Annotated in this window: 51 protein-coding genes and 1 pseudogene; 30 read left to right on the top strand and 22 right to left on the bottom strand. The window is 65.0% G+C overall.

The window, feature by feature from the left end:
* Positions 1–4: 4 nt before the first annotated feature.
* A complete protein-coding gene (locus DFR48_RS04130; RefSeq protein WP_114361899.1) occupies positions 5–271 on the bottom strand; it encodes an SEL1-like repeat protein in 267 nt (88 codons plus the stop codon).
* Positions 272–818: 547 nt separating this feature from the next.
* Between DFR48_RS04130 and DFR48_RS04125 the strand changes: the two genes are divergently transcribed.
* Positions 819–1154, top strand: coding sequence for a DUF2147 domain-containing protein (locus DFR48_RS04125; RefSeq protein ID WP_114361898.1), 336 nt, complete (start codon positions 819–821; stop codon positions 1152–1154).
* An 85-nt stretch (positions 1155–1239) separates the two neighbouring features.
* On the opposite strand, the gene DFR48_RS04120 is transcribed toward DFR48_RS04125, so the two are convergent.
* On the bottom strand, positions 1240–1932 hold the full coding sequence (locus DFR48_RS04120; RefSeq protein ID WP_114362305.1) for a glutathione S-transferase family protein: 693 nt from the start codon (positions 1930–1932) through the stop codon (positions 1240–1242).
* A gap of 269 nt (positions 1933–2201) precedes the next feature.
* Between DFR48_RS04120 and DFR48_RS21895 the strand changes: the two genes are divergently transcribed.
* Entirely contained in the window at positions 2202–2378 is a 177-nt protein-coding gene (locus tag DFR48_RS21895; protein WP_170141798.1) for a hypothetical protein, read from the top strand.
* An 83-nt stretch (positions 2379–2461) separates the two neighbouring features.
* Complete coding sequence (locus DFR48_RS04110; protein ID WP_114361896.1) at positions 2462–3964, top strand: AMP nucleosidase; 1503 nt, start codon at positions 2462–2464, stop codon at positions 3962–3964.
* Positions 3965–3999: 35 nt separating this feature from the next.
* On the opposite strand, the gene DFR48_RS04105 is transcribed toward DFR48_RS04110, so the two are convergent.
* The gene (locus DFR48_RS04105; RefSeq protein WP_114361895.1) at positions 4000–4974 is read right to left on the bottom strand and encodes a lysylphosphatidylglycerol synthase domain-containing protein; all 975 of its coding nucleotides are present in this window, start codon (positions 4972–4974) and stop codon (positions 4000–4002) included.
* A gap of 146 nt (positions 4975–5120) precedes the next feature.
* Between DFR48_RS04105 and DFR48_RS04100 the strand changes: the two genes are divergently transcribed.
* The 3 genes from DFR48_RS04100 (at position 5121) to DFR48_RS04090 (ending at position 9254) form a co-directional block, all read left to right on the top strand.
* Entirely contained in the window at positions 5121–6614 is a 1494-nt protein-coding gene (locus DFR48_RS04100; protein ID WP_170141797.1) for an ArnT family glycosyltransferase, read from the top strand.
* A 103-nt stretch (positions 6615–6717) separates the two neighbouring features.
* Positions 6718–7758, top strand: a complete 1041-nt coding sequence (locus DFR48_RS04095) for a glycosyltransferase family 2 protein (RefSeq protein ID WP_114362304.1) — start codon at positions 6718–6720, stop codon at positions 7756–7758.
* A complete protein-coding gene (locus DFR48_RS04090; RefSeq protein WP_114361893.1) occupies positions 7755–9254 on the top strand; it encodes a glycosyltransferase family 39 protein in 1500 nt (499 codons plus the stop codon). The genes DFR48_RS04095 and DFR48_RS04090 overlap by 4 nt, the downstream gene beginning before the upstream one ends.
* Here DFR48_RS04090 and DFR48_RS04085 read toward each other — a convergent pair whose 3' ends face one another.
* Positions 9255–9725 (bottom strand): OsmC family protein, encoded by a 471-nt coding sequence (locus DFR48_RS04085; RefSeq protein ID WP_114362303.1) that lies wholly within the window; start codon positions 9723–9725, stop codon positions 9255–9257.
* Between the two features lie 203 nt (positions 9726–9928).
* On the opposite strand from DFR48_RS04085, the gene DFR48_RS04080 reads away from it, so the two are divergent.
* On the top strand, positions 9929–10504 hold the full coding sequence (locus tag DFR48_RS04080) for a PadR family transcriptional regulator (protein WP_245415524.1): 576 nt from the start codon (positions 9929–9931) through the stop codon (positions 10502–10504).
* A 2-nt stretch (positions 10505–10506) separates the two neighbouring features.
* Positions 10507–10794 (top strand): DUF2218 domain-containing protein, encoded by a 288-nt coding sequence (locus DFR48_RS04075; protein WP_114361891.1) that lies wholly within the window; start codon positions 10507–10509, stop codon positions 10792–10794.
* 103 nt (positions 10795–10897) lie between these two features.
* On the opposite strand, the gene DFR48_RS04070 is transcribed toward DFR48_RS04075, so the two are convergent.
* Positions 10898–12265 carry an aspartate aminotransferase family protein gene (locus DFR48_RS04070; RefSeq protein WP_114361890.1) on the bottom strand — a complete coding sequence of 456 codons (1368 nt, stop codon included), beginning with the start codon at positions 12263–12265 and terminating at the stop codon, positions 10898–10900.
* Between the two features lie 207 nt (positions 12266–12472).
* On the opposite strand from DFR48_RS04070, the gene DFR48_RS04065 reads away from it, so the two are divergent.
* Positions 12473–13831 (top strand): glutamine synthetase family protein, encoded by a 1359-nt coding sequence (locus DFR48_RS04065; RefSeq protein ID WP_114361889.1) that lies wholly within the window; start codon positions 12473–12475, stop codon positions 13829–13831.
* A gap of 164 nt (positions 13832–13995) precedes the next feature.
* Complete coding sequence (locus DFR48_RS04060) at positions 13996–14658, top strand: outer membrane protein (RefSeq protein ID WP_114361888.1); 663 nt, start codon at positions 13996–13998, stop codon at positions 14656–14658.
* 76 nt (positions 14659–14734) lie between these two features.
* Here the strand turns inward: DFR48_RS04060 and DFR48_RS04055 are convergent, their stop codons facing one another.
* Positions 14735–15646 carry a diacylglycerol/lipid kinase family protein gene (locus tag DFR48_RS04055; RefSeq protein ID WP_114361887.1) on the bottom strand — a complete coding sequence of 304 codons (912 nt, stop codon included), beginning with the start codon at positions 15644–15646 and terminating at the stop codon, positions 14735–14737.
* A gap of 36 nt (positions 15647–15682) precedes the next feature.
* The gene (locus tag DFR48_RS04050) at positions 15683–16102 is read right to left on the bottom strand and encodes a hypothetical protein (RefSeq protein WP_245415523.1); all 420 of its coding nucleotides are present in this window, start codon (positions 16100–16102) and stop codon (positions 15683–15685) included.
* Positions 16103–16285: 183 nt separating this feature from the next.
* On the opposite strand from DFR48_RS04050, the gene DFR48_RS04045 reads away from it, so the two are divergent.
* Positions 16286–16678 carry a GFA family protein gene (locus tag DFR48_RS04045; protein ID WP_114361885.1) on the top strand — a complete coding sequence of 131 codons (393 nt, stop codon included), beginning with the start codon at positions 16286–16288 and terminating at the stop codon, positions 16676–16678.
* 13 nt (positions 16679–16691) lie between these two features.
* Here the strand turns inward: DFR48_RS04045 and DFR48_RS04040 are convergent, their stop codons facing one another.
* Together DFR48_RS04040 and DFR48_RS04035 are read right to left on the bottom strand one after the other, a co-directional pair.
* Positions 16692–17300 carry a L,D-transpeptidase gene (locus DFR48_RS04040; RefSeq protein ID WP_114361884.1) on the bottom strand — a complete coding sequence of 203 codons (609 nt, stop codon included), beginning with the start codon at positions 17298–17300 and terminating at the stop codon, positions 16692–16694.
* A gap of 94 nt (positions 17301–17394) precedes the next feature.
* On the bottom strand, positions 17395–17871 hold the full coding sequence (locus DFR48_RS04035) for an Lrp/AsnC family transcriptional regulator (protein WP_114361883.1): 477 nt from the start codon (positions 17869–17871) through the stop codon (positions 17395–17397).
* A 133-nt stretch (positions 17872–18004) separates the two neighbouring features.
* On the opposite strand from DFR48_RS04035, the gene DFR48_RS04030 reads away from it, so the two are divergent.
* Positions 18005–18910 carry a DMT family transporter gene (locus DFR48_RS04030; RefSeq protein WP_114361882.1) on the top strand — a complete coding sequence of 302 codons (906 nt, stop codon included), beginning with the start codon at positions 18005–18007 and terminating at the stop codon, positions 18908–18910.
* Between the two features lie 82 nt (positions 18911–18992).
* On the opposite strand, the gene DFR48_RS04025 is transcribed toward DFR48_RS04030, so the two are convergent.
* On the bottom strand, positions 18993–19478 hold the full coding sequence (locus tag DFR48_RS04025; RefSeq protein WP_170141796.1) for an EF-hand domain-containing protein: 486 nt from the start codon (positions 19476–19478) through the stop codon (positions 18993–18995).
* A 225-nt stretch (positions 19479–19703) separates the two neighbouring features.
* Between DFR48_RS04025 and DFR48_RS04020 the strand changes: the two genes are divergently transcribed.
* A complete protein-coding gene (locus DFR48_RS04020) occupies positions 19704–20054 on the top strand; it encodes a DUF2200 domain-containing protein (RefSeq protein WP_114361880.1) in 351 nt (116 codons plus the stop codon).
* Positions 20055–20127: 73 nt separating this feature from the next.
* Here the strand turns inward: DFR48_RS04020 and DFR48_RS04015 are convergent, their stop codons facing one another.
* From DFR48_RS04015 to DFR48_RS04000, 4 genes are all read right to left on the bottom strand, one after another.
* Positions 20128–21228 (bottom strand): branched-chain amino acid aminotransferase, encoded by a 1101-nt coding sequence (locus DFR48_RS04015; protein ID WP_114362302.1) that lies wholly within the window; start codon positions 21226–21228, stop codon positions 20128–20130.
* Positions 21229–21327: 99 nt separating this feature from the next.
* A complete protein-coding gene (locus tag DFR48_RS04010) occupies positions 21328–22356 on the bottom strand; it encodes a serine hydrolase domain-containing protein (protein ID WP_114361879.1) in 1029 nt (342 codons plus the stop codon).
* Between the two features lie 218 nt (positions 22357–22574).
* Positions 22575–24233: an electron transfer flavoprotein-ubiquinone oxidoreductase gene (locus DFR48_RS04005; RefSeq protein WP_114361878.1), complete on the bottom strand. Its 1659-nt coding sequence runs from the start codon at positions 24231–24233 to the stop codon at positions 22575–22577.
* A 211-nt stretch (positions 24234–24444) separates the two neighbouring features.
* Positions 24445–25455 (bottom strand): magnesium transporter CorA family protein, encoded by a 1011-nt coding sequence (locus DFR48_RS04000; RefSeq protein ID WP_114361877.1) that lies wholly within the window; start codon positions 25453–25455, stop codon positions 24445–24447.
* A gap of 298 nt (positions 25456–25753) precedes the next feature.
* On the opposite strand from DFR48_RS04000, the gene DFR48_RS03995 reads away from it, so the two are divergent.
* From DFR48_RS03995 to DFR48_RS03975, 5 genes are all read left to right on the top strand, one after another.
* On the top strand, positions 25754–27154 hold the full coding sequence (locus tag DFR48_RS03995) for an FAD-binding oxidoreductase (RefSeq protein ID WP_114361876.1): 1401 nt from the start codon (positions 25754–25756) through the stop codon (positions 27152–27154).
* Between the two features lie 317 nt (positions 27155–27471).
* Positions 27472–28257, top strand: a complete 786-nt coding sequence (locus DFR48_RS03990) for an SDR family oxidoreductase (protein WP_114361875.1) — start codon at positions 27472–27474, stop codon at positions 28255–28257.
* A gap of 131 nt (positions 28258–28388) precedes the next feature.
* Entirely contained in the window at positions 28389–28592 is a 204-nt protein-coding gene (locus tag DFR48_RS03985; protein WP_114361874.1) for a hypothetical protein, read from the top strand.
* A gap of 130 nt (positions 28593–28722) precedes the next feature.
* Positions 28723–28917, top strand: a complete 195-nt coding sequence (locus tag DFR48_RS03980) for a hypothetical protein (protein WP_114362301.1) — start codon at positions 28723–28725, stop codon at positions 28915–28917.
* 150 nt (positions 28918–29067) lie between these two features.
* A complete protein-coding gene (locus DFR48_RS03975; protein ID WP_114361873.1) occupies positions 29068–30360 on the top strand; it encodes an Hsp70 family protein in 1293 nt (430 codons plus the stop codon).
* A gap of 255 nt (positions 30361–30615) precedes the next feature.
* Here the strand turns inward: DFR48_RS03975 and DFR48_RS03970 are convergent, their stop codons facing one another.
* Complete coding sequence (locus tag DFR48_RS03970; protein WP_114361872.1) at positions 30616–31419, bottom strand: arylamine N-acetyltransferase family protein; 804 nt, start codon at positions 31417–31419, stop codon at positions 30616–30618.
* A gap of 91 nt (positions 31420–31510) precedes the next feature.
* On the opposite strand from DFR48_RS03970, the gene DFR48_RS03965 reads away from it, so the two are divergent.
* The 4 genes from DFR48_RS03965 (at position 31511) to DFR48_RS21890 (ending at position 33951) form a co-directional block, all read left to right on the top strand.
* A complete protein-coding gene (locus tag DFR48_RS03965; protein ID WP_170141795.1) occupies positions 31511–32386 on the top strand; it encodes a LysR family transcriptional regulator in 876 nt (291 codons plus the stop codon).
* 97 nt (positions 32387–32483) lie between these two features.
* Positions 32484–33332: a uracil-DNA glycosylase gene (locus DFR48_RS03960; RefSeq protein ID WP_114361870.1), complete on the top strand. Its 849-nt coding sequence runs from the start codon at positions 32484–32486 to the stop codon at positions 33330–33332.
* Between the two features lie 155 nt (positions 33333–33487).
* Positions 33488–33679, top strand: coding sequence for a hypothetical protein (locus tag DFR48_RS03955; protein ID WP_114361869.1), 192 nt, complete (start codon positions 33488–33490; stop codon positions 33677–33679).
* A 107-nt stretch (positions 33680–33786) separates the two neighbouring features.
* A complete protein-coding gene (locus DFR48_RS21890; protein ID WP_170141794.1) occupies positions 33787–33951 on the top strand; it encodes a hypothetical protein in 165 nt (54 codons plus the stop codon).
* A gap of 23 nt (positions 33952–33974) precedes the next feature.
* Here the strand turns inward: DFR48_RS21890 and DFR48_RS03950 are convergent, their stop codons facing one another.
* Positions 33975–34895 carry a hypothetical protein gene (locus tag DFR48_RS03950; RefSeq protein ID WP_245415522.1) on the bottom strand — a complete coding sequence of 307 codons (921 nt, stop codon included), beginning with the start codon at positions 34893–34895 and terminating at the stop codon, positions 33975–33977.
* Positions 34896–35215: 320 nt separating this feature from the next.
* Here DFR48_RS03950 and DFR48_RS03945 point away from each other — a divergent pair, with 320 nt between their 5' ends.
* Positions 35216–36481: an MFS transporter gene (locus DFR48_RS03945; RefSeq protein ID WP_114361867.1), complete on the top strand. Its 1266-nt coding sequence runs from the start codon at positions 35216–35218 to the stop codon at positions 36479–36481.
* Positions 36482–36505: 24 nt separating this feature from the next.
* Here the strand turns inward: DFR48_RS03945 and DFR48_RS03940 are convergent, their stop codons facing one another.
* The gene (locus DFR48_RS03940; protein ID WP_114361866.1) at positions 36506–37438 is read right to left on the bottom strand and encodes a DMT family transporter; all 933 of its coding nucleotides are present in this window, start codon (positions 37436–37438) and stop codon (positions 36506–36508) included.
* A 368-nt stretch (positions 37439–37806) separates the two neighbouring features.
* Between DFR48_RS03940 and pepN the strand changes: the two genes are divergently transcribed.
* Complete coding sequence (gene pepN, locus DFR48_RS03935; RefSeq protein ID WP_114361865.1) at positions 37807–40452, top strand: aminopeptidase N; 2646 nt, start codon at positions 37807–37809, stop codon at positions 40450–40452.
* Positions 40453–40510: 58 nt separating this feature from the next.
* Here the strand turns inward: pepN and DFR48_RS03930 are convergent, their stop codons facing one another.
* Positions 40511–41374, bottom strand: coding sequence for a DUF4344 domain-containing metallopeptidase (locus tag DFR48_RS03930; protein WP_114361864.1), 864 nt, complete (start codon positions 41372–41374; stop codon positions 40511–40513).
* Between the two features lie 241 nt (positions 41375–41615).
* Between DFR48_RS03930 and DFR48_RS03925 the strand changes: the two genes are divergently transcribed.
* The 5 genes from DFR48_RS03925 to nadE all read left to right on the top strand — a co-directional run bounded on the left by DFR48_RS03925 (position 41616) and on the right by nadE (position 50657).
* A complete protein-coding gene (locus DFR48_RS03925) occupies positions 41616–43952 on the top strand; it encodes a PAS domain-containing sensor histidine kinase (protein WP_114361863.1) in 2337 nt (778 codons plus the stop codon).
* Positions 43953–44318: 366 nt separating this feature from the next.
* Complete coding sequence (locus tag DFR48_RS03920; protein WP_114361862.1) at positions 44319–46025, top strand: AAA family ATPase; 1707 nt, start codon at positions 44319–44321, stop codon at positions 46023–46025.
* Between the two features lie 354 nt (positions 46026–46379).
* Entirely contained in the window at positions 46380–46970 is a 591-nt protein-coding gene (locus tag DFR48_RS22165; protein WP_245415521.1) for a DUF922 domain-containing Zn-dependent protease, read from the top strand.
* A 144-nt stretch (positions 46971–47114) separates the two neighbouring features.
* The gene (locus DFR48_RS03910; RefSeq protein WP_114361860.1) at positions 47115–49553 is read left to right on the top strand and encodes a Lon protease family protein; all 2439 of its coding nucleotides are present in this window, start codon (positions 47115–47117) and stop codon (positions 49551–49553) included.
* A 144-nt stretch (positions 49554–49697) separates the two neighbouring features.
* On the top strand, positions 49698–50657 hold the full coding sequence (gene nadE, locus DFR48_RS03905) for an NAD(+) synthase (protein ID WP_114361859.1): 960 nt from the start codon (positions 49698–49700) through the stop codon (positions 50655–50657).
* 37 nt (positions 50658–50694) lie between these two features.
* Here nadE and DFR48_RS03900 read toward each other — a convergent pair whose 3' ends face one another.
* From DFR48_RS03900 to DFR48_RS03885, 4 genes are all read right to left on the bottom strand, one after another.
* On the bottom strand, positions 50695–51027 hold the full coding sequence (locus tag DFR48_RS03900; protein ID WP_114361858.1) for a DUF167 domain-containing protein: 333 nt from the start codon (positions 51025–51027) through the stop codon (positions 50695–50697).
* Between the two features lie 103 nt (positions 51028–51130).
* Positions 51131–52102 carry a helix-turn-helix transcriptional regulator gene (locus DFR48_RS03895; protein WP_170141793.1) on the bottom strand — a complete coding sequence of 324 codons (972 nt, stop codon included), beginning with the start codon at positions 52100–52102 and terminating at the stop codon, positions 51131–51133.
* Between the two features lie 420 nt (positions 52103–52522).
* Entirely contained in the window at positions 52523–53494 is a 972-nt protein-coding gene (locus DFR48_RS03890; protein WP_114361856.1) for a helix-turn-helix transcriptional regulator, read from the bottom strand.
* Between the two features lie 178 nt (positions 53495–53672).
* Positions 53673–54485, bottom strand: coding sequence for a Yip1 family protein (locus tag DFR48_RS03885; RefSeq protein ID WP_170141792.1), 813 nt, complete (start codon positions 54483–54485; stop codon positions 53673–53675).
* A 236-nt stretch (positions 54486–54721) separates the two neighbouring features.
* Between DFR48_RS03885 and DFR48_RS03880 the strand changes: the two are divergent.
* Positions 54722–56044: pseudogene (locus DFR48_RS03880) on the top strand (hypothetical protein); the annotation flags it as partial.

Raw genomic sequence — 56044 nt, 5'->3', positions numbered from 1 at the left:
CCGCTCAGTGCATCGTCATCCATTCGCGGGCTTCGCGAAGGGCCGTGGCGAGATCGGCCTTGCTCATCGACCGGGCAAGATCGGCCCTAAGCTCGGCGGCGCGGTCGCAGCCGCGGATCGCCGCGATGTTCAGCCACTTGTGGGCCGAGACGAGGTCAGGATCGCAACCGCGGCCCGTCGCATACATGAGCCCCATGTCGCAGAGCGCTTCGGGGCGCAGGTCGCCTGCCGCGAAGGTCGTTTCGGAAGTCTGCATGTCTGAGCGTGCCATCGGTTTTGTCCCTGTCTTGCCTGTCGTTTCTTTTCTTTCCCTGTTTTCCCCTTGCGGGGTTTCCGTCCGCCTCCCGGCCGTCTTTCTGCGGCGTTTTTCGGAGGCTTCCGGAGCGGCAGTTTCCCTGCTCGTTTGATGGCTCCACTATGCCACAGGGCCTTCAACGGGCGCTTAAAAGCCATGCTTAATTTGCTGAAAACAAAGTACAAATGCTTCGTAAAATTGGGTTTTCGTTAAGCATCGGAAGCTCTGGAAATTAAGGAATTCCGCGCGCCTTTAACCTTCCGTTCAGATTTTGCCGTCAACCGAACGCTAACCACGAAATCCATTGTCCTCAGCATCCTTGCCCGGCGAGACGCGGCAAGGACACCGCGCCGCCCCCCGAGATTTTGGGCGGAAAGGCCTATTTACCTTTACGTTTGCGTAAGATAATTTTTCACGTCGAGACGGCCCCGGTGTGGGCGAGGAAGGGTCGAGCGTCCTCTGTCCTCGCGAAAGCCGGGCCGTCCGCACTGCCTTGGGGCATCATTTCGGGAGGAAGATTCACATGCGGAAGATCATACTGGCGATGGCGATGGCGTTCGGAGCCGTTTCGGCTCAGGCCGCCGAGCCGATCGAAGGAAACTGGAAGACGGCAAGCGGCTCCACGGCGCAGATCGCGCCCTGCGGCGGCGCTTTCTGCGTCACGCTGAAGAGCGGCAAGTTCGCCGGCAAGCAGATCGGCAAGATGAGCGGCAACGGCGAGAGCTACAAGGGCGAGATCACCGATCCGGAAACGGACAAGACCTATTCGGGCTACGGCACCGTCTCCGGCAACGCGCTGAAGATGAAGGGCTGCGTGCTCTCGATCCTCTGCAAGAGCCAGACCTGGTCACGTCTCTGATCGTACCTGTCTGAGAACGAAAACGGCCCGGAGATCCTGCGATCCCCGGGCCTTTTCATGGGCGGCTCTGGCGAAAATGCGCCGCTCAGCGGGCCGTCTGGTTGAACAGCACCTTCTTCGCCTCTTCGTCGGTCGCGACGTTGCGGCGCTTCTCCTGGCCGACGGCAATGCCGCGTTCGACGGCGGGACGCGCCATCATCGTCTCGAACCAGCGCTTCAGGTTCGGGAAATCGTCGAGGTCCTGGCCCTGGTTCTTGTGGGGCACGACCCAGCCGATCGAGGCCATGTCGGCGATCGAGTAGTCACCGGCCAGAAACTCCCGGTCGGCGAGCCGCTTGTTCATCACACCGTAGAGGCGGTTCACCTCGTTGGTATAGCGGTTGATGCCGTATTCGATCTTCTCCGGTGCATACTGGCGGAAGTGGTGCGCCTGGCCGGCCATCGGACCCAGACCGCCGACCTGCCAGAACAGCCACTCTTCCACCTCGACGCGGGCGCGTTCCTCCGCCGGGTAGAACTTGCCGTATTTGCGGCCGAGATACTGCAGGATGGCACCCGACTCGAAGACCGAGATCGGCGCACCGCCCGGGCCATCGGGATCGATGATCGCCGGCATGCGGTTGTTCGGGGAAATCTTCAGGAAGTCGGGCGCGAACTGCTCGCCCTTGCCGATATCGACATAGCGGACCTCGTAAGGCACGCCGAGTTCCTCGAGCATGATGGAGATCTTCCAGCCGTTCGGTGTCGGCCAGTAATAGAGTTCGATCGGTGCGGCCATGAATGTTTCCTTTAAGAAGGTTTGCCGGATCGGCGCAAAGGGATTTCGGATCGTCTTGCCGGCCCTTGGCCGGTCGTGCATCGGGAATGCCTCCACAATTTGGGAAGGACATCGCCGCGGTCAAGGCCGGTACCTCCTCTTCCGCCTCACGTCCGCGTGACCGCCCCGCGGATGAACGGCCGATGAACCGCCGTCTCAGCAAGCGTTCAGACGCCGCGTGTCAAAACGGCATCATCGAAAACAAAAGCGCCTTCCCGAGGGAACCGATCATGTCCGCAACGCTCCTCCAGTCCGCTGCCTCCGGTCTCAGGATCGCGCTCTTCGCCGCCCTCCTCCTCGGCCCGCTGACGGCCTTCGGGTTCGCCAAGGCCGAGGGTCCGGTGATCGGCAAGGCCGGCGCCGGCTTCGTCCTCTTCGTCAGCCTGCAGCGGCAGTCGATGAGCTGAGGCCCGGCGGACGCAGGCCGCTCTTTCCACCGCCGGCGGCCTCACGTCGTTTGCTTGTCAGAAAGTCCACTCTATAATGGCGCATGAACAAGCGAATCTCGACACAGACACCCATCAACTTCATCAGTCCCGAGCCCTATGAGCCGCGGGTTTTCACCGAAGCGAAGCCGGCGGCCGACGCGCTGACGGCTCTCTACGAGCGCAACACCGCCTTCCTGATCGACGCCTTCGGCGGGATCGCCAAGGGCGCGCCGATCACCGGACGCTACCGCGCCTTCTATCCGCAGGTGGCGATCGAGACGACGAGTTTCGGCCATGCCGATTCCCGCCTCTCCTACGGCCATGTCACGTCGCCGGGCCTCTACACCACAACGGTGACCCAGCCGCACCTCTTCCGCCACTACCTCGAAGAGCAGATCTCGCTTCTCATCCGCAACCACCAGGTGCCGGTCCTCGTCTCGGAATCGTCGACACCGATCCCGCTGCACTTCGCCTTCGGCGAGGGCGCCCATGTCGAGGCGGCGGCGAGCGGCCTTGCCGACCTGTCGCTGCGCGACATCTTCGACACGCCGGACCTCACCACCACCGACGACGAGATCGCCAACGGCGAATACGAGCCGCAGCCGGGCGAACCGCACCCGCTGGCGCCCTTCACCGCGCAGCGCATCGACTATTCGCTCGCCCGGCTCTCGCACTACACGGCGACGCGTGCGGCGCATTTCCAGAACTTCGTGCTCTTCACCAACTACCAGTTCTACGTCGATGAGTTCTGCGCCTTCGCCCGCAACCTGATGGCCGAAGGCGGCGGCGGCTATACCTGCTTCGTCGAGCCCGGCAATATCGAGACGCCGGCCGGCCACAGTGAGCCCGAAACCGGGCTTGCACCGCCGCGCCTGCCGCAGATGCCGGCCTACCACCTGAAGAAGCCCGGTCACGCCGGCATCACCATGGTGAACATCGGCGTCGGCCCGTCGAACGCCAAGACGATCACCGACCACATCGCCGTGCTGCGCCCGCATGCCTGGCTGATGCTCGGCCACTGCGCGGGCCTCAGGAACAGCCAGCGGCTCGGCGACTACGTCCTCGCCCACGCCTATGTCCGCGAAGACCACGTGCTCGACGACGACCTGCCGGTCTGGGTGCCGATCCCGGCGCTCGCCGAAGTGCAGGTGGCCCTCGAGCAGGCGGTCGAGGAAATCACCGGTTACCAGGGTTTCGAGCTGAAGCGCATCATGCGCACCGGCACCGTCGCGACGATCGACAACCGCAACTGGGAACTGCGCGACCAGCGCGGGCCGGTCAAGCGCCTGTCGCAGTCGCGCGCGATCGCCCTCGACATGGAATCGGCGACGATCGCCGCCAACGGCTTCCGCTTCCGCGTGCCCTACGGGACGCTGCTCTGCGTCTCCGACAAGCCGCTGCACGGTGAGCTGAAGCTGCCGGGCATGGCGACGGCCTTCTACCGGACGCAGGTGAGCCAGCATCTCCAGATCGGCATCCGGGCATTGCAGAAGCTCGGCGCCATGCCGCCGGAAAGGCTGCATTCGCGCAAGCTCAGAAGCTTCTTCGAGACGGCCTTCCAGTAAGGGAACCGTCCCGGCCGGGCAGTCCTTGCCCGGCCTCAGCCGCCGCGGCGCAGACGGTCGAGCGTGGAGAGCGCCACGGAAAGCAGCGTCCCAAGAAGCGCCGAGATGATCAGGATGAGGTGCAGGTTGACGCTCGCGCGTCCGAGAATGTCCATCGCCGGCCTGGCGGTGGAGGCGCCGAGCGAGACGGCACCGGCGACGATGCCGGCGGGATAGGTGCCGACGCCGGCCGGCGCGTGGACGGGCAGCACCGAGGAGAGCTCACCACCGAGCGCGCCGCCGAAGGCCGCGGCGATCGGCCCGACGCCCATAAGCCCGAGCACCCAGGCCAGCACCAGAACCTTGACGCCCCAGTTGAGCACCGTCATGCCCCAGGCGCGCACGAGCCCCAGGGTCGAGGACGGCAGGCCGTCTTCCAGCCCTTCCGTGATGCGGAGCAGCTTGCCGGTCAGCCGGCGCTTCGCAAGTGCCAGGACCGGCGCCTTGAGCTGGTAGGCGAGAAGCGGCGACAGCAGGAAGGCGAGCCAGACGGCGCCCGCCAGCGCCCGGTTGCCGGAAGCTGCAACGAGGCCGAGCCCGCCGGCTGCCAGCAGCGCGTGAAGGTCGAGAAGCCGCATGACGAGCAGCGCCGAAGTCCCGTGCAGCAACGGCACGCCGAATTCCGAGCGCATCAGCAGCGGAAAGCTGGTCTCGCCGCTGCGGAAAGGCAGCATGATATTCAGGAGATTATGGACCTGCGCCACGTGGAAGAGCTCGACGAAGCGTCCCTTGGTCTCGGCAGGGAAATAGTCGTAGAGCCGGTAGGTCCGGGCGAAATAGGTGGAGACGAGGAGTGCGGAGGCAAGCACCGCCGGGCCGTAGCCGATCTCGTTCCACTGGCCGAGGATCTGCCGCCAGCCCCAGAGATACTGCACGAAGCCCAGATAGAAGAGCACGGCGGCAACCGCGACGATCGTCACGCGGTGGCGCGCAAGGGCCGACGGCGCTGCGGCTTTCTCGTCTGTCTGCATCGGCCAGGCACTTCCGGATTGCACTTGGAGACCCGTTCCTATAACAACCGCGCCAACAAACGCCAGAGTTTTCCGGAGCCCTGCACCCGCGCCCGGGCCGCCTCGCGCTACCGCCGCCCGGAAGACGCAATGACAAGGACATCCCGGTGCTCGCAACCCTGAGGCAGCGTCCCAATCTCGTCTTCGCGCTGCTTGCCGTCTATTTCGCGATCAATCTGGCTTTGCGGCTCCTGCTGCCGCGCTCGCTCGACCTCGACGAGGGCGAACAGCTCTTCCTCGCGCAATGGCTCGCCGCCGGCTACAATTCGCAGCCGCCGCTCTACAACTGGCTGCAATACGGGGTGGTCGCCCTCCTCGGCCCGACGCTCTTTTCGCTCGCCCTCCTCAAGAACCTGATGCTGTTCGCCTCCTACGTCTTCTTCGGGCTGGCAGCGAAGACAGTGCTTCGCAGCCGGGAGCTTGCGATCGTCGCCGTCCTCGAGCTCCTCACCATCCCGCAGGTGAGCTTCGAGGCGCAGCGGGATCTCAGCCACACCGTCGCCGTCATCTTTTCGACCAGCCTCTTTCTCTACGCGTTCCTGCGTACACTCACGACCGGCACCACCCTCTCCTACCTGCTGACCGGCTTCGCCGTCGGCCTCGGCGTGATCTCGAAATACAATTTCGTGCTGCTGCCGGCCGCCGCCGCCCTTGCCGTGCTGCCGGACCCCGCCTTCCGCCGCCGCCTCTTCGACTGGCGCATCCTTCTCGCGGGCCTCGTCGCGGTCGTCGTCTTCCTGCCGCACGGCCTCTGGTTCCTCGACCATGTCGGGGATGCGACCGGCCGCACACTCGGCAAGCTCACCTCGGAGGAAACGTCGGGTCGGGCCGAACAGATCCTGACCGGGCTCGTGTCGTTGCTTCTCGCCTTCATCGGCTTCTCGGCGCTGACCCTCCTTCCCTTCGCGCTCACCTTGCGCGAAGACCTGAAGGCGATCCTGCGCGCCCGCAGCGCGTGGACGCGGCTTTTCGCCCGCATCTTCCTGATCGCCGCCGCGGCACTGGTGCTGATGGTGCTTTTCGGCGCCACCAGCATCAAGGACCGCTGGCTGACGCCGCTCTACCTCGCGCTGCCGCTCTATCTCGCGCTGAAGGCCGAGGCCGCCGGAACCGACGTCTCCGCCGTCCTCCGCCGGTTCCTGCCGATCGCACTCGTTGTCATGGTGCTAGTGCCGGCGGTGCTGTTCCTGCGTATCCCCGTGCTCGGACTGATCGGCCGCTACGAGAAGATCAACGTGCCCTACGGCCCGGCGATCGAGCATATTCTTGCGGAAGCGCCGGCCGGTCCCGCTCTCGTCCTGACGTCGGACCTTCAGATGGCCGGCAATATTCGCCTGCACCGGCCGGACCTGCCCGTCTCCGTGCCGGGCCAGAATCCCGTCGATCCCGTGGTCGATCCCTCCCGCCCGGTGCTCGTCGTCTGGCGTACGCGCGACGGCCAGCCCGATCCGCGTCAGCCGGAGGTGCTCGCCTCGTGGATCGCCGGCAACGTGGCTTTCACGGTCGGCGAGACGGGCGAGGTCGCGGTGCCCTATCATTACGGTCGGACGGGCGACCTCTATCACGTTGCGTTTTCCTACCTGGTCCCGAAAGGACGTTAAGCGGCGAAAGCGCCGGATTTCATGAGCTTTTCACCATGTTGTTGCTTTTCCTCCCTATCGGGATAAGGCATTAAGGACTATCAGGCGCCGGGAAATGACCGCGATGAGCAGCCGAGGAGCAGAAGAATTGGACGGCCATACCGTATCCACCGACGCCCGTGAGGGCGCAGAGAACGCGCTCGAACTTTCGATCGTCGTACCCCTCTTCAACGAGGAGGAAAGCGTCGGTCCGCTGATCGAGCGCATCTGCACCGCGATGGCCGGCTTCGGCAAACCCTGGGACCTCGTGCTCGTCGACGACGGCAGTGCCGACGCCACCGTCCTGCGGGCGCGCCAGTCTCTCGACCGCGAGGGCCTCGACCTCAAGATCGTCGAACTGCAGCGCAATTTCGGCCAAACCGCCGCCATGCAGGCCGGCATCGACACCGCCACCGGACGCCTGATCGCCACCATGGACGGCGACCTGCAGAACGATCCGAAGGACATTCCCGGCATGGTCGCCGCGCTCGAAGAGCGCAAGCTCGACCTCCTCGTCGGCTGGCGCAAGAACCGCCAGGACGACCTGCTGATGCGCAAGATCCCGTCCTGGATCGCCAATTACCTGATCGGCCGCTTCACCGGCGTGAAGCTGCACGATTACGGATGCAGCCTGAAGATCTATCGCGGCGCCATCATCAAGCAGGTGCAGCTGATGGGCGAAATGCACCGCTTCATCCCGGCCTGGGTTGCCGGCGTCGTGCCCGGCTCGCGCATAGGCGAAATGCCGGTCACCCACCACGCCCGCCAGTACGGCGTCTCCAAGTACGGCATCTCCCGCACCTTCCGGGTGATCCTCGACCTGCTTTCGGTGATGTTCTTCATGCGCTACAAGGCGCGGCCGGGCCATTTCTTCGGTTCGCTCGGCCTCGGCATCGGTGCGGTTTCGAGCCTCATCCTCGCCTACCTCTTCATCGACAAGTTCATCTTCGGCAATGACATCGGCACCCGCCCGCTGCTGCTAATCGCCGTCATGCTCGTCCTGTCGTCGGTGCAGCTCATCACCACCGGCATCCTCGCTGAGATGCTGGCGCGCGCCTATTATCGCGGCGACGACACGCCGAACTACATCGTCCGGGAGGTCATCACGCGGGAGAGCGCGCAATGAGGGAAGCCGGCAGCGGCAGCCGCGCGCTCGGCGTCATACTCGTCGCGGTCGCCGGCTATTACCTGCTGGCGATCCTTCACCGCAGCACCTTGCCGCCATCGCTCGAAGTCGACGAATCCGAGCTCGTCTACATTTCGCAGTTCCTCGCGCTCGGCTACGGCCGCCAGCCGCCGCTCTACGACTGGCTGCAGCACGGCATGATCTCGGCCTTCGGGCTTTCGATCGCAGTGCTGAGCGTGCTGAAGAACCTGCTGCTCTTCCTCACCGCCTTCTTCTACGGGCTCGCGGCCCGCGAGGTGCTGCGCTCGGGCACGCTGCAGGCCGTCGCGGTCGTCGGAATCCTGACCTTTCCGTCGATCTTCCTGATGTCGCAGCGGGATCTCTCCCATACCGTCGCGGCGATCCTCGCCGCAGCACTCTTCCTGCACGCCTTCTTCCTGACGCTGAAGAGGCCGAGCCTCGGCACCTATCTCTATGCGGGCGTCGCAGTCGCGATGGGGCTGCTCTCCAAGTACAACTTCACGCTTCTGCCGCTCGCGGCGATCCTCGCCGTGCTGCCGGAGGCGGAGTACCGCAAGCGCATCCTCGACTGGCGCATGGCGGTCGCAATCGCTATCGCGGCCCTGCTCGTGCTGCCGCATGCCCTCTGGTTCCTGCAGAACCTCGATCTGGCGACCGGCGGTACCATGCGGGAGATGCGGGAGATCGAAGCCGGATCGAGGTTCCTGCGCGCGCTCATCGGGCTCGCTGCCCTCGCCTTCGCGCTGCTGCGGGGCATCGCCCCGCTCCTGCTGCTCTTCGGCCTCGTCTTCCGCCATGACCTCGGCGCGATCCTCCGCGCATCGAGCCCGTGGACGCGGATCGTCGGCCGGATGCTGCTGATCCTCTTCGCCATCCTGGCGGTGATCGTCGTGACGCTCGACGCCACGAGCATCCGCGAGAAGTGGCTGGTCCTCTATCTCCTGCCGCTGCCGCTCTATCTCGCGCTCAAGGCCGAGGCGGCAGGCGTCTCGCTCGACGGCCGGCTGAAGACCTTTGCCGTTCCCGTCTTCGCGGTTTCGGTCGCCACGCTCGCCTATCTCTTCCTCGGCCCGATGATCGGCCCGCGGATCGGCGCATACACGCGCTTCAACGCCCCGATCGGTCCCTTCTACGACGCAGTGGTCGACGAGCGGGGTGCGGCGCCTGCCCTCGTGATCGGCGGCGACAAGCAGATCGCCGGCAGCCTGCGCCTCAATGCGCCGGAAGCAGTGGTGGCAATGCCCCATGCACCGGTCGAGCTGCCGCCCAGTGCCTTTGAAAAGCGGCCGGCCCTCGTCGTCTGGCGGAGTCCCAAGGGCGACATGACGCCCGTGCCGCCGGTGCTCGTCGATCTGCTGACGAAGAGCGGACTTGTCGCCGGCGGCGAGGATCTGCGCCCGTCCTATCGCGCAGTGCCCTATCACTATGCCGCCGACGGCGACACGTTCGAGTTCGGCTACGCCTGGCTCGACTGATCACGCTTCCACGATCACCGGTTCGCAACGGACCGGGAAATTGACCGAATTGGCGATGAAGCACTTCTCGTGGGCGTCGTGGTGCAGGGATGCTGCGCGCTCGCGATCGCCGGCCGAGATCGTCACCCGCGGATGCAGCACGACCTGGGTGAAGCGGCCGCTGCCGTCCTCCTCCGTCACCATGAGCCCCTCCGCACGGTCCTCGTAGGCGGTGACGACGACGCCGTTCACCGCGCAGAGATGCAGGTACCACAGCTTGTGGCAGGCCGAGACCGAGGCGACCAGCAGGTCTTCCGGGTTCCAGCGCTCGGCGTCGCCGCGGAAGGCCGGATCGGCCGAGCCCGGTATGTCCGGCTTGGAGCGGGCAGAGATCACGTGGTCACGGCTATAGTCCCGGTAGCCGGAGGTGCCGGTGCCGCGATTGCCGATCCAGGTCACCGTCGCGCTGTACTCGTGATGTCTTCCGCTCATCTTTGCGATCCTCTCCAGCGTTGCCATCGCCCCGTCTCCGGTCGCGACTCTCTTCTTCGGCGCCGACAATAGGGCAAGCGCGACACACCTCAAAGGCAAGAACACGGTCTCGCGCCGTCCGACGAATTTTCGCTCCGCCTCTTGAAACGATCGATTTAAGATATATCTTAGATACAGTTCAATACATAGAAGGAACCCGAAACGTGAGACATTTCCACTGCGGCCGTGAGGAACACGGCCATCCCTTCTTCCAGGCCATGCGCCATGGCGGCTTCTTCGGCGGCCGCCCCGAGGGCGGCCCGCGCGGCCGCGGCGAACGCCGGCGGATGTTCGACGCCGGCGAACTGCGGCTCGTGCTTCTGAAGCTTATCGAGGAACAGCCGCGCCACGGCTACGACCTGATCCGCGAGATCGAGACGCTGTCTGGTGGCGCCTATGCGCCGAGCCCCGGCGTCGTCTATCCGACGCTCACCCTGCTGCTCGACATGGGTCTTTCCGAGGAACAGGCGAGCGAAGGCCCGCGCAAGCTGATGGGCATCACCGAGGCCGGCCGCCAGCACCTTACCGAACGGGCAGACGAGGTCGAAGTCGCCATGGCGCGGCTGACGGCGATCGCCCGCCTCTCCGAACGTACCGACGCCGCTCCGGTGCGCCGGGCCATGCACAACCTGCGCACAGCCCTGCAGGATCGGCTCTCTCAGGAGGGCGCGACGCGCGAGACGCAACTCGAGGTCGCCCGCATCCTCGACGAGGCCGCAGGCAAGATCGAAAGGCTCTGACCATGGCAAGATCCGTCGCTACGGTGCCGACCGAGAACGGCTGGAAATACCTGCAGCAGCTCTGCAAGCACTGGAGCCACAAGCTCGATGTCGAACTCGGCGAGAAGAGCGGAACGGTGCGCTTTGCGGAAGCAACCGCGACGATGAGCGCAGACGAGGTCGGGCTGACCGTCGTGATCGAGGCCGTCTCCGACGAAGTGCTGGAACGGATGAAGGGCGTGGTCGCGAGCCATCTCGACCGCTTCGCCTTCCGCGAGGCGCCGCTCCCGTTCGAGTGGCGAGCGGTCTGAGACGGCCCCTCATCCGGCTGCCGCCCGGTGAAGGCCAAACAGGCGAAGACACGAAAGGCCGGTTTGCACCGGCCTTTCGCATGCAAGAGGCTATGCCCGAACCTTATTCCGGACGGTTGTCCTTCAGCCAGTCCAGCGCGTTGCGCAGCGTCTCGACCGTCTGGTCGACTTCGGAACGAGAGATAACGAGCGGCGGCGAAGCGAGCATCCGGTCGCCGGTCGCCCGCAGGATCACGCCGTTCGCCACGCACTGGTTGCGCACCAGGGTACCGATGTCGTCCGGCTTCTCGAAGCGGCGGCGCGTCGCCTTGTCGGCGGCAATCTGCACCGCACCCATTAGCCCGACATTCACCGCCTCTCCCACCATCTCGTGGTCGGCAAGGCTCCGCCAGGCCTCGGTGAAATAGGGGCCGATGTCGTCGCGCACCCGCTCGACCAGCCCCTCCTCCTCGATGATGCGGATGTTTTCGAGCGCCGCGGCGGCGCAGACCGGATGACCGGAATAGGTGTAGCCGTGGTAGAAATCACCGAGTTCGCCGATCATCACGTCGGCCACGCGATCACTGACGATCACCCCGCCGATCGGCAGGTAGCCGGAGGAGAGCCCCTTGGCGACCGGCGCCAGATCCGGCTCGTAGCCGTAGTGCTGGTGGCCGAACCAGGAGCCGAGCCGCCCGAAGCCGCAGATCACCTCGTCGGAGACGAGCAGGATGTTGCGCGCCTTGCAGATGCGGGAAATCTCCGGCCAGTAAGTCTCCGGCGGGACGATGACGCCGCCCGCCCCCTGGATCGGCTCGGCGACGAAGGCGGCGACATTCTCCTCGCCGAGTTCGTCGATCTTCGCTTCCAGTTCACGCGCGACCTTCAGGCCGAACTCCTCGGGCGATAGATCGCCGCCCTCGGCATACCAGTAGGGCTGGCCGATGTGATGGATGCCGGGGATCGGCAGGTTGCCCTGCTCGTGCATCCACTGCATGCCGCCGAGCGAGGCGCCGGCGACGGTGGAGCCGTGATAGGCGTTCTTCCGCGCGATCACCTGCGTCTTGGTTTCATGGCCGAGCACCTTCCAGTAGACGCGCGCCATGCGGAACCAGGTATCGGAGGCTTCCGACCCGGAATTGGTGAAGAAGACGCGGTTGAGCGTCGGCCCGGCATGGCTCGCGATCTTCTGGGCGAGCAGCGTGGTCGGCGGCGTCGTCGTCCCGAAGAACGTATTGTAATAGGGAAGCTCCTGCATCTGGCGATAGGCGGCTTCGGCGATCTCGTTGCGGCCGTAGCCGACATTGACGCACCAGAGGCCGGCGAAGGCGTCCAGATACTTCTTGCCGTTCTGGTCCCAGATGTTGACGCCCTCCGCCCGGTGGATGATGCGCGTGCCGTCCGCATTGAGCTTCTTCATGTCGGAGAAGGGATGCAGATGGTGGGCGGCGTCGATGGCGCCGAGATTGGAATGGGCGATGGGCTTGTTCATGGCGACAATCCTGTTTGCAGGCCGCAAGACCGAATACGGGCAGACCCTGCGGCCTGCCCGGCATACGTCTCGCTGCCTTGCCTGATTGAAAGGCGGAACGTTATCGGCTACGAAGATGACCTTCCGGAATGCGTTTGGCAAGGGCGTCGATTTGCCAGCCTCCCCGCCCCCGATCATCCCTTCAGCCGAACCGGCGAGAGCTTTTTCATGACGAATGTTTCCCAGGCCGCCCTCCACCCCGCAGCCGATCCCTCCGCCCGCATCGAAGTCCTGCTCGTCGGCATGAACGGCGACCTGCGCGGCAAGATGATCCCGCTCGGCGCCGAGGAGAAGGTCTGGAAGAACACCGTCCGCCTGCCCGCCTCCACCCAGTCGCTCGACATCTGGGGTGACGACAACGACGACATCACCAGGATCTCGCTGACGCTCGGCGACCCGGACGGCATCCTCTTCGCCGACCGGAAATCGCTGACCACGCTGCCTTGGGGACCTACCGGCTCCAAGCAGGTCCTCGCCACAATGCACACGCTGGATGGCGACCCGCATTTCATCTGCCCGCGCGCCATCCTCGCCAATGTCCTGAAACGTTTCGAGGAACGCGGCCTGACGCCGGTCATGGCGACCGAACTGGAATTCTACGTCGTCGAGCCTGACTTCCGCGAAACCGGCAAGCCCATGCCACCAAAGGCTCTGGTGATGGACGGCGAGGTCGAGGGTTTCCAGCTTTACGACATGCGGGCAACCGCCGCGATGGAGGACTTCCTCACGACGGTGCGCCGCTACTGTGACGATATGGGCCTGCCGGCCGACGCGACGACCGCCGAGTTCGGCCCCGGCCAGTTCGAGGTCAATCTCCTGCACAAGGCGGATGCCATGGCCGCCGCCGACGACTGCATCTATCTGAAGCGCGTCGTCGATTTCGCCGCCCGCCGCCACGGCCTCAAGGCCACCTGCATGGCCAAGCCCTATGGCGACCAGGCGGGTTCCGGCCTGCACGTCCATGCGAGCATCATCGACAAGGACGGCCGCAACATCCTCGACGCCAAGGGCGGCGATCCGGTCAAGCTCAAGTCGATCACCGCCGGCATGTTGAAGACCATGCAGGACGCGCAGCTGATCTTCGCGCCGTTTGCCAATTCCTACCGCCGCTTCCAGCCGGGCTCGTTCGCCCCCGACAAGGTCGACTGGGGTTTCGGCAACCGCGGCACGGCGATCCGCATTCCCGACAAGGACGGTCCCGCCGCCCGCGTCGAGCATCGCGTCGCCGGCGCCGACGCCAACCCGCATCTCCTGCTCGCCGCGATCCTCGGCGGCATCCTGCTCGGTCTCGACGAAAACCTCGATCCCGGCCCGGTCACCACGCCCGACAGCGCGCCGGAAAACCCGGACATGCTGACCCATGATTTCCTGACCGCGGTCGACCGGTTCCGCAACTCGTCCTTCATCGCCGACGTCTTCGGCGCCGAATACCAGCGGATCTACGGCGACACCAAACGCAAGGAAGCGATCACTTATCTGCGGACCGTCTCGAGCTTCGACTACCAGACCTATCTGCCGCGGATCTGAGCCGGCAATCACGCTTGCCGCGGCAGAAAACCGACGGACGTCAAACGCCCGCGGCAGAATGTGGCGCTTCGGCATCTCGACGGCGAATAGCAAGGAGGAGGATTGTCCGACTATGCTCCCCGATATAGACATAGCTATATTCGTTCGGTGAGAGGAATCGTTTGATGAGCAAGAACTTTGCCTGGGCATTCCTGTTTGCTGCCATGATGACACCGGCGGCTGCCGCGGACATGTCAGCGTCTCTGGAAGCTCCCGTCTCGAGCGACTGGTCCGGCTTCTACCTCGGCGCACATGCCGGCGGCGGCAAGTCGGTCGTCGACTGGACCTTCACCGGCATCGGAACCACGGCGGATCACGAAGGCGACGGCGCTTTCGGCGGTGTACAGGCCGGCTACAACTTCCAGTCCGGCAACTGGGTCTTCGGCGCCGAAGCGGATATATCCGTCTCCGGCATCAAGGGCGACACCGCCTGCCCGAACCCGACCTATACCTGCTCCAGCGATGCCAAGTGGCTTTCCACGGTGCGCGGCCGCGTCGGCTACAGCTTCGACAACCTGCTGATCTACGGCACCGGCGGTCTCGGCCTCGGCCGCTTCGAGATGAGCACCGACGACGGAGCGGGCGACAACGGCAGCGATAGCCGCACCGAGGCTGGCTGGGTAGCCGGCGCCGGTGTCGAATATGCTATTTCGCCGCGCTGGTCGGTCAAGGCGGAATACATGTATTACGACTTCGGCAGCGCCCGGTACGCGGTCTACCCGACACAGGATTCGGACATCAGTCAGCGCTTCCACACCGGCAAGATCGGCGTGAACTTCAAGTTCTGACAGACGCGACGTCGGGTGCGAGACATATGGAGCCGCCTTTCGGGGGCGGCTCTTTTCGTATGTGGCGCTTCTTGTCTCACGCGCCGGCCGCGGCTGCCGGCGCCAGCACCAGGAGTTCGCCCGGATGGATCCGCACCTCCAGCCGATCCGGCATGCGCACCAGCTCGCCGTCCACCACACAACGTGCCCCGCGCGGATGCCTCGGAAAATGCAGGCGTATCGTCTCGGCGGTCGCTGCGGTGACGGCAGCATTCTCCTTCATGCGGCCGCGGACGATGTAGAATGCGAGCTTCGCCACGCCCCAGGGTTCGAGAGCGTCGGTGAGATAGACGCCGAGCCTGCCGCCGGTCAGTTCGTCGGCGAAGAAGAGCGGCCTATCTCCGAAGGGATTGTTGGAGATCGAGATCGCCGAGACGATGCGGCGCTCGCTACGGCCGTCGTGGTCGATGTCGAAGACGACCTCGAAGCGCGGCGGCTTCAGCATGACGCCGAGTGCGGCCCGTGCACTCGCCGCGATCTTGCCGAGGCGCGAGGCATAGGTCTTCGCGTCGCGCATCCGGACCATGCGAGCGTGGAGGCCGGCGGAGAACTGGTGCACGAAGGGCCGGCCGTTGACCGAGGCGATGTCGACGGCGCGGACCGGGCTTGCCGCCAGGGTCTCCAGTGCGCCACGAAGATCGAGCGGGATGTGCAGCGACCGCGCGAAGAGGTTCATCGTGCCGGCGGGCACCACGCCGAGCGGCAGACCCGCCTTCCAGGCGACCCCGGCGGCCGCCGAGATGGTGCCGTCGCCGCCGCCGGCAATCAGCGCGTCGGCATCGCGCACCGCCGCCGCGAGAACCGGCAGAATCTCGCTCCCGCGCACGACGAAGCACTCGAGCTCATGCCCCCGGACCGAAAAGATCTCGGTCGCCATCGCACAGACCTGCGCCATATCCGCGGTCCTGAAGGTCCCGCCGTCGCGGTTGAAGATGGCCTTGATCCGCATGGCCTCCGCTCCTCGAGAGCCCCGTTTCCGAACGTTTCATTCCTCCGACGATGCGAGACAGGGATCGAGCATGATCCGCCGCGCGCCGTACCGGGCGTAGCCGCCGGCAAAGAGGACGGTGTCGCCGACATGCCGCCCTTCCTTGCCGTAGGTGACGCACATCACCTGCACGTCCTTCTCCTCACACATCACCAGATAGGCAAGCGTGCCGTCCCATTGTACCGCCGCCAGCCGGCCGGTGATCGTCAGCGTGATCCGATCGTCGGTTGCCGGCGCATGAACGATCCAGCGCTTTACGGTCTCGCAGGTCGCCGGGCGGTCGGCATAACCCTCGCCCATCCTGAACGGCCCTTCGGGATCGATCAACGACTCCGCCAACGGTGTCGAAGGTGTTCCGACGAAGAGCGACATGGCGACGGCGAGTCTTGCCGGCGCCTTGTGGTACGATGGAAACACGAAGCCCTGCCTCCCGGTTTGGTTGGATTGTTCAGACTACCGCCCCCGATTCGCGCCTTTTTGAGGCCGGCCGCGAAATGGCACGTCAGGCTGCGGAAAGTGACCTGGGCGCAGCGGCAAATTGCAGGGGCGGCACCGGACGTTGTAGATAACTCGCTCAACCGAAATAGAGGAGATGCGGGCATGGATCATGTCACCGGCGGTTGCCTCTGCGGCAACGTCCGATTTGCGGCGTCGGGACGCCCCTACAGGGTCGGCCTCTGCCATTGTCTCGACTGCCGCAAGCACCACGGGGCGCTGTTCCACGCCTCGGCGATATTCCCCGAAGATGCGGTGAGGATCGAAGGCGAGACCCGCGACTATGCCGGGCGGTTCTTCTGTCCGCGCTGCGGCTCGCCGGTCTTCGGGCGCAGCGGCGACGAGATCGAGGTGAACCTCGGCTCGCTCGACGCACCCGACCAGTTCAAGCCGACCTACGAGCTCTGGACCATCCGGCGCGAGTCCTGGCTGCCGCCCTTCCCGCTCGAAAAGCGATACGAACGGGATCGCGACGCCACGAGCCGCTTCGAGGAATAGGCCGAAAGAAAGCTCAGGCCTGCAGGACGAGCACCCGCGCGCCGACCTTGACGCGGTTATAGAGATCGATGACGTCGTGGTTCATCATGCGGATGCAGCCGCTCGACATCGCCTGCCCGATCGACCAGGGCTGGGTTGTCCCGTGGATGCGGAACATGGTGTCGCCGCCGCCGCGGTAGAGGTAGAGCGCGCGGGCGCCGAGCGGGCTCGACAGGCCGCCGGAAACGCCGCCGGCATAGCGGCGGTTGCGCGGATCGCGGGCGATCATCTTGCCGGTCGGCGTCCAGCCCGGCCACTCCGCCTTGCGGCCGATATAGGCGTGGCCGGCGAGCGCATAGCCGTTGCGTCCGACGCCGACGCCGTAGCGGATCGCGCGGCCCTCGCCCAGCACGTAGTAGAGGCGGCGTGCCGGCGTATCGACGACGATGGTGCCGGCCGGCTCTCTGGTCGCATAGGCGACCTCCTGGCGGCGCAGCTCCGGCTTGAACTTTTCGAGCGGTATCCGCTTGATCGGGTAGGGTTCGTCGGCGATCGGGCCGTAATTGGCATAGTCGGCATTGGTCGTGCAGCCGGCAAGCAGCAGCGGCAGGCCGGCCAGGAATCCGCGGCGAGAGATCGGCATGATCCATTCCCCAAGTTGCGCTCGTATGAGCAACAACTTAAGGAATTTATGGTTAACGGAGATTTAATGTCGGTCCCGCGCAGCGGATGCGCGTTTACGGCTGCGGCGGCGGAAGCTTCAGCGGGCCGCCCGTCTTCACCGAACGGATTGCGAAGTTCGAGCGGATGTCGGTCACGCCCGGCAGATCGAGCAGGGTCTCGGTGAGCAGCGTCTCATAAGCCGCGAGATCGGCGACCACCACCTCGGCGAGGAAGTCCGCCTCACCCGAGATCAGGTGGCAGGAGGTGACCTCGGGCACGGCGAGCAGCGCCTCCTGCAGGCGCTCCGAACTCGCACGGTTGTGCTGGCCGATCTTGATCTCCACGAAGACCGTCAGACCGAGCCCGACCTTGGCGCGATCGACCTCCGCCCGATAGCCGCGGATAACGCCGTCCTTTTCGAGATTGCGGATGCGCCTCAGACACGGCGTGGGGGAAAGATTGATCCGTTCGGCGATGTCGACATTGCTCGCTCGTGCGTCCTCCTGCAGGACCGACAGGATGCGCAGATCAAATGCGTCGAGGTTTGGCATATTCGCTAAGCCTTTACCGTCTTCGTGGCGGAAAATGCCAAGCCCTATGTCGCAAGTGGCCGCAAATGGCAAGGACATGCCACGCCTCAGCCCCTAGTATATCAGCGGCTACCAAAATCGAGGGGGGAAGGCCATGGTCCATGCGAGCCTGCAGGAGGCAGCCGTGCCGTCGAAAGCTTCAGGATACGCCGCAGCGCTCGTCACCGTGGTCATCTGGGCGGTGTGGGTGATCGCCACCCGTCACGGACGGCAGGGCGCAATCGGCGCTACGGAGCTCGGCCTGATCCGTTTCGGTGTTCCGGCGCTCGTGCTCGCACCCGTCTGGCTGCGGACCGGGCTCATGCCCCGTGGCGTGTCGCCGTTCGTGCTCTTCCTGATGGTCTGCGGCTCGGGAGCGCCATTCTTCCATCTCGCCGCCTTCGCGCTGCGCTTCGCGCCGGCCTCGGCCGCCGGCGTGCTGCTCGTCGGCGCCATGCCGCTCGCAACCGCGCTGATCGGCATCGTCCTTTTCCGCGAACGGCCGGACCGGCTGAGGCTCGCCGGCCTCGGCGCCATCCTGCTCGGCATCGCGCTCCTTCTTGCAGGCCTGCTCGAGACGCAGCACATCGCCTGGCAGGGCTATCTGCTGCTGCCGGTCGCCGCGACCTTCTGGGCGGTCTACACCCACGCCTTCCGGCGTTCGGGGCTCGGAGCGCTCGAAGGCAGCGCGCTGATCGCCGTCTGGTCCCTGTTGATCCACATCGGCCTTGTGCTGACCGTCGGTGTCGATTTCAACGGCATCGGGCTCGAAGCTCTCGGAATCCAGGTGGTGGCGCAGGGCCTGCTTTCCGGCCTTGCCGCCACCGTCGCCTACGGCGCGGCGGTGCGCATTCTCGGCAGCACGCCTGCCGCGGCCTTCGCCGCGCTCGTGCCGGTGATGGCGGCCTTCGGCGGCGCACTCCTTCTCGGAGAGGCGATCGGACCGGTCGACATCGCCGCCGCACTGGTCACCGGCATCGGCGTGGCGCTCTCGACCGGTATCCTCTCACGGAAGAGCTGAGACCGGACGAGAAAAGCCCGGCCGTCCTGCGACGACCGGGCCTTGGGTGACGGGTGGCGGATGGTGCCGCCCACGGCGAACCTCAGTTCCACTGCTGGCTGCGCCACTCCCACGGAGTCACGGAACCGTCCTTGTCGGCATCGGCCGCTGCGAAGTGGGCCTTGGCGCCCGCGATGAACTCGGCCTGGCTGACGGTCCCGTTCTTGTCGGCGTCGAGCGTGCCGAAGCGGTCCGCCTTCTGCTTTTCGCGCGCTTCCTGGCGGGCCTTGTTCCAGCCGTCCTGCGGCCCCATCCGGACGGTCATGTATTCTTCCATGGTCAGTTCGCCGTTGTCGTCGGCGTCCATGGCGGCGAAGACCTCCTCGGCAGCGGAAGCGGCCTCCTCGGCGCTGATGACGCCGTTGTCGTCGGTATCGATGATCGGGAAGCGTCCCCGGCCGGGATTGTTCATCATCATGCCGCCGCCGCCCCAGCCCATGCCGCGACCGGGCATGGGCTGTGCTTCAGCGCTGACGAAAAAGGCTGACGTCAAGGCGAGTGCGAGGGCCGAAGCCAAGATGCGTTTCATGATCAACCTCCTGTCGACATCTGTCGACGCGTGACTTGTTGCGAGCCGCCGGCATTCGTTTGCCATCGCGGTGACCGCTACAGTAGTCCATCGACACATACTGAAGTTGATATGCATCAATATGGAGAAATGGTAATGAATATCCCGCGGTGGTCAGCCCAGGACTTGCCGCTGTTCCTGCGCCGCCTATCTTCGAGAGGGTGGGTGAAGGAACGGGGAGGAAGAATGACGACACATCGCATCTACTCGACGAGCTTCGCGAGCGTCTATCCCCTCTACGTCGCGAAGGCGGAAAGGAAGGGGCGAACGAAAGCAGAGGTCGATGAGATCATCGGCTGGCTGACCGGCTACAGCGCCGGGGCGCTCGCCGATCATCTGGCGAAAAATACCAGTTTTCAGGATTTCCTGGCTGCGGCGCCGCGGATGAATCCCGCCCGCTCCTCGATCACCGGCGTCGTCTGCGGCGTCCGCGTGGAAGACATCCACGACCCGACCATGCGGGACATCCGCTATCTCGACAAGCTGGTCGACGAGCTCGCCAGGGGCAAGCCGATGGCGAAGATCCTGCGCAGCTAAGGCCTATTGAAAAGGGCCTGTCCGCAACGGGCAGGCCCTTTCTGGAATTCCTTCGTGGTCGCGGCGCCGGAAATCAGACGCCTTCGAGCACCTTCAGCCAGCCGTGCGCGTCGTTGGTCTGCCCGCGCTGGATGCCGACGAGCGCATCGCGGAGCTTCGCCGTCACGGGGCCGGTCTCGCCTGAATTGATGACGAACTCGCCGCCCGGGAACTTGACCTTGCCGATCGCGGCGACGACCGCCGCGGTGCCGCAGGCAAACGCTTCCTTCGCCTTGCCGCTCGCCACGTCCGCCTTCCAGTCCTCGAAGGCGTAGCGCTCCTCGCGCACCGTGTAGCCGAGGTCGCGCGCAAGCGCGATCAGCGACTTGCGGGTGATGCCGGGCAGGATCGTGCCGCCGAGCGGCGGGGTGACGAGCGACCCGTCAGCCATCACGACGAAGACGTTCATGCCGCCCAGTTCCTCGATCCAGCGGTTCTCGGCGGCATCGAGGAAGACCACCTGGTCGCAGCCATGCTCATGGGCCACGGCCTGGGCGACGAGGCTTCCGGCATAGTTGCCGCCGCACTTGGCCGCCCCCGTGCCGCCGGCGGAGGCGCGGGTATAATGCTCCGACACCCAGATACTGACCGGCTTGGCGCCACCCTTGAAATAGGGGCCGACCGGCGAGGCGATGACGCAGAAGATGTATTCCTTCGAAGGACGCACGCCGAGGAAGGCTTCCGAGGCGAACATGAACGGGCGCAGATAAAGGCTGCTGCCCTCGGCCGCCGGGATCCACCTGGCGTCGGCACGGACGAGCTGCTCGACTGCTTCGAGGAACAGCGCCTCGGGCAGTTCGGGCATCGCCATGCGGCGGGCGGATTCGTTGAAGCGGCGGGCGTTCTCCTCCGGGCGGAAGAGCACGGCGCGGCCGTCGGCGGCGCGATAGGCCTTCATGCCCTCGAAGATTTCCTGGGCATAGTGCAGCACGGCCGCGGCCGGATCGAGCGGGAACGGCGCCCGCGCGGTCACTTCTGCCGAATGCCAGCCCTTGTCGGCACTCCAGCGGATGACCGCCATATGATCGGAAAAGAGCGTGCCGAAGCCGAGGTTCTCGAAGGCCTTGAGGCGGTCCGCCTCCGGCATCGGGTTGGCGTTCGGATTGATGGCGAAGGTAAGAGCGTCTTGTTGCATGATCTCGGCCACTCGGTTCTCGTTCGGTCAGGACTGCTGACCTTTCGTCTATCGCTTATCGCTGCAACGTCTCCTCTGCAAGTGCCTCTTGCGATAGCTTCAGGCAACAGCGAGCAGGAACTCTTCAACGAGCCGCTCCAGCTCACCGAAATACGCCTTGTCGAGAGTACAGCCCGCGACGGCAACGCCACTGTCTGGACTGTAGCAGGCCAGAGTTCCCCAGAAGCCGGCATGGGTGAAGACCTCGACCTCGCCGACATAGCGCGAGAACAGTCCGAGGCGATAGTCCTCCGCTCTCTTGTGTGTCCCGGCGGACAGCATTTCCGCAACCGTTTCCGGCCGCTGAAAGATCCGCGCCTCGAAAAGATGTGCCATGAAGCTCGCGAGATCGCGGACGTTCATGGCGAGACCGCCTCCGCCGAACAGGTCGGCGGAGGCATCGAGGGCAGTGAACTCCTCTTTCCCGATGAACTGGCGCGCACGCGGCACGACACCAGCGGGCGCCGGCTCCTCCTTCTCCCACCACGCCGATGTCATTCCCAGTTCATCGAAGCGCATTTCCTGCCGCACCAGAAAGGCAAGCGGCCGGCCGGACACGCGCTCGAGAATGTCGCCGAGCAGTATGTAGCCTGTGTCGGAGTAGCGGAATTCGAAGCCCGGTGACGCCGTCGGGCCGGACGAACCACACGAGAGCCGCACCTGCTCCTCTCGCGTCCAGACATGGTCCTGCACCTCATGGATCACCTTGGCGAAGCGCTCCGTGCCGGTATGATCGAAAATCCCGGCGCTGTGGTTGAGGAGGTGCCGGATAGTGATCTCGCCGGTACCATAGCCGGCAGTCTGCAAGAGTTCCGTCAGCGCCGGTGTCAGAAGGGCGGCGGCCGGCTGATCCAGATCCAGTTCACCTCGCTCCCACAATCGCAGGGCCGTCGCGGCGACGAAGGTTTTGGTATTGCTGGCGATGCGGAACGGGGTCTCCGTCGTGAAAGGCCTCCGGCCTTCCGGGTCGGCAAAGCCTGTGGCCGCGCCGAGAGGCTTCGCGAGCCCCTTGCCCGTCGCGAAGATCGCCGCAGGCGCGGGGATGCGGGAAAGAGCCTGTTGCCAGAGATTTGCGCCGTCAGCGTCCATGTGCGACCATTGCCTCTAACTGTAGGGGGGAGTTGATGAAGGTTTTGGTGGCGACAATCTCTATGCTCGTGATGGGAATGACAAGTGTCGCGTGGGCGCACGGCGGCGGCTGCCGCAAGAGCTCGCCACCCGGCCAGTGCTGCCACATGGACAACAAGGCCGGGCGGGTGCACTGCCATTGAATGACGTGAGGAGGGAAATTCCCCTCCCCGTCCCGATCACATGTTCGGATAGACCGGACCCTCGCCGCCCTGCGGCGGCACCCAATTGATGTTCTGGTTCGGGTCCTTGATGTCGCAGGTCTTGCAGTGGACGCAGTTCTGGGCGTTGATCACGTAGACCTGCTCGCCGTCCTTCTCGACCCATTCATAGACGCCGGCCGGACAGTAGCGGGTCGACGGTCCGGCATAGATGCCGAGTTCCGACGACTTCTGCAGCGCCATGTCCTTCACCTTGAGGTGCACCGGCTGGTCTTCCTCGTGGTTGGTGTTCGACAGGAACACCGAGGACAGCCGGTCGAAGGTCAGTACGCCATCCGGCTTCGGATAGGCGATCGGCTTGTGCTTGGCGGCCGGTTCCAGCGACGCCGCGTCGGTCTTGCCGTGCTTCAGGGTGAAGGGCGACGAGCCGAAGATCTGGTTGATCCACATGTCGAGGCCGCCGAGCGCCACGCCGATCGCGGTGCCGAGCTTCGACCACAGCGGCTTGACGTTCCGGACCCGCTTCAGGTCCTTGCCGATGTCGGTCGCGCGCCATTCGGTCTCGATCTCCACCGGCTCGTCATTGGCGCGGCCGTTTGCGATCGCGTCGGCGATCTTCTCCGCGGCCAGCATGCCCGAGAGGACGGCGTTGTGCGAACCCTTGATGCGCGGCACGTTGACGAAACCGGCCGAGCAGCCGATCAGCGCGCCGCCGGGGAAGGAGAGCTTCGGCACGGACTGCCAGCCGCCCTCGGTGATCGCGCGGGCGCCGTAGGAGAGGCGCTTGCCGCCCTCGAAGGTCGGAGCGATGGTCGGGTGGGTCTTGAAGCGCTGAAACTCCTCGAACGGGAAGAGATAGGGGTTCTTGTAGTTCAGGTGGACGACGAAGCCGACCGCCACGAGGTTGTCTTCGAGATGATAGAGGAAGGAGCCGCCACCGGTCTTCATGTCGAGCGGCCAGCCGAAGGAATGCTGGACGAGGCCGGGCTTGTGGTTCTCCGGCTTGACCTGCCAGAGCTCCTTGAGGCCGATGCCGAACTTCTGCGGCTCGCGGTCCTTCTGGAGGTCGAATTTCGCAATCAGCTGCTTGGCGAGCGAACCGCGCACGCCTTCGCCGATCAGCACGTATTTGCCCAGAAGTTCCATGCCGCGGGTGTAGTTCGGGCCCGGCTCGCCGTTCTTCTCGATGCCCATGTCGCCGGTCGCGACGCCGATCACCGCGCCCTGGTCGTTGTAGAGCACTTCGGTCGCGGCAAAGCCCGGATAGATCTCGACGCCGAGTTCTTCCGCCTTGGTCGCCAGCCAGCGACAGACATTGCCGAGAGAAACGATGTAGTTGCCGTGATTGCTCATCAACGGCGGCATGAAGGCGTTCGGCAGGCGCATCGAGCCGGCGGGTCCTAAGAACAGGAACTGGTCGTCGGTGACCTCCGTCCTGAAGGGATGGCCCTCGTCCTCGCGCCAGCCGGGCAGCAGCCGGTCGATGCCGATCGGATCGACGACGGCGCCGGAGAGGATATGCGCACCGACTTCCGCGCCCTTTTCGAGGACGACGACGGTCAGGTCTGGATTGACCTGCTTCAGGCGAATGGCCGCGGAGAGGCCGGCAGGCCCCGCCCCCACGATCACCACGTCGAATTCCATGCTCTCGCGCTCGGGCAGTTCCTGTTCGCTCATCGTCTCTCTCCGCTCGGGCCTGATCCCCATTCAGGCCCCCTTCTCTCAAAAGCCGCGGCTGATGTCGAGCCAACTTGCGACAGCGGCTGGCCCGAAATTTCGGCACGGCATCATTCCGCGGCAGAATATCTGCCGTTTACGTACACGTCAATGCGATGATCACGGGAAGCGCGTGGCTGCGCCACGCCTGAAACCTGAATGCCGATCGGCTCTAGAGCCAGCCGCGCCGCTTGAAATAGTAGAAGGGAAGTGCCGCCGACAGCAGCATCACCAGGACCGCCCAGGGGTAGCCGAGATGCCACTGCAGTTCCGGCATGGCGGCGAAGTTCATGCCGTAGACGGAGGCGACCAGCGTCGGCGGCAGGAAGACGACCGAGGCGACGGTGAAGATCTTGATGATCTGGTTCTGCTCGAGGTTGATGAGGCCGAGCGTCGCGTCGAGCAGGAAGTTCACCTTGCCGGAAAGGAAGGTCGCATGGTCGCCGAGCGAGACGGCGTCGCGCTGCAGCATCTTCACGCGCTGGCGCACTTCCTTGCTCGGCCGGCGCTGCGGGCTTTCGAGCGCCGCATGATAGGCGACGAGGCGGGAAATGCTGACGAGGCTCTCGCGCACGCCGCCGAGGAAATCGCCCTTCTGGCCGAGCTGCTCGATCAGCGACTGCAGGTCCTTGGTCTTCTTGGTAGAGGGCGTCGCCTTGCCGCGGAAGACCTCCCGCGAGATGCCGTCGATCTCGTTGCCGATGCGTTCCAGCACGTCCGCCATGCGGTCGACGATCGACTCGACGATGCCGAGCATCACCTCCTCGCCGCAGCCATAGGCCTGGGCGTTGACGCGCAGCGCCCGGTGCACGAAGGCGAGGAAGGGTTTCGGGTCGGCATAGCGCACCGTCACCAGCGTCTCGCCTTTGAGGATGAAGGTGACCGGCGTCTTCGCCGGCGTATCGCCGTCGAGATTGGTGAGCGCCGTCAGCGTCATGAATTCTCCGCCGTCCTCCTGGTAGAGACGGGCGGAAAGCTCGATCTCCTCCATCTCGTCGCGGGTCGGGATCGCAAGCTGCAGCGCCTGCTCGACATGCCGGCTCTCGGCCGGCGTCGGGCTCACGAGATCGTACCAGAGAACCGGCGCGACGGCATTTTCGGCCTCGGTGTTTTCGGTGGCGGTTTCGTCGGACTTGTCACGCAGAACGAGGCGCTCTGCTTCGCGGAAATAGATGCGCAGCATGGATATGCTCCTTCGGGCTTTTTATTGCCGTCCGGAGCGGACACGAAGATCGGGCCCTTACCGGACGGAACGGCAGAACGTGTTCGATCTTCGACTGTCAGGGTCCATTTGGGTGTCCTCGGGTAGAGCGACATTTGTCGCAACGCCCACCAGATGGGCCTGAAACGCGGCCGCGTCAAGCCGGTATTTTCCGCGGTGCAACGAAACGGAACAGGCCCGCCGCCGCTTGCCAAAAGACGCCGGCCCGTGCATGGCTCGGCGACGCCTTCCGCCCCGCCAGAGACACTTCCGGATCGCCATGACCACCGCCCGCTTTTCGCCCGCCGAACTCCTCGACCGCCTGCGCGGCCTTAATCCGGAGCTTGCCGTTTTCGGGCCCGCGGAACTCTCGGGCCGGCATCCGGGCGAGCATCCCGACAATTTCGCCGGCGGCGTCATGGCGCAGCCCGGCTCGACGGCGGCCGCCGCGGCGCTGGTGCGCTGGTGCGTGGAAAACGGCGTCGCCGTCGTGCCGCAGGGCGGGCTCACCGGCCTCGTCGGCGGCAATGTGAGCTGGGCCGGCGAGGTCATCCTCTCCTCGGCGCGGCTCAACCGCATCCTGGCGATCCGGCCGGACGAAATGACCGCGGAGGTGGAAGCCGGCGTCGCGCTCGAAGCGCTGCAGCGGGCGGCGGCCCGCCACGGGCTGACGACCGGCATCGACCTCGGCTCCCGCGGCTCGGCGACCGTCGGCGGCATGGTCTCCACCAATGCCGGCGGCATCCTCGCCTTCCGCAACGGCGTCATGCGTCACCAGGTGCTCGGGCTGGAAGCGGTCCTGCCCTCGGGCGAGGTTTTCCACGACATGACCCGGGTGGTGAAGGTCTCGGCCGGCCCGGACCTGAAGCATCTGTTCATCGGCGGCGAAGGCGCCTTCGGCTTCGTGACGAAGGTGGTCCTGAAACTGGAACCGCTACGCCCCCACCGCGCGACCGCCTTCCTCGGCGTCACCGATGCCGCCGCAGCGCTCGCCGTCATAAGGCATTTCCGGGGCCTCTCCGGCGTGACGCTGGAGGCCGCCGAAATGATGTGGCCACGCTATATCCGCGATCACGCGGCCCTGAAGACCTTCGACCTCTCCTGGCTGGAGGACGGGGCTGCGGCGCTTCTCATAGAGCTGTCGGCGGAAACCGTGGAGGCTGCGACGGCCGCGCTGGAAGAAGGCCTCGAAGCCCTCTGGGAACCGGCAGCACTTCTGGGCGGCATCGTCGCCCAGTCGCTCGACCAGGCGCGAACGTTCTGGGATATCCGGGAGGATTCCGGCTTCTACTATGCGGCGATCCCGGATGCCGCCTCCTTCGACATCTCCGTGCCGCCGACCTTCCTCGACGCCTATGTCGAGGGGCTTGCGGCACGCCTCGAAGCGATCGACGCCAGCTATGCGGCCTATGTCTACGGCCACGTCGCGGACGGCAACCTGCACATCACACTGATCAAACCCGGGCCGCTGCCGGAGGCCGAACAGCGCGCCGTCGAAGCTGCCGTCTATACTGGCATCCGCGAGGCCGGCGGCTCCTTCTCCGCCGAGCACGGCGTCGGGCGCGAGAAGCGCCACGCCTACGAAACCTTCGCCGCTCCGGAGAAGCAGGCGCTCGCCCGGGTCATCAAGCAGGCAATCGACCCGAAGGGGCTGTTCAACCCCGGCAAGGTGCCGTTTTAGGACCGCGGCCTGAACGGAAACAGAGACTCATTCAGGACGACCGGCAATCTGAGGCACGAGCACAGGACTGCCGTCATCCCGGCCTTGAGCCGGCGCCAGAGCGACCAAGTCCTTGACCGCGAAAGGGCTCTTTCACGGCGTGGACGCGCCGTCGCCAGACCCCGGCTCAAGGCCGGGGTGACGGAGAACGTGGAACCGCGCGGACCACGGCCGCCTGCATCGGCTCTCCCGGTGCCGTTTTGACGGCAGCCCTTCCCCTCACCCTGCCCCCTTGCTAGTTTGCCGAAACGCAAATCAGCAGGGAAGGAAGAAGACGGATGGACCTCGGCATTTCGGGAAAGCGCGCGCTCGTTCTCGCCTCTTCGCGGGGCCTCGGGCTCGGCATCGCCCGGGCGCTCGCCGCCGAAGGCGCGCATGTGCTGCTTTGCGGGCGCAGCGCCGACAGGCTCGCCGCCAATGTCGCCGCGATCGAGGCAGAAGGCGGCAAGGCGGACTATGTCGCCGCCGACCTGACCGATACCGGCTTCGTATCGGCGATGGTCGAGGCGGTCGCCGAGAAGCTCGGCGGCATCGACATCCTGGTCAACAACACCGGCGGCCCGACGCCCGGCACCGCCGAGGAAATGACGCCGGAAAAGCTCGACGGCTTCTTCCAGTCGATGGTGGTGCGGGTGATCGCGCTCACCAATGCGCTGCTGCCGCAGATGAAGGCGCAGGGTTTCGGCCGTATCCTGACCGTCGCCTCGTCGGGCGTCTTCGAGCCGATCCCCAACCTCGCGCTCTCCAACACGCTGCGCAGCGCACTGGTCGGATGGAACAAGACGCTCGCAACGGAGGTCGCCTCCTTCGGCATCACCGCCAACATGCTGCTTCCCGGCCGCATCCACACCGACCGCATCGACGAGCTCGACGGCGCCAATGCGGCGCGCTCCGGCCGCTCGGTCGAGGAAGTGCGCGCCGCCTCGGTGAAGACGATCCCCGTCGGCCGCCTCGGTCGGGTCGAGGAGTTCGCCGCCGCCGCGGCCTTCCTCTGCTCGGTTCCGGCAAGCTACGTGACCGGCACGATGCTGCGCGTCGACGGTGGTGCGGCCCGCTCGATCTGAGGGGGACGGATATCGCAAGGGCATGCCGGGCCTGCCCTCCGCGTGCGACCGATTGTCGCAAAAAGCGCTGGCGTCACATAGGACTTGCGCTATAGTGGGTGCGACAAATCGTTCCATGGGAGGAGAGACTATTGGAGCAGATTCGTACGACACTGACGGTCGCAGGATTGCTGATCATCGCCGTCGGCCTTGCGTGGGTGGCGCATGGCACGGGCACGATCCATCTGCCGGCGTCCGACTTCATCACCAAACAGAGCGTCTGGACGACGAACGGCTCGCTCGTCGCCGTCTTCGGCCTGATCGTACTCTGGAGCTCGCGGCGCTTCCTGCGCTGAGCGCCTCCGCCCGCCTTTCGCCCCGTCTTCCAGCGGACCGGGAGGCGGGGCACATTTCGCTGTGCCTGCACGAGCAGTGACGCGCGCGATCGCCGATCAGCGCCCTTGTCGGGAAACGGATGCCATGCCGATGCGACGGATACTCACCTTGGTCGGCGCGATCGCCGTCGTGATGGGGCTGGTCTGGATCGGCCAGGGCAGCGGCTATTTCCCCTATCCGGCCGCGAGCTTCATGATCGACCAGAGCCCGTGGATCGCCTATGGGGCCGGCCTCGCCATCCTCGGCCTCGTGCTGATCGTCATCGCGCGGCGCACTGCGCGCTGATACCAAACCAATTTTCCGCCCTTGCCTTCCTCCTCCCTTCGTGGCAATAGCCGCCCTCCATTGCGGGGCGCTCCTTGACGACGCCCCGTTTCGCGTTCGGGCGCTTGCCCGGTTCAAGCATCACACGAACAGTTTTGGGGAGCGGCGGCCATGGCTGAAGCGCTGGGTCTTGATTTCGGCACGACGAACACGGTTCTCGCGGTCGCCGACGACGCCGGGGCGGCAACCGCCTCGGTCGCCTTCACCTCCTCTGCCGGCACGGCGGACACGATGCGCACCGCGCTCTCCTTCATGAAGGACAAGGCGCTCGGCGCCAGGGCGCTGAAGGTCGAGGCCGGACAGGCGGCGATCCGCGCCTTCATCGACAATCCGGGCGAATGCCGCTTCCTGCAGTCGATCAAGACCTTCGCCGCCTCGCCGCTCTTTCAGGGCACGCTCGTCCACGCCCGCCGCTTCCAGTTCGAGGACCTGATGGAGGTCTTCCTGAGGCGGCTGGAAGCCTATGCCGGCGACGGCTGGCCGCAGGCGAAACGCCTCGTCGTCGGCCGGCCGGTACATTTCGCCGGCGCCAGCCCCGATCCCGCGCTCGCCATCACCCGCTACAACGAAGCGCTCACCCGCTTCGGCTTTCCCGAGATCCACTATGTCTACGAGCCGGTGGCCGCGGCCTTCTACTTCGCCCGGCACCTGAAGCAGGACGCGACCGTGCTGGTCGCCGACTTCGGCGGCGGCACCACCGACTATTCGCTGATCCGCTTCGAGACGTCGGCCGGCCGCGTCACCGCCCGCCCCGTCGGCCATTCCGGCGTCGGCATTGCCGGCGACCAGTTCGACGCCCGCATCATCGACCATCTCGTCGCACCCGAGATCGGCAAGGGCAGCCGGTTTTCGAGCTTCGGCAAGGTGCTCGACGTGCCGAGCAACTACTACACCAGCTTCTCGCGCTGGAACCAGCTCTCGGTCTTCAAGACCTCGCGCGAATATGCCGACCTGAAGGGCCTCGTCCGCCAGGCGCTGGAGCCGGAAAAGCTCGAACTCTTCATCGACCTCGTCGAGCATGACGAGGGCTATCCGCTCTACCAGGCGGTTTCGGCGGCCAAAATGGCGCTTTCCTCGTCCGAGGAGGCCGAGTTTCGTTTCGCGCCGCTCGGGGCGGCCGGCCGCAAGACCGTGCGGCGTGCCGATTTCGAGACCTGGATCGCCGATGACCTCGCCCGCATCGAAGGCGCGCTCGACGACGTGCTGACCTCGACCGGCACCGCCGCCTCCGACATCGACAAGGTGTTCCTGACCGGCGGCACCTCCTTCGTGCCGGCGGTGCGGCGCATCTTCACCGAGCGCTTCGACGCTTCGCGCATCGAGACCGGCGGCGAACTCGTCTCCATCGCCCACGGGCTCTCGCTCATCGGCGAGCGCGACGACATCGCGCAATGGGCGGCGTGAGGACCACCCCTCCCAAACCCTCCCCACAAGGGGGAGGGCTTAACCCGCCGAGCCCTCGGCGGCCTCCAGTCTCCCCGGCGACCAATGCCGATCCTCAACGGCTGTGGCCGAAGCATTGCCACGAGTCCTCTCCCCCCTTGTGGGGGAGATGGCCGGCAGGCCAGAGGGGGTATTGCCGCAGGTGCCGGCGCTGACGTATCACCCCCACCCGCGCGTTCCGCGCGACCTTCCCCCTCGAGGGGGAGGTGGGAACCCTCAACCGATCTTCGCCCAGACCCGCGCAACGGTCGAGGCATCGACCCGCAGGCCGAAGGAGGCGACCAGCAGGTCCGCCAGTTCCGCCTCCGAGGCGAGCGTCCGCTCCTCGATGCCGCCGCCGCGCACATTGCGGACATCGCGGTTGAAGAGGCTCAGGCGGCCGTCGTCGCGCCCGACGGTCATCATCAGGTGCTGCGGAAAGGGCGATTCCTCCCAGCGCGAGCAGACGACGTTGGCGGCATGGTAATCGGGCGGCGCGACCGGCACCCGATCGAAGCCGTAGAGCGAGAACCACGTCTCGCCGTTCAGCCGCTGCAGCACCTGTTCGCCGCTTGCCGCATCGCGCACCACGCGGAAGCGCTCGCCGGCGATCGTCTGCGGCGCCTCCGTCGAAAGATCGACCGGCAGCCGCGGCCCCGGCCCGCCGAAGCCGGTATCGGCGAGCCATTCGCGGCCGTCGATCGTGACAACGAAGGCGTGATGGGCGCGCGGTCCGCCCGAAGGCGCGCCCATCCGCACCCGACCGAGGACCGGCTCGGCCTCAAAGCCGAAGGCCGCGAGCGCGTCGCCGAAAAGCCGGTTGAGTTCGAGGCAGTAGCCGCCGCGGCCGCCGGCAACGGTCTTCCGCCACACCGCGCCGGCGGCGAGATCCGGCACCGTCCCGAGCAGGACGTCGATATTCTCGAAGGGGATCGTGCCGATCTGGGCGACCTGCAACCGCGCCAAACCCTCGGCGTCGGGGCGTATGTCGATATCGGCAAGGCCGATGCGGGCGAGATAGGTGTCTTTGTCGAATGTCATGGTCGGTCTCCGTTCGCGCCCTTCTCGCGGAATTGACAGCCTCACGGCAATCCGCGATTTTGCATGGGACCATGCATGGGCGGATACCCCGATGATCTCCGACTGGAGCGACCTTCAGACCATTCTCGCGATCGCGACCGAAGGCAGCCTGAGCGGTGCCGCGCGCCGGCTCGGCGTCAACCAGTCGACGATGTCGCGGCGGCTGCAGGCGATCGAACAGAACCTCGACACAGCGCTCTTCCGGCTGGAGGACGGGCGGCTGCGGCCGACGGCGGCCGCCGAGCAACTGATCGAGACGGCACGGCAGGTCGAGGCGCTGGTCGGCCACGCCAATACCGCCCTTGCGGCAAGCCCGGTTCCGCTCCGCCTCGCCACCTGCGAGGTGCTGTCGGCCGTCTTCGCCGCACCCGCACTCGCCGGCTGGCGGGAGCACACCGGCGAACCGGCCGAGCTTTCCGTCTACGACAATCTCTTCGTGCTGCCGGCGGACGAGTTCGACGTCATGATCACACCGCTCGAATCCGCGCCGACCGAGATGGTCGGCCGCCGTATCGGCCGGCTCGACTGGGATTTCTACGCCGCGCCGGACTATGCCCGCACGCGGCCGCTTGCCGCGGATGCGACCGGGCTCGACGGGCACGACGTCATCCACGCCGCCGGTTCGCTTGCCGAGGTCGCCGCCTATCGCCGGCTCCCGGATCTCGGTGGGCGCCCTGTCTTCCGCTCGTCGAGCGTCGTCGTGCAGCGCGACATGGCCGCGACCGGCGCCGGCATCGCGCTGCTGCCCGCCTGCGTCGTCCTGCCGGAGCATGGCCTCGTGCGTCTCGAAAACCGGATGCAGCCGCCGCCGGCGGAGGTCTGGATGGTGGCGCGGCGGGCGACCGCGACCCAGCCGCGGGTGCGCCGGTTCCTAGACTGGGCGGGCGGGCACTTTCGCGGCGCGCCGCCCGCACGAAAGGCCGGCTGACCGCATCGGCGTCCACTGTGCGGGGCTTAGGCGATCATATTGCTGGGACAGGCAGGAAACTGTTTGCTTCTGCCCGGTGCTGGACTAGAACAGGCCGATGATCACCGCCCGCGACATGACCGCCGCCGAGCTCGCCGCGCTTCTGCATTTCCATGCCGAGGCGGGTGTCGAATGGCTCGTCGAGGATGCGCCCGTCGACCGGCAGGCGGCGTTTTCGGCGGAGAAGCAGGCGCGCCAGCGTCCCGCGGCGGCGGCAGCGCCGGGCACGGCTCCCGCACCCGAGCGGCGACGTCCGGAGGCGCCCCAGCCGGCGCCGAGGCCGGCCGCCGCGATCGCCATTCCCGACGAGCATGCCGTCACCGAGGCGCGTTTCGCCGCCGAGAGCGCCCGCACGCTCGACGAGCTCAGAACCGCAGTCGAGGCTTTCGGCGGCTGCAACCTGAAGACCAGCGCCCGCTCGACGGTCTTCGCCGCCGGCGATCCCGCCGCCGGCGTCATGGTGATCGGCCCGATGCCGAGCGCCGACGACGACCGCGAGGGTGCCGCCTTCTCCGGCAAGGCCGGCTTCCTGCTCGACCGCATGCTCGCCGCGATCGGGCTTTCGCGCGAGACGGTGCTGCTTTCGACGGTCATTCCCTGGCGTCCGCCGGGCGACCGGCCGCCCTCGGCGCCGGAAGCGGCGATCTGCCGGCCCTTCGTCGAACGGCAGATCGAGCTCGCCGAACCGAAGGCCGTGCTGCTCCTCGGCAATTTCACGGCCCGCTTCTTCTTCGGCGGCACCGGTACCATTCACGCCCTGCGCGGCGAGTGGCGCGAGATCGCCTGCGGCAGCCACGCGGTCCCGGCGATCGCGACGCTGCATCCGCAGGAGCTCCTGACTGCCCCGGCCAGCAAGGCGCTCGCCTGGGCGGACCTGCAGGCGTTCCGCGCCCGCCTCGGCGGCTGATCAGCCCGAATTTTCAGCACTGGTAAACAGAAGATGACGAAAGTCATGCAAATTGCGCATGGCAGTGCGGCAATCTGCGACATTGTCGAATCGATGCTGCAGTGCAATATTGCAGTCGGTGTCGTGGGAGGAACCGTTCAAGAAAGAGCCTCGTCATGACCATGCCTTGCCGTCCCACCCACAGCAGTTTCGAAACGCTCCGCCTTGCCGGCGAGAAGCTGGGCAGTGGCCACGGATATCACCGTTTCGGCTCCGCCACCCACGAGCAATTGAGCGCACGGGCGCTCGGCCGTTTCGGACGACTGTCCCGCCCCTCCGCGATCTTCACCGATTTCCGCGAGCGCTGAGCCGGTCGCAGGATCCCGCTCCCCTCTTGTGCGCCGCACAACGAAGGCTCGTGCCGACAGGACGGGGATCGATCGCAAGACACGCGAAAAACGCAAAGGTTCGTGCCATGAACGTCAGTTTCCACCCGCTTCGCAGCTTCCGCCGGGCCGTCGCCCAGATCGGCACCGCCGTCCATGCTTCGGAAGAATACAGCCTCGCCCAGGCAGGCGGGGATGCGGAGCGCCGGGCGCACCGCAACGTCAGCCCGGCCATCCTCAACATCCCGCTCTGAGGGACTGCGCCGCCGCGCGGGGCTCAGCGTTCCTTCGCGGCCGGGCGGAGTTCTTCGCGTCCGCAGAGGTTCAGCTTGAGGCACGCCGCCTCAAAGGCCTCGTCAACCGCGGCGAACTTGATCGCCTGCCAGCCGAGATATTCCCGCAGGAAGTCTCGGCTAAGGCAGAGGCCTTCCTTGCGTCCCTCGCCCTTCCATTCGAGACAGCCCTCGGCGATCGCCCGGGTGATGAGCCGCTGCAGGTGCGTGCGCGACATGCGGAAGGTCTCCGCCATCGCACGCGCATCGATCCGGCCGATGTCGATACGTTCGGTATCGGCGGCAGGCGTGCCCAGCCTGCGCATCAGTTCGTCCATCACCAGTCCGCCGGACTCGGTCCAGAGGAACATCGCAACCCTCGCCGGCGGCTCGCGCCAGCGCGAGTCCTCGATCGTCTGGCGGGCGGCCCGCGGCTGGATCAGGCGGAACAGCTCGGGATGATCCATCAGCGTGGCGGCACGGGCGCCGCCGTCCATCTGGTCGAGCGCCGCCAGATTGGCGAGCAACCAGTTGAACATCGCCTCGACGCTCACCTCCGTCGGCTCGAAGCGCCGCGGCCGCTTCGTCGGATCGCCGGCGATCCGCATGAACCGATAGGCCTCGAGCTGGTTGAGGAAGTTCAGAACCGTGTTGCGGCTCGCCGCGTTGACGCCCGTCGCCATGTCGCGTAACCGGCCGATCGTCAGCCCCGAGCGCGGCACGTCAGGATCGTATTCATTGTGCAGGGCGAACGCCGCCTGACTCAGCAGCCATCGCTGCTGCGAGGCGAGGAAGCGCGCAAGACGCGGATTGCCGTCATGGACGCCGCGCAGTTTCTCCGCGAGAAAGCGGACCGCCAGTACGAAACGTGGATGTTCCTGCAGGTCCGCCGCGGAATACGCCATCATCACCCTCGTCTTTTCCATCGGGGAGTCGTGCCCCATCGCCGCGCAAAGGCCCATCCGGTCTGCCGGTCGGCCTTGCCACCTGCCCCTGGGACCGAAATTCAACTTTTAATATATATATGAATTAGAGCTTGCGCACACAAGCTCGGCACGGCCTGCCCCCGTACCGCCCCCCTAGATATCTGTATATGCAGACAAAATACACATATACTTAACATAATGCAACTGAATGCAGAGTAAGCAAGCGATTCCATGCAATTAGTTGCAACCGCGTTTGCCCGTCGACACCATTCGGATTTCCGAATAAAGGCTTGAGCGTCCTCAAACGGAATTGAGCCCCGATGCTGGCCAGCCTCACATCCATCGCCACCCTCATGCTGTCCACCCTCCTGATGATGACCGGGCTCGGGCTGATGAACTATCTGGTACCGCTGCGTGCACTTGCGGACGGCTGGTCGACCGTCACCGTCTCGGTGATCGCCACGGCCTATACGCTCGGCTTCACGCTCTCCTGCATCGTCACGCCGGTTCTGGTGCGCCGGGTCGGCCATGTCCGGGTCTTCGGGGCGCTCATCACGCTGCTTACCGTCTCGATCCTCTTTTCGGCCCTGCTGGTCGAGGTCTATGCCTGGCTCGCCTTCCGGGCGCTTGCGGGTTTTGCCATCGCCGGCAGCTACCTCATCATCGAAAGCTGGCTCAACGAGCGCGTCACCAACGACAATCGCGGCGCGGTCTTCTCCGTCTACATGATCACCTGCCTCCTCGGCTCCATCGGCGGCCAGTATCTCGTGCCGCTCGGCGACCCCAAGGAAATGGGGCTCTTCGTCGCCTGCGGCATCGTCTTCTCGCTCGCCCTGCTGCCGACCATGCTCTCGACCGCGCCGTCGCCTGCGCCGATCGCCGAGGCGCGCTTCGATCTCGTCCGGCTCTACCGGCGCTCGCCGATCGCCTTCGTCGGCTCCCTGCTCGCCGGTGCGCTTTCCGGCACCTGGGGCAGCCTCGGCGGCGTCTACAGCCAGGCGATCGGCATGGATGCGACCGGCGGCGCGACCCTGCTTGCCGCCGTGCTCGCCGGCGGCGCACTCGCCCAGATGCCGATCGGACGCATTTCCGACCGCATCGACCGGCGCCTGGTGATGATCGCCTGCGGCCTCTTCGGTGTCGCCGCGAGCCTCGCCATGGCCGCCTTCGGCGCGTTCGGCGTCGTCGCCGCCTGCATCGCCGGCTTCTTCGTCGGTTCCGTGCTCTACCCGGTCTATGCGCTGAACGCCGCCCATGCGGCGGACATGGCCGAGCCCGGCGAATACGTGACCGTTTCGGGCGGCGTGATGATCCTCTACGGCATGGGGACGGTCACCGGCCCGCTGATCGGCGGCAGTCTCATGCAGGCGCTCGGACCGGTCGGGCTCGTCTGGTTCCTGGCCTTCATCTTCGCCGTCTATGCCGGCTATGCCGCCTGGCGCATGGGCCGTAGGCGCGGCAAGGCCCGCGACGAAAAGACCGACTTCCAGGGTGCCACGATCCCCGTGCTCGGCGCCGACCGGGTGAATACGACCGTGCCGCCCACCGAAGACGGCAACGACGCTCCCGGCAGCGAACCCGCCTGACGCGGCCTTCCGGCAAAGGGTAGACTACGGCGTCGAGGCCTTGCGCGCCGCCTTCCGTTCTAGCCCCAGCTGGTGCTCGCGATAGATGATGAAGATGCCGGCGGCCACCACGATCGCCGCGCCGAGAAGCGTCGTCAGCGTCGGCACGTCGCCGAAGAGGACGTAGGCGACCACCGAGCCCAAGATGATCGAGGTGTATTCGAAGGGCGCGATCGTCGAGACATCGGCATAACGATAGCTCTCGGTGAGCAGGATCTGCCCCACCCCGCCGAAGATGCCGGCGAGCGCCATCAGCCCGAGCTGGGTCCAGGAGAGCGACTGCCAGCCGAGGAACCAGGTGAAGGCGGCGAGCACCGAGGCGGTCAGCGAGAAATACATGACGATGGTCGGCGTCTTCTCCGTCTGCACCAGCTGGCGCACCTGTAGCATGGCGGCCGCCCCGAGCATGGCGGAGGCGAGCACGGCGATCGCCCCGATCGCCGCCTCAGACTGCGCACCCTCGGCGCCGAAGAGCGTCAGCTTCGGCCAGGAGATGATCGCAACCCCGATCATGCCGACGAAGACCGCCGTCCAGCGATAGACGCGCACCGCCTCGCGCAGGAAGACCGCCGCGAAGACGACGGCGATCAGCGGCATCGCATAGCCAATGGCGATCGCGTCCGGCAGCGGCAGGAGGACGAGCCCGTAGAAGCCGACGCTCATCGACGTCACCCCGATCAGCCCGCGCTTCAGGTGGCCGAACGGATTGTCGGTGCCGAAGGCCGTGCCGATCTCCCGCTGCCAGGCGAGATAGACGAGGATCGGCAGCATGGCGAAGGCGGAGCGGTAGAAGACGATCTGCCCCGGCGGCATGCCGGCGCCGGCCAGCTTGATCGACGTCTGCATGCCGACGAAGACCATGACCGAGCAGACCTTCATGAGGATGCCGCGAAGCGGATCGGAAACGGCGGAGGCCATCTGTTGCTTCTCGTGAGCCCGCGGACGGGGCCTATCTGGTGACGGAGGTGGGCGGCTGCTCGGCACCCGCTGCGGAAGGCAAGAGCACTCATCATCGACCGACGAGGCGCTTCTGGCAAGGCCGGCAGTGGCGGATCGGGTACGCTCTCCGGCAGCCAAAACCACCTTGCCGCGCCAGTCCTCAGCGGACCTGTGTTGATCCTCTTTTCAGTGAAACCGAATTTATCTGCCCGCAGGAAAGTATTCGTGATAATTTTAACAATCGTTCAGAAATTACTGCAATCATCCCGGCCGAAATCGCGCTGGTTCGTATCTCATGTACGTTCGCGGGTGCCGGATTCATGCAAGACACCGAGCAGGAAGAATTCATGCGAACAGACACGGGCCGGATCATTCATCTGGCAGATTACCGCCCAACCGATTTCGTTCTGGAACGCGTTGATCTGACTTTCGAGCTTGATCCGGAGGCGACCAAGGTCGAGGCCCGCCTGATCTTCCACCGCCGCGAGGGCACCGATCCCGCGGCCCCGCTCGTTTTCGACGGCGACGAGCTGACGCTCTCCGGCCTGCTGCTCGACCAGATGGAGATGGCGCCCGAACGCTACACGGCGACGCCGGACAGCCTGACGGTCCGCGACCTGCCGGAATCCTCGCCCTTCGAGCTGACGATCACCACGATCATCAACCCGCAGGCCAATTCGCAGCTGATGGGGCTCTACCGCTCGAGCGGCATCTACTGCACCCAGTGCGAGGCGGAAGGCTTCCGCCGCATCACCTATTTCCCCGATCGCCCGGACGTGCTCGCGCCCTATACGGTCACCATCATCGCCGACAAGGCCGCCAATCCGCTCCTGCTCTCGAACGGCAACTATCTCGGCGGCGGCAATTTCGACGAAGGCCGTCATTTCGCCGCCTGGTTCGATCCGCATCCGAAGCCGGCCTATCTCTTCGCGCTGGTCGCCGGCGATCTCGGCGTCGTGGAAGACACGTTCACCACCATGTCCGGCCGCGAGGTCGCGCTGAAGATCTATGTCGAGCACGGCAAGGAGCCGCGCGCGACCTATGCGATGGATGCGCTCAAGCGCTCTATGAAGTGGGACGAGGAGGTGTTCGGTCGCGAATATGACCTCGACATCTTCATGATCGTCGCCGTCTCCGACTTCAACATGGGGGCGATGGAGAACAAGGGCCTCAACGTCTTCAACGACAAGTACGTGCTTGCCGATCCGGAGACGGCCACCGACGCCGACTACGCCAATATCGAGGCGATCATCGCCCACGAATACTTCCACAACTGGACCGGCAACCGCATCACCTGCCGCGACTGGTTCCAGCTCTGCCTCAAGGAAGGCCTCACCGTCTTCCGCGACCACGAATTTTCCGCCGACCAGCGCTCGCGGCCGGTGAAGCGCATCGCCGAGGTCCGGCACCTGCGCTCGGAGCAGTTCCCGGAGGACGCCGGCCCGCTCGCCCATCCGGTCCGCCCGGACAAGTATCGCGAGATCAACAACTTCTATACGACGACCGTCTACGAGAAGGGCTCCGAGGTCACCCGCATGATCGCGACCATCCTCGGCCGCGATCTCTTCAAGAAGGGCATGGACCTCTATTTCGAGCGCCATGACGGCGAGGCTGCCACGGTCGAGGACTTCGTCAAGTGCTTCGAAGATGCGAGCGGTCGCGATCTCGGCCAGTTCTCGCTCTGGTACAATCAGGCCGGCACGCCGCACGTCACCGTGACCGCTGACTACGACGCCGCCGGCAAGGCACTCACGCTGGAGATCGGGCAGACGGTTCCGGCCACACCCGGCCAGGCCGACAAGAAGCCGATGCATATTCCGCTCGATCTCGCCATCGTGCTCGAAGACGGTACGATCGCCGTCCCCGCCTCGGTCGACGGCGCGGAGATGACCGGCAGCGTCCTCCACCTCAAGGAAGCCCGCCACACGGTGACCTTCACCGGCATTGCGTCCCGTCCCGCGCTTTCGCTCAACCGCAGTTTCTCCGCACCGGTCATCGTGCGCTACGAACAGAAGCCGGCTGACCTCGCCCTCATCGCCCGCCACGAGACCGATCTGTTTTCGCGCTGGCAGGCGATCACCGATCTCGCACTGCCGGCGCTCAAGGACGCCGCGCGTGCGGCCCGCAAGGGCGAGGCGATCCAGATCGACGTCACTTTCGCCGAGGCGTTGCTCGCCGTCGCCGCCGATCCGGCGCTGGAGCCCGCCTTCCGCGCCCAGGCGCTGACGCTGCCGAGCGAGGCCGACATCGCCCGCGAACTCGGCGGCGACAACGATCCGGATGCCATCCATGCCGGCCGCGAGGCGGTGCTGACGGCGATTGCGCGTGCCGGCGCAGATGCCTTCGGCAGCCTTTTCGACGCAATGGCCGCAGAGGGAGCCTACAGCCCCGATGCCGCGAGCGCCGGACGCCGTGCTCTGCGCAACGCCGCCCTCCTCTACCGCACGATCGCCGAGGATGCGCCGGCCCTTGCCGCGGAAGCCTTCGCGAAGGCCGACAACATGACCGACCTCTCCCAGGCGCTGACGGTGCTCGCCCACCGCTTCCCCGAGGCGCCGGAAACGCACGCCGCGCTCGCCGCCTTCGAGGCGCGCTTCGCCGAGAACGCACTGGTCATCGACAAGTGGTTCCAGATCCAGGCGACGATCCCCGGCGAAGGGGCACTCGCCCGCGTCATGCGGCTCAAGGAAGACCGGCACTTCAACGAGAACAACCCGAACCGGGTCCGCTCGCTCGTCGGCGCCTTCGTCTTCAGCAACCCGACCGGCTTCAATCGCGCGGACGGTGCGGGTTACCGCTTCCTCGCCGAGGAGATCCTCAGGATCGATGCGAAGAACCCGCAGCTCGCCGCACGTCTTCTCACCTCCATGCGCTCATGGCGGCAGCTGGAAGCCGGGCGTGCCGAGCTTGCCCGCACCGCCCTCGTCAGGATCGAGCGCGAGGCGCTCTCGAACGACGTCCGCGACATCGTCGATCGCACGCTGAAGGGATAAACGGCAGGGCGGCGTCCGGCGCCGCCCTCCACCGCTTCGTCGCCGCGGCCGCGTCTTTCTACTCTTCGTCGGGATTGTCGATATACCACTGCGCGTCGAGATCGGCGCTGTTCAGCATATCTTCATAGCAGAGCGTCATCTCGCGCGCCTCGCCATCCCAGAAGGCGTTGGCCTCGCCGCATTCGCTCGCCGTCAGCTTGATGCCGTCCTTCAGCTTGTAGCTGCCGGAAAAGACCTCGGCCACCATCTCCATCAGTCCGGCATTGCGGATCATCTCGCGGAAGTAGGCGAGCTTCGGATCCTTCGTCTCGTCATAGGTAATCGTGAACTTCGTCTGGTCGCCCTTGCCGGCCTCGTGCGGCTTCAGCACGGCGCCCCAGCTCGCCGCCAGCGTCTGGTATTCGCCCGGACATTCCTCGGCGCGATAGTCGGGAAACTCCACCGAGTCGGCGAATTCCTTGAAGCGCTTCTCGTTCTTGCCGAGCATCCAGCAGATCGTCGCATAGGCACGCTGCTCGTCGAGCCCGTGGGAATCCCAGGACGGCATGTCCTCGGGCTTGGCGTCGGGATCGGCCGAGAGGAACCAGATATTTGCCCAGTCCTCCACCGCGACGTTCAGGTCCTCGTCGTCGGCCTCGAGAAGCAGCAGCATGGCGAGCCCGTCGACGGCGTCCTCCTCACGTCCGAGCACCGGCAGCGAAAGCTCCGACACCAGCATGTGGCCGGCCTCGTGGAAGACCGTACCGATCGCGACGTTGAGGGCGAACTGGTCGGCCTCCTCCCGCTGCTCGTCGGTGAGTTCGCCGTAGAGTTCCGGCGGGGTCGCCTCGACGGCGATGGCCGGCGCGGCGAGCAGCAGCGCCGAAAGAAGTGCGCAGGAACAGGCCACGGAAAGACGGTACAACGGTGAAGATGATGCCATTTCGAAAAGCCCCCGAACCCCGCCGCCAGTCGGCGGCCGGCATCCGTGCTACGGCAGCGGGCGACCTCTTTTCAATCGGAATCAATCGTTTGGCGGGGTTGATCCAAAAAAAGCCGATTCCGATTAAGGGCTTAACATTTTGTTCACCATCACCGTCTGGACAAGGCGAATCGCCAGTGATTCATTGAGTCAGATTCGGGCGGGCGGCGCTTCGAATCATACGAGGGATCAAGGTGGGACGATGGCGGACGTGCGGCGGGTTTCCGCGGCCGATGGGCGGCTGCGACTCAAATTTTCGGGATTTGGGGGTCGTATCGACGGGCTCGGGCGGCGGCTGGCAATCGTCCTGACGGGCGACGGCAATTCGCGGCAGGCGGAAACGCTGCTCCGGCGGGCCATTCCGGTTCTCATCATCGCTTTCCTGGCGGTCGTCGCGACGGCGCGGCTCAACGGCATTCTCACCGAATATTCCCGCATGGAAACGGCCGTCCGGCAGGCGGTGACGCTTTCTGCGGCAACCGCTGCCGCAACGTTCGGGCCGGACGGCATCACTCTGGCCGCCTCCGACCGGTCCGCGGCCGAGGCGATCCTTGCGCGCTACCTGCCGCAGGACCGGCTGGCTTCCGGCTCCTTCCTGCTGCTGATCGACGGCGAAGGCCGTATCTTCGGCTCTTCGTCGGACGGGGCGCGCTATGTCGGCATGGACATGGCCGGCCTGCTGCCGCAGGCGAACAGCATTCGCTATGTCGCCGACCGCAGCGGCGCACTCGAAGCCTTCATCGACGGCATCCGCCACTACGTGGTGCTGGTTCCGGTCGGTGCGAAGGGTGCCTTCGTGCTTTCCGCGCAGTCGCTGCAGCCGCTCGAAGCCTACTGGCGCAGCGAAGTCTCGCTGAGCGTCACGCTCTTCTCCGGCATTTCGCTGATCCTGCTCGTCATCCTCTATGCCTATTTCCAGCAGGTCAAACGGGCGCGCGAAGCCGACGAGACCTTCCTCGAAACCAACCTGCGCGTGGAAGCGGCGCTGTCGCGCGGCCGCTGCGGCCTCTGGGATTTCGACCTCGAGAGCCGCAAGCTCTTCTGGTCGCGCTCGATGTACGAGATGCTCGGCCTGCCGCCGTCCGGCGCCGTGCTCGGCTTTGCCGATGCCGCCCGGCTGATGCATCCGGACGATGGAAACCTCTATGCGATCGCCCGCGCCGTCGCCAAGGGTGATCCCCGGCAGATCGACCAGGTTTTCCGCATGCGCCATTCGAGCGGCCACTACGTCTGGATGCGGGCGCGTGCCCAGGTCATCCGCTCCTCGACCGGCTGCATGCACGTCATCGGCATCGCCATGGACGTCACCGAGCAGCACCGGCTCGCCCAGCGCTATGCCGAGGCCGACCAGCGGCTCGCCGATGCCATCGAATGCACCTCGGAAGCCTTCGTGCTCTGGGACAAGAACGACCGTCTCGTGATGTGCAACGCGCATTTCCAGCAGGTCTACGGCCTGCCGGACAGCGTGCTCGTGCCCGGCACCGAACGCGCCGTCGTCCAGGCCGCGGCCTCCCGGCCGATCATCCAGCGGCGCGTCGCCGATCCCGACCAGACCGGCATGTCGCGCACCACCGAGGTGCAGCTCGCCGATGAGCGCTGGCTGCAGATCAACGAGCGGCGCACCCGCGACGGCGGCCTCGTCTCGGTCGGCACCGACATCACGCTCCTGAAGCGCCACCAGGAACGGCTGCGCGAGCAGGAGCGCCGGCTGATGGCGACCATCGGCGACCTCTCCTCCTCGCAGCGCAAGCTCGAGCGGCAGAAGGCCGAGCTTTCGGTCGCCAACGCCAACTACCAGGCCGAGAAGGACCGCGCCGAGGCGGCCAACAAGGCGAAATCGGAATTCCTCGCCAATATGAGCCACGAGCTCAGGACGCCGCTCAACGCCATCCTCGGCTTCTCCGAAATCCTGCTCACCGGCATGTTCGGACCGATCGGCTCGCCGAAATACTCCGAATACGCCAAGGACATCCACGAGAGCGGCAAGCACCTCCTCAACGTCATCAACGACATCCTCGACATGTCGAAGATCGAGGCGGGCCAGATGCGCATCCGCTGCGAGACCATCGATCTCGCCCCCCTCATCGAGGAGAGCCTCCGCCTCACCGCAATCCCCGCCCAGCAGCGCAACATCCATGTCGAGCAGCGCGTCTCGACCGGCCTCACGGTGGAAGCGGACCGCCGCGCCATGAAGCAGATCCTGCTCAACATCCTGTCGAACGCGGTGAAGTTCACCAATAACGGCGGCAAGATTGCGCTGCGCGCCCGCAAGATCGACGGCGCAGTGATGCTCACCATCGCCGATACCGGCATCGGCATCCCGAAGACGGCGCTTTCCAAGATCGGCCAGCCCTTCGAGCAGGTGCAGAGCCAGTATGCCAAGAGCAAGGGCGGCTCCGGCCTCGGGCTTGCGATCTCCCGCTCGCTCGTCTCGCTGCACGGCGGCCGGCTCGGCATCCGCTCCCGCGAGGGCTGCGGCACCGTCGTCTCGGTAAAAATCCCCGACTGCATCATCCGGCAGGCGACGCGGACGGCGTGACGATCACGGCGATCAGCACATCGGCGGCCCTCGCCGTCACGCCGTTGAAAACGCCGTGCGAGAACTCCGAAGTCTGGCAGCAATGCCGTTAAGCAATGCCGGCACGGAATTGGCGGCCTTGCACCGCCAATTCGGTCGTTCGCGAACATGGACTAAACTTCCGTAAGAAGCCAACTACCGCACTCCACACTAAAGTCCTGACTGGACGGGAAGCAGTTTTTCGCCGCGAACGCAAAGTGGCACGTCAACCGTCAAAAGCTGTCGTTGTATACAGAATAAATGATCGACCATATTACCAGCGATTGCATTTCCCGCCTGAACCATAGAGTGTCTCAGGCGAAATAGCCCTTACGGAAAGAGTGCGTGATGATCGACCAAATTTCTATTGAGAACTTCATGCGACTGGAGGATTGCCAAAACATTTCGTTGGGGCCGCTCACGCTTCTGGTAGGACAAAATGGTTCCGGAAAATCCTCGGTCCTTAAAGCGATCCATTGGGCCTCGAGATGCTCCTCGCTGGCACAAAACAAAAAGCTACCAGTAGAGCTTATGGACTTCGTGCCTTCCGTGGAATTTCGCTCGCTGGCGCACAAATCGACTCTACAAGGTCGAGAACGGGGCGGTAGTTCGACGAAGCCTGTAATCGTGAAATTCAGACGTGGTGTAGAAACAGGATCGATCAAGCTGAAATCACTCGGGAATGACGCGGGAGTAAATGTTGAGATCGAAGGTGATGTGGCAGCAGAGTTTGTGAAAGAAGAACCGCAAACAGCTTATATTCCTGGCTTGGCCGGACTGGCTGAGCACGAAACCATCCTTGCGGCACCGGTCTTTAGGCGAAAGGCTGCATCAGGCGACGGTGGATCGGTCTTGCGGCAAATGCTTCTCAACACGCATTCTGATGACTTGAACACAGGGGAGGACAGTGTTGAACTTACGAAACTGTCCGAACTCGTTGGTCAGGTCATTCCCGGCGTCCGATTCTGGGTGAAATTCGATCAACGTCGGGATGCGTACATACGAGCCTGGTTCTATACACCGGATATGAAATATGGAGATGGTGGCAGCAACTACACAACGATGCGGCGCCCACTCGAGATGGCAGGCACCGGACTGCTGCAAGTGACCCAAATCTTCGCTTATCTACTGACGTTTCGCCCTCGCCTGCTGTTGATAGATGAACCGGACGCGCACTTGCACCAATCGAGCCAAGAGAGGCTGGTTGCAGCATTAGAGGCAGCCCTGCAAGACTTTCCAGAAACACAAATCGTTGTGTCAACGCACTCGCCGCGGATCGTTCGCGTCGCGGGGCAGTGTACTAGAGTCGTATGGCTTGAGAATGGTGCCATAAGAGACCAAGGGACAGACGTCCGGGCGCGCATGGGGTGGGGAGCGCTCGACAAAGACATTATCTTGTTCTCCGAGGACGACAACACTGAATACCTTCAATCGATAATCGATCAATGGCCACATTTGGCTCACAGGACGGTGATTTGGCCTTGTTTTGGTGTGTCTAGTATCCCAGACGGTGAACGGTTGGCAAAACTGCGGGATCGGCATGGCATAAAGGTCATGGTTCATCGAGACCGCGATTTCATGAGCGATGACGACCTAACAGCTTGGAAGGCCAATCGTGGGTATACAAAGAATGACGTACCGGTTTGGTTCAGCCCTGGCTCAGATATTGAAAGTTGTTTCCAATCGCCCGACCATATCGCTCGGGCCATGGATGTTGACCAAGCAGTTGCAGAAAAGGGCATCGAATATGCGCTTAACGAGCTTGACCAGGGGACGGTCAGCGCAAGCTTTAATGAAGCCTATAATAAAGCAGTTGGATCTCTGCCTGGCAAAGCTGACGCCATCAAACGCTGGAACGATCTTGGCCAATTCTGTCAGGCAACTGTAAAGGGAAAGTCTTTTAAAGACGCCTTGCGTAAAGGACTTCAGAGTGCTTTACCAGAAGCAGGTCAGGCCCGAAAGCTCCGCAATATGTCGAAAATCTATGAAGGATGCAGCGAAACTTCAATCTGCGATGATCTTCGTGGACATCTTCAAGGACTTCTTGATGGGTAATAGCGCGAGGCGTTCTATTTTAAGAAACAGATGAAGGTCGCCCATTCAACTTTACGACGATCAAGCCGCTCAAATGCTGACCGACCAACAAATGGCTGTCTCTACGGGCCGGACCGCAGCATTGGGTCCGCGACCGGACGTCCGCTTTGGGCCGTAACTGACGCCGCGCCTGTCGACGCAAAACGTCCGCTTTCCCGACTTCTTTGTAACAAGCCGACAGTCCCCTCCCACCCCCATTCCGACCATTCGTCGAACTGCAAAAAGACTGGCGTAAGCGTCCCTTGGTGGGCATTTGCTATAATTCCGGACAACGCTAACCTCCCCGAAATCCGAAACAGCAAGGCAAGGCTCCGCGTGCGCTCCATCTTCCCGGCCATCATCGCCCTCCTCCTCTCCGCCGGGATCGCCAGCGCCGAAGGGCAGGTGATCGAGAAGGTCGAGACCTATTCGGTCAGCGGCCGCACCGGTCCGGAGCTCTACGCCTCGATCGGCGCGCGCGGGCCACTGCTCGCCGGCAAGGTGCGTTCGATCGCCCATACCAGCTTCCGGCTCACCTGGCAGCGCGACTACCAGCAGCGCGGCACCGCCTGCGTGCTCGCCTCGGCGAAACCGAAGCTCGTCATCACCACCGTGCTGCCGAAGGCGGTCGAGCCGCTCGACGAGCCGGTCCGCGGCAACTGGCAGCGCTTCGTCGAAGGGGTGACGGCGCACGAGAAGGTGCACGGCACCTTCATCCGGGAGCTGGTGAAGGAGATCGAGAAGGCCACCATCGGCCTTTCGGTCGAGAACGATCCCGGCTGCCGCAAGATTCGCGAGAAGATGCAGCCGATCCTCGGCGAAATCTCGCAGACTGAGCGCAGCAGGAGCCGCGATTTCGACCGGGTCGAGATGAACGAAGGCGGCGCGGTGCACCAGCTCGTCCTGCAGCTCGTCAACGGCGGATGACCGGGGGCCGATCGGCCCTGGCCAAGCTGTCTTTTTGCGACAGGTCCAAAACAGCTTTGCATTTCTCCCGGATAACCGCCTAATATCAATACGAAGTCCTGTCGTGGGTGCTGTTCCGGCACCCTTCCCGGAGCATGTCCGCTCATGACCGCCACGACCCTTGCCGCCGACCAGTTGCGCGCTGCCTGCGACCCGGCATCGCTGCCGTTCGAGACCACCGCAGCACTCGAACCGCTCGACGCGCTGATCGGGCAGGACCGCGCCGTCGAGGCGATCCGTCTCGCCGCGCAGATGGAGCACCACCGCTTCAACCTCTACGTCCACGGGCCGGAGGGCAGCGGCAGGCACTCCACCGTGCTGAAGATCCTCGCCGAGGAGGCGGCCGGCCGGCCGGTGCCGTCCGACTGGGTCTACGTCCAGAATTTCGACAATCCAGATCGCCCGCTCGCCATCGAGCTGCCCCGCGGCGAAGGCCCGCGGCTGCGCGCGGCGATGACCTCCCTGGTCGAGGATCTCGCCACCCAGATCCCCTCGCTCCTCGTCTCGGAGGAATACCAGAACCGCCGCATGGCGCTGGAACAGGAGTTCGGCGCGCGCCACGAGACCGCCTTCGAGGAATTGCGCAAGGCCGCCGAGAGCCGCAACGTCGCGATCCTGCGCACGCCGATGGGCTTTTCACTGGCCGCCATGCATGGCGGCGAAATCCAGAAGGCCGAAGTGCTGGCCCGCCTGCCCGAGGAAGAGCGCAAGAAGCTGCAGGAGGATGTCGCCGCCACGGAACAGGAACTCGAGGACTTCCTGATGTCGCTGCCCGAGCTCGAGCGGGAGCAGCGCAGCGCGATCAGCCGTCTCAACGAAGACATGGCGAAGGTGGCCGTCGATGCCGCACTCACGCTGGCGATGCGCGGCTTCGAGACCATTCCGGCGCTCGCCGCGCATTTCAAGGCGCTGAGGGCCGATCTGATCGCCCATGCCGATCTCTTCCTGTCGCTGGAGCGCGGCAAGGCCAACGACCCCTTCCCCGCCGAGCTTGCGGCCCTTCGCGAGGATCCCCGCTTTCACCGCTACGCGGTCAACGTCATGGTCGCGCAGGCCGCCGACGTCACCGGCGCGCCGGTGGTGGTGGAAACGCTGCCGACACTCGCCAATCTCACCGGGCAGATCGACTACATCCCGATGCAGGGCGCCCTCGTCACCGATTTCACGCAGATCAAGCCGGGGGCGCTGCACCGGGCGAACGGCGGATTTCTGATGCTCGACGCGCGGCGCGTGCTCACCGAGCCCTTCGCCTGGGACGCGCTCAAGCGCTGCCTGGAAACGAAGGCGGTGCACGTCATCACCGCGGCGGAGCGGCTCGGCCTGATCGCCACGACGACGCTGGAGCCGGAGCCCATTCCGCTCAAGGTGCGTGTCGTCCTGGTCGGCGACCGCCTGCTCCACCTGATCCTCTCGGAATTCGACCCGGATTTCGGGCAGTATTTCCGCGTCGCCGCCGAGTTCGGCGAGGACATGAACCGCAGCGCCGATTCGGTCGGGCTGTTCGCGCGCCTCGTCGCCACCGTCGTGGCGCGCGAGCGCCTGCGGCCAGTCTCCCGCGACGGCGTGGCGAGCCTCGTCGATGCCGCGACACGGGCCGCCGAGGACCAGCAGAAGCTGTCGCTTCGCATGGGCGAGATCTGGGACATTCTCCTCGAAGCCGACCACAGGGCCGGAAAGGCCGGTTCAGCCGCCGTCACCGCCGAGCATGTCAGGGCGGTAATCGAGGCTACCGAGCGCCGCCGCGGCCTGACGCGGGATCGGCTGCGGGAAGCGACGGTGCGCGGCATCATCCAGATCTCTACGCAGGGCAGCGTGATCGGCCAGGTGAACGGGCTCACCGTCAGCGAACTCGGCGAGGAGCGCTTCGGTGCGCCGGTGCGCATCACCGCCCGTGTGCGCATGGGCACGGGCCGCGTCGTCGACATCGAGCGCGAGGTGCGGCTCGGCGGACCGATCCATTCCAAGGCCGTCCTCATCCTTTCGAGCTTCCTTGCCACCCGCTACGTGCCGGATACGCCGTTGTCGCTCTGGGCGAGCCTCGTCTTCGAGCAGAGCTATGGCGGCGTCGAGGGCGACAGCGCCTCGCTCGCCGAACTCTGTGCGCTGCTGTCGGCGCTGGCCGACGTGCCGCTCTCGCAATCCTTCGCGGTCACCGGTTCGGTAAACCAGATGGGCGAGGTGCAGGCGGTCGGCGGCATCAACGAGAAGATCGAAGGCTTCTTCGATCTCTGCCGGGAGGTCGGCCTCACCGGGCGGCAGGGGGTGATCATCCCGCAATCGAACGTCACCCACCTGATGCTGCGCACCGACGTCGTCGAGGCGGTGGCGGCCGGGCGCTTCCATGTCCACGCCGTCGCCAATGTCGATGACGCGATCGAGCATCTGACCGGCCTGCCCGCCGGCAAGCGGATGCTGAACGGCGAATTCGAGGACGGCTCGGTCAACGCCAATATCGAGGTGCGGCTGCTCGACTTCGCCGACGCCCGTGCGTCGATGCTGCAGTTGCGCCTGCCGGAGCAGACGGAAAACCAGGACGAAGGCTGAGCCGCTTCATGCCCCCGTCGCGGACACGGTTTCCGCGACTTTCGGACGGCGCTTGAGAGAGCTCCCGGCAGTTGTTACGATCGGCGATGCCGGAAACGTCGCGACGGCGTCATGTCGGCGTGTCTCATAGTGCGGAGGCCAGACATGTACTCGCTTGCCATCGACACCGACCGGACCATCGAGGCGATCGCCACATACCTTCAGGAGATCGTCCGGCGCGACCATTCGCGCGGCGTGATCCTCGGACTGAGCGGCGGACTGGATTCCTGCGTGCTCGCCGCGCTTGCGGTGCGCGCCCTCGGCCCGCAGGCGGTCAGCGTGATCTATATCGGCGATCGCGACAGCGATCCAAGCATTGCAGATCGCGCGAGAGAGGTGGCGCGGCTGCTCGGCCTGACCCTCGAGACCGTCGACATCAGCGATGAGATGGCCAAGCGCGGCGTCTATGCGCCGCTGTTCGTCAGGCTGCTCAGGCTCTCCCCTGTCGTCGCTGAGATCAGCTCGACCGCCTACAGGCTCGTCCACGGCGAACCTCCGTTCGTCTCCGCGCTCCGGGTCGGCGGCGGGGAAACGCTGACGCCGTGGTACAAGCGGCTCATGTTCAATCTGACCATGCGGCATGTCGACGAAGGCTTCTCGCAGCGCCACATCCGCCGCCGCGCCATCGCCGAGCGGCTCGCGCGGGAACGGAACCTGTCCCTCATCGGCGCGGCAAACCTCTCCGAATGCGAAACCGGCTGGTTCGTCAAGGGCGGCATCGACGATCTGCCGGTGCAGCCGCTCTCCGGCCTCTACAAGACGCAGGTACGCCAGCTCGCCGAGGCTCTCGACCTTCCCGAGGCCGTGCGCACCCAGTTGCCCTCGCCCGACATGGCGAGAGGCGTAACCGACGAATTCGGGATCGGTCACCTCTACCGCGACATCGACATCGTCTTCGACGGCCACGACCGCGGACTGCCGGAAAGCGAGATCGCCAAGACGGGAGTGCCGCCAAACGAAGTGCGCGCAATCCTCGAACTGCGCCGGCTCTCCGCGTGGAAGAGAACCTCGCCGCATGAGGCCCCGCCAGTCAGCGGCAAGTTCGGCTCGCCGATCCGGCGCTGAAACGGCGTGCGACGACCTGAGCCTTCGGCGATCGGCCCTACCGAAAGACGCCCGGCAACTTCGCCGGCGCCTTGATCCTGAGCTGCTTGTTGACGTTGAAGCGCCCGAAGACGACCGTGATCGCATGCGGCGCAACGCCGAATTCGCCCGCGAGGAAACGCACCATATGGTCCGTCGCCCGCCCGAACCGCGGCGCCTCCGTCACCGAAACCTGCAATTGCCGCCCCTTGGGCTTGCCGATCGCATCGCGACTGGCGGCCGGCTTGCCGAGAATGTTGACGACCAGCACGTCGTCCTCCCACCAGAAGAACGAGTCTCGTCCTTCGGTGTCCTCCTCCGTCGCCTGCTTCTTTGCGCGCTGCCGCTTCATCCTGCCTTCCGTCTCCCCGGCACCCCTGCACCGTCCCGCCTGCATAGGCCGACGCGAGCCGGTTGCGCAAGGAGGGCATCCGGCGAAGTCATAGATCGGCATCCTAGTGAAGTTTGGAATTGAAGAGATCGACCAACTCCTCGCGCTTCCTGATCTCCAGCCGTTCGTGGATCTGATTGACATGTTTGGTGACCGTCGAAGGCGAAATGCCGAGCGCGCGGCCAATGTCCTTGTATTGTTTGCCGCGAGCAAGCATCTCCGCCACCGCGAGCTGACGGGGGCTCAGGCGCTCCAGAACGTTTTCGCGCTTGGCTCGAACGAGGAACAGGTCGCGACAGGGGGAGGCCTCGAACGTCAGGCCGTTGAGCGACCATCGCACGGTGCTCACCCCGTCCATCGGCGTGCAGGGTGGCTCCAGGCGAGGCCCGCGCCAGTCCGGGCACACCGCCGTCACGAGCGCGTTGAATATGGGGGTTGTTTCGTACAGTACGCCCCGCGCGTCGCAAAATGCGAGCGCCTCGCCCTGCCGCGCCTCCGTGCCCAACAACGAGGCGAAGAGATTGATCCGCATGGCCTCGACCATGTGCGGGACGAGTATTTCCTTTGCCCGACGGTCAGACTCCGAAAAGGGCCTGTCGTGATCGGACCGGAAGAAGGAAATCGCGGTCGGAATGTGGGTAATTGACGAAACGTGGCACGTACAGAGAGCCTGTTCCAATCCAAAATGCCGGCAGTGATTCAAGTACATCGGAATGGTGGTGAACTCGTCATACGGCATGACTTCATCCATGATCATGGTGCGGCCCGGATTCGCAATGGCCGCTTGCGCGAGAAGGTCGTTTTCGACGCCGATCTCACGCGTGTAGTTCTCGATCACGTCCCAGCCGAGGTGAAACAGGTGTACGCTGTTGAATGCTTCGCTGAATACGTTCTGGGCATTGGCCCACAGGCCGGAGTCGAAGGCGATGACGCTCTGAACCGTCGTCATCGCCCAGTCTTTGAAGTCGTGAACGGGAATATCTCGGCAATTCTGATAGATTTTCAGAATGACTTCATTCAACTGCGGACCGAGCACGCGGACACTCCGTTGCATTCCATGATGTGCATGCTTCTTTCTGGCGGCTGTGAGACAGCAGGCGAGACAAAGACATGAGTTCGCGGGCAAAGGCTGCAAATCGCATCAACGCGCCGCGATATCCTCACCTCATATAGTGACGGGAGGGGCTCCCGTCTGCAATGCCCCAAAAATACTCGATCGGTGATGCTCGTCGTCGCGTGATGCCTTATCGTGCCATGGGCTCTTCGGTCTGCAATCTATTCATCTCTTCGAGAGCCTGCGCATAGGCCGCTGAATCGCCGGGCAGCTGCGCTTCTTTGCGCGCTGCCGCTTCATCCTGCCTTCGGTCTCCCGGCGCCCGGGCGCCGTCCCGCCTGCATGGGCCGGCGCCAGCCGGTTGCGCAAGGAGGGCATCCGGCGAAATCATAGATCGGCATCCTAGTGAAGTTTGGAATTGAAGAGTTCGACCAACTCCTCGCGCTTCCTGATCTCCAGCCGTTCGTGGATCTGGTTGACGTGGTTGGTGACAGTCGAGGGTGAAATGCCGAGCGCGCGGCCAATGTCCTTGTATTGCTTGCCACGAGCAAGCATCTCCGCCACCGCGAGCTGGCGGGGGCTCAGACGAGCCAGCACGTTTTCGCGCTTGGCTCGAACGAGGAACAGGTCGCGACAGGGGGAGGCCTCGAACGTCAGGTCGCCCGTGGACCACCGGGTTGTGTTCACACCGTCGAGCGGCAAGGAGGGCCAGTCCAGCCGCGGCCCGCGCCAGTCCGGGCGAACAGCCGCCACAAGTGCCGTGAATGCGGACGTCGTTTCGTAGAGTACGCCCTGCGCGTCGCAGAATGCGAGCGCCTCGCCCTGCCGCCCCTCCGCGCCCAGCAGCGAGGCAAACAGATTGATCCGCATGGCTTCGATCATGTGGGGAACGAGAATTTCCTTCGCCTGTCGATCCTCCTCCGAAAAGGGTCTGTTCCGATCGGCACGGTAGAAAGAGATGGCGGTGGGGATCTGGCTGACCGACGAGATATGACAGGTGCAAAGCGCGTGCTCCACCCCGAAGTGCCGGCCGTGCTTTAAATACATCGGAATGGTGATGAACTCGTCATACGGTACGACTTCATGCAAGATCATGGTGCGGCCCGGATTCGCGATGGCCGCTTGGGCCAGCTTGTCATCCGCGATTCCGATTTCGCGGGCGTAGTTCTCGATCATCTCCCAGGGCTGACGGAACAGATACACGCTGTTGAATGCTTCGCTGACGACGTTCTGGGCGGTCGCCCAGAGGCCCGAATCGAAGTCGACGACGTTCCGCACCGTTGTCATCGCCCAATCCTTGAAGTCGTGCACCGGAAGGCCTCGGCAACTCTGATAGATCTTCAGTATGATTTCGTTCAACTGCGGGCCGGGCACACGGATACTCCCTTGCAGTCAGTGTTGTGCATGTTCTGCAATCGATTAAGAAATCGGAATCCCAAAGCTGGTCTGGGCAATAGCTTGGCGCGCGCACAGCCAAGACTGCACACATCGTTCGCCAGGCCGTCGTACTTGCCCGACCGCGTACCTGTCTGGGAAACCAGGGCCGACAGCCTTACTTCCCCGTCGGCTGCTCTCGTTGCAGTTCGTTCATCTCTTTGAGCACTTGTTCAAAGGCGGCAGAATCGCCGGCCTGCTGCGCTTCTTCGAGCTTGCGGCCCAGCGCCTCCACCTTCGCACTCCAGGCTTCCATCTTTCCCATGTCAAAAGTGACAGCGCCGTTCGGCGTGTTGATTGTCACTTCGCCTGTCGGCGATTCCATGTCTGCCGCGCCGTCCACTGAGCCGATGCCTGCCGGTCCCGTGTAAGCGACGACGCCCACGGCCATATTGACGATCACACCCAGGACGATCCCGCAGACAACCAGAACGGCTGTGTAGGGCAGCGCTTTTTGCCTGGGCACCAGCATCAGCGACGGAACACCCAGGAAAAGCAGGTACACAGAATAGAACGACGCCGCGAGCATCATCATCCAGAGTGCCGGCACGAGGGCGAAGACGCCGCCCATCATGGCGGCAGTACTGCTGTAGGCCACAAGCTTGAGCGCATTCGCGGAATTCTTTTGTCCGCCGAAGCCGGGAGCCAGAGCATTGCCTGTCAAGGACACGATAAAGATCATGACGAGCGACATCGTGTAGCTCATGACCATCTGCAGCAGCCCGGTCGCAAGAGGCACCCGTATCGAAAGTCCGAAGGTGCCGACCCCGAAAATGGATGCCCCGAGGAATCCGGCCACTGCCGGAACAGCGGCGAGTGGCATGACGTACCGGGTGTAGAGCGCCACCGTACCGGTTTCTTCGGCAGCGATGACCGGCCAGACCAGCCTGGGCGTCAGCATGATGCCCTTTATGCGAACGACGAGACTCATGGAGTTCCTCTCAATTGGATTTCTATGAGGGGATTTACCTCCAGAGAGCGCCACGACGGTATAGGTGAAGTGACCCATAGCCATCGGAAGAGCAATCGGCCAAGAGTTCCCCAATACTAGGTGTAGCAGGCTGGCGCACCGTGAAGTGTCCGCCGGGAACGGACACCTGAACTGTCGGTTTCCAAATGGAATCCGGCGTCAATTCTTTGGGAATTCTTGAACTGGAGACGTACGACGTGAGCCGCAAGACTAAACTCGCGATGAACAGCAGCACCTGCCTGCGGCCCCTTCTTGCCCGCCCCGAGGCGGCGGCCATGTGGCTCGCCCTGACGGCGGTGCCGATGCTGGCACTGCCGCAGGCGGCACGGGCGCAGGATACGGGCATCACCGATCTCGGAGGCCTCGGCGGCTGGTCGGCGGCGAATGGCGTGTCAGGCGACGGTAGTGTCGTGGTCGGCGTTGCCTACGACAGCACATCGGACGAGGATCACGCCTTCCGCTGGACCGCGGCGGGCGGCATGCAGGACATGGGCGGTCTCAACGGCGGCGGCTGGGCGTGGGCCAATGGCGTATCCAGCGACGGCTCGGTGGTGGTCGGCACCGCGACCGACGGGGTTTCCGGGCAGGACCGCGCCTTCCGCTGGACGGAAGCCGGCGGCATGGAGAGTCTGGGAACGCTCGGCCACGGCATCAGTTCTTCGGCGACCGCCGTATCCTTCGACGGTGCGGTGGTGGTTGGCCATTCGAACGATGTCGAGGAAGGCGGGTATGACTACGCCTTCCGCTGGACGGTGGCGGATGGCATGGTGAGCCTCGGCACGCTCAACGGCGGCCAGGCTTCAGTGGCCTATGGCGTCTCCGCCGACGGCTCGGTGGTGGTCGGCAGTGCGGCCGACGGTGCATTCGGCAATGACGAGCGCGCCTTCCGCTGGACCGAGACCGGCGGCATGGTGAGCCTCGGCACGCTCAACGGCAGCGGCTATTCGCAAGCGACTGGCGTATCCTTCGACGGTACGGTGGTGGTCGGCGGCAGCGCCGACGGTGCATCGGGCAATTTCGGGCGCGCCTTCCGCTGGACCGAGACCGGCGGCATGGTGAGCCTCGGCACGATCAACGGCGGCAACTATTCGTGGGCGAACGGTGTATCCGCCGACGGCGCGGTGGTGGTCGGCGAGGCGACCGATGGCGCGTCGGGCAACGCTGTGCATGCGTTCCGCTGGACCAAGGCCGGCGGGATGCAGAGCGTCGAGGACTGGCTCATCGGCTCCGGCATCGACGTCGCGGCCGACCTGCAGACAAAGGTCGCCAACGGCACCAACACCGACGGCAGCGTCGTGGTGGGGCAACTTCAGAATGATCATGCCTTCATCGCGCGCGTCGCGAAGGAAGGCGGTGGACTTGTGACGCTCGAAGACCTGCAGGCGAGCCTCGCAGCCACCGCCGGCGGCGGCGCGATGATCCTGCGGTCCAGCGATCTGCTGATCACCGGCGCCCACAGCCGTCCCCTGTCGCGGCGCGTCGAAGGCGGCAAGAACACCTTCTGGATGACCGGCGACTGG

Source organism: Ciceribacter lividus, assembly GCF_003337715.1.
Taxonomy (GTDB): domain Bacteria; phylum Pseudomonadota; class Alphaproteobacteria; order Rhizobiales; family Rhizobiaceae; genus Allorhizobium; species Allorhizobium lividum.
The sequence above is the reverse complement of the archived record's forward strand: the minus strand, read 5'-3'. Positions and strand labels throughout refer to the sequence as shown.

What these genes read in the sequence shown, in the direction of transcription:
- DFR48_RS04130 (WP_114361899.1), bottom strand. Translation starts at nt 271, where the DNA reads ATGGCACGCTCAGACATGCAGACTTCCGAAACGACCTTCGCGGCAGGC.
- DFR48_RS04125 (WP_114361898.1), top strand. Translation starts at nt 819, where the DNA reads ATGCGGAAGATCATACTGGCGATGGCGATGGCGTTCGGAGCCGTTTCG.
- DFR48_RS04120 (WP_114362305.1), bottom strand. Translation starts at nt 1,932, where the DNA reads ATGGCCGCACCGATCGAACTCTATTACTGGCCGACACCGAACGGCTGG.
- DFR48_RS21895 (WP_170141798.1), top strand. Translation starts at nt 2,202, where the DNA reads ATGTCCGCAACGCTCCTCCAGTCCGCTGCCTCCGGTCTCAGGATCGCG.
- DFR48_RS04110 (WP_114361896.1), top strand. Translation starts at nt 2,462, where the DNA reads ATGAACAAGCGAATCTCGACACAGACACCCATCAACTTCATCAGTCCC.
- DFR48_RS04105 (WP_114361895.1), bottom strand. Translation starts at nt 4,974, where the DNA reads ATGCAGACAGACGAGAAAGCCGCAGCGCCGTCGGCCCTTGCGCGCCAC.
- DFR48_RS04095 (WP_114362304.1), top strand. Translation starts at nt 6,718, where the DNA reads ATGAGCAGCCGAGGAGCAGAAGAATTGGACGGCCATACCGTATCCACC.
- DFR48_RS04090 (WP_114361893.1), top strand. Translation starts at nt 7,755, where the DNA reads ATGAGGGAAGCCGGCAGCGGCAGCCGCGCGCTCGGCGTCATACTCGTC.
- DFR48_RS04085 (WP_114362303.1), bottom strand. Translation starts at nt 9,725, where the DNA reads ATGAGCGGAAGACATCACGAGTACAGCGCGACGGTGACCTGGATCGGC.
- DFR48_RS04075 (WP_114361891.1), top strand. Translation starts at nt 10,507, where the DNA reads ATGGCAAGATCCGTCGCTACGGTGCCGACCGAGAACGGCTGGAAATAC.
- DFR48_RS04070 (WP_114361890.1), bottom strand. Translation starts at nt 12,265, where the DNA reads ATGAACAAGCCCATCGCCCATTCCAATCTCGGCGCCATCGACGCCGCC.
- DFR48_RS04065 (WP_114361889.1), top strand. Translation starts at nt 12,473, where the DNA reads ATGACGAATGTTTCCCAGGCCGCCCTCCACCCCGCAGCCGATCCCTCC.
- DFR48_RS04060 (WP_114361888.1), top strand. Translation starts at nt 13,996, where the DNA reads ATGAGCAAGAACTTTGCCTGGGCATTCCTGTTTGCTGCCATGATGACA.
- DFR48_RS04055 (WP_114361887.1), bottom strand. Translation starts at nt 15,646, where the DNA reads ATGCGGATCAAGGCCATCTTCAACCGCGACGGCGGGACCTTCAGGACC.
- DFR48_RS04045 (WP_114361885.1), top strand. Translation starts at nt 16,286, where the DNA reads ATGGATCATGTCACCGGCGGTTGCCTCTGCGGCAACGTCCGATTTGCG.
- DFR48_RS04040 (WP_114361884.1), bottom strand. Translation starts at nt 17,300, where the DNA reads ATGCCGATCTCTCGCCGCGGATTCCTGGCCGGCCTGCCGCTGCTGCTT.
- DFR48_RS04035 (WP_114361883.1), bottom strand. Translation starts at nt 17,871, where the DNA reads ATGCCAAACCTCGACGCATTTGATCTGCGCATCCTGTCGGTCCTGCAG.
- DFR48_RS04030 (WP_114361882.1), top strand. Translation starts at nt 18,005, where the DNA reads ATGGTCCATGCGAGCCTGCAGGAGGCAGCCGTGCCGTCGAAAGCTTCA.
- DFR48_RS04025 (WP_170141796.1), bottom strand. Translation starts at nt 19,478, where the DNA reads ATGAAACGCATCTTGGCTTCGGCCCTCGCACTCGCCTTGACGTCAGCC.
- DFR48_RS04020 (WP_114361880.1), top strand. Translation starts at nt 19,704, where the DNA reads ATGACGACACATCGCATCTACTCGACGAGCTTCGCGAGCGTCTATCCC.
- DFR48_RS04015 (WP_114362302.1), bottom strand. Translation starts at nt 21,228, where the DNA reads ATGCAACAAGACGCTCTTACCTTCGCCATCAATCCGAACGCCAACCCG.
- DFR48_RS04010 (WP_114361879.1), bottom strand. Translation starts at nt 22,356, where the DNA reads ATGGACGCTGACGGCGCAAATCTCTGGCAACAGGCTCTTTCCCGCATC.
- DFR48_RS04005 (WP_114361878.1), bottom strand. Translation starts at nt 24,233, where the DNA reads ATGAGCGAACAGGAACTGCCCGAGCGCGAGAGCATGGAATTCGACGTG.
- DFR48_RS04000 (WP_114361877.1), bottom strand. Translation starts at nt 25,455, where the DNA reads ATGCTGCGCATCTATTTCCGCGAAGCAGAGCGCCTCGTTCTGCGTGAC.
- DFR48_RS03995 (WP_114361876.1), top strand. Translation starts at nt 25,754, where the DNA reads ATGACCACCGCCCGCTTTTCGCCCGCCGAACTCCTCGACCGCCTGCGC.
- DFR48_RS03990 (WP_114361875.1), top strand. Translation starts at nt 27,472, where the DNA reads ATGGACCTCGGCATTTCGGGAAAGCGCGCGCTCGTTCTCGCCTCTTCG.
- DFR48_RS03980 (WP_114362301.1), top strand. Translation starts at nt 28,723, where the DNA reads ATGCGACGGATACTCACCTTGGTCGGCGCGATCGCCGTCGTGATGGGG.
- DFR48_RS03975 (WP_114361873.1), top strand. Translation starts at nt 29,068, where the DNA reads ATGGCTGAAGCGCTGGGTCTTGATTTCGGCACGACGAACACGGTTCTC.
- DFR48_RS03970 (WP_114361872.1), bottom strand. Translation starts at nt 31,419, where the DNA reads ATGACATTCGACAAAGACACCTATCTCGCCCGCATCGGCCTTGCCGAT.
- DFR48_RS03965 (WP_170141795.1), top strand. Translation starts at nt 31,511, where the DNA reads ATGATCTCCGACTGGAGCGACCTTCAGACCATTCTCGCGATCGCGACC.
- DFR48_RS03960 (WP_114361870.1), top strand. Translation starts at nt 32,484, where the DNA reads ATGATCACCGCCCGCGACATGACCGCCGCCGAGCTCGCCGCGCTTCTG.
- DFR48_RS03955 (WP_114361869.1), top strand. Translation starts at nt 33,488, where the DNA reads ATGACCATGCCTTGCCGTCCCACCCACAGCAGTTTCGAAACGCTCCGC.
- DFR48_RS21890 (WP_170141794.1), top strand. Translation starts at nt 33,787, where the DNA reads ATGAACGTCAGTTTCCACCCGCTTCGCAGCTTCCGCCGGGCCGTCGCC.
- DFR48_RS03950 (WP_245415522.1), bottom strand. Translation starts at nt 34,895, where the DNA reads ATGGAAAAGACGAGGGTGATGATGGCGTATTCCGCGGCGGACCTGCAG.
- DFR48_RS03945 (WP_114361867.1), top strand. Translation starts at nt 35,216, where the DNA reads ATGCTGGCCAGCCTCACATCCATCGCCACCCTCATGCTGTCCACCCTC.
- DFR48_RS03940 (WP_114361866.1), bottom strand. Translation starts at nt 37,438, where the DNA reads ATGGCCTCCGCCGTTTCCGATCCGCTTCGCGGCATCCTCATGAAGGTC.
- pepN (WP_114361865.1), top strand. Translation starts at nt 37,807, where the DNA reads ATGCGAACAGACACGGGCCGGATCATTCATCTGGCAGATTACCGCCCA.
- DFR48_RS03930 (WP_114361864.1), bottom strand. Translation starts at nt 41,374, where the DNA reads ATGGCATCATCTTCACCGTTGTACCGTCTTTCCGTGGCCTGTTCCTGC.
- DFR48_RS03925 (WP_114361863.1), top strand. Translation starts at nt 41,616, where the DNA reads ATGGCGGACGTGCGGCGGGTTTCCGCGGCCGATGGGCGGCTGCGACTC.
- DFR48_RS03920 (WP_114361862.1), top strand. Translation starts at nt 44,319, where the DNA reads ATGATCGACCAAATTTCTATTGAGAACTTCATGCGACTGGAGGATTGC.
- DFR48_RS03910 (WP_114361860.1), top strand. Translation starts at nt 47,115, where the DNA reads ATGACCGCCACGACCCTTGCCGCCGACCAGTTGCGCGCTGCCTGCGAC.
- nadE (WP_114361859.1), top strand. Translation starts at nt 49,698, where the DNA reads ATGTACTCGCTTGCCATCGACACCGACCGGACCATCGAGGCGATCGCC.
- DFR48_RS03900 (WP_114361858.1), bottom strand. Translation starts at nt 51,027, where the DNA reads ATGAAGCGGCAGCGCGCAAAGAAGCAGGCGACGGAGGAGGACACCGAA.
- DFR48_RS03885 (WP_170141792.1), bottom strand. Translation starts at nt 54,485, where the DNA reads ATGAGTCTCGTCGTTCGCATAAAGGGCATCATGCTGACGCCCAGGCTG.